This is a genomic window from Vibrio sp. A1-b2, from assembly GCF_021726015.1.
GTDB lineage: Bacteria > Pseudomonadota > Gammaproteobacteria > Enterobacterales > Vibrionaceae > Vibrio > Vibrio diazotrophicus.
In genome coordinates, this window is record NZ_JAKKCI010000001.1 from 173,014 (window position 1) to 230,684 (window position 57,671).

General features: G+C 43.2%; 51 protein-coding genes (2 of these 51 only partly in view). 20 read left to right on the forward strand and 31 right to left on the reverse strand.

Annotation, left to right across the window (positions count from 1 at the left end; genetic code table 11):
• Positions 1 to 283: the 5' portion of a DUF2750 domain-containing protein gene (locus tag L3V23_RS00770; protein WP_102965959.1), read on the reverse strand. 107 nt of this gene lie to the left of the window's left edge; 283 of the gene's 390 nt are visible here — the first part of the coding sequence; the start codon lies at positions 281 to 283; the stop codon falls past the left edge of the window.
• Positions 284 to 373: 90 nt separating this feature from the next.
• On the reverse strand, positions 374 to 1,279 hold the full coding sequence (locus L3V23_RS00775) for a manganese-dependent inorganic pyrophosphatase (RefSeq protein ID WP_102965960.1): 906 nt from the start codon (positions 1,277 to 1,279) through the stop codon (positions 374 to 376).
• A gap of 197 nt (positions 1,280 to 1,476) precedes the next feature.
• On the opposite strand from L3V23_RS00775, the gene L3V23_RS00780 reads away from it, so the two are divergent.
• Positions 1,477 to 2,265, forward strand: a complete 789-nt coding sequence (locus tag L3V23_RS00780; RefSeq protein WP_102965961.1) for an ABC transporter permease — start codon at positions 1,477 to 1,479, stop codon at positions 2,263 to 2,265.
• Between the two features lie 262 nt (positions 2,266 to 2,527).
• On the opposite strand, the gene focA is transcribed toward L3V23_RS00780, so the two are convergent.
• Positions 2,528 to 3,370, reverse strand: a complete 843-nt coding sequence (gene focA / locus L3V23_RS00785) for a formate transporter FocA (protein WP_042482072.1) — start codon at positions 3,368 to 3,370, stop codon at positions 2,528 to 2,530.
• A 337-nt stretch (positions 3,371 to 3,707) separates the two neighbouring features.
• Here focA and L3V23_RS00790 point away from each other — a divergent pair, with 337 nt between their 5' ends.
• A complete protein-coding gene (locus L3V23_RS00790; RefSeq protein ID WP_042482070.1) occupies positions 3,708 to 3,941 on the forward strand; it encodes a TIGR02647 family protein in 234 nt (77 codons plus the stop codon).
• 67 nt (positions 3,942 to 4,008) lie between these two features.
• Here L3V23_RS00790 and L3V23_RS00795 read toward each other — a convergent pair whose 3' ends face one another.
• Positions 4,009 to 5,328: a DNA repair protein gene (locus L3V23_RS00795; protein ID WP_102965962.1), complete on the reverse strand. Its 1,320-nt coding sequence runs from the start codon at positions 5,326 to 5,328 to the stop codon at positions 4,009 to 4,011.
• A 386-nt stretch (positions 5,329 to 5,714) separates the two neighbouring features.
• On the opposite strand from L3V23_RS00795, the gene L3V23_RS00800 reads away from it, so the two are divergent.
• Both L3V23_RS00800 and L3V23_RS00805 read left to right on the forward strand, forming a co-directional pair.
• Positions 5,715 to 5,990 (forward strand): hypothetical protein, encoded by a 276-nt coding sequence (locus L3V23_RS00800; RefSeq protein WP_146029330.1) that lies wholly within the window; start codon positions 5,715 to 5,717, stop codon positions 5,988 to 5,990.
• A gap of 46 nt (positions 5,991 to 6,036) precedes the next feature.
• Positions 6,037 to 6,315, forward strand: a complete 279-nt coding sequence (locus L3V23_RS00805) for a hypothetical protein (RefSeq protein WP_102953023.1) — start codon at positions 6,037 to 6,039, stop codon at positions 6,313 to 6,315.
• A 78-nt stretch (positions 6,316 to 6,393) separates the two neighbouring features.
• Here L3V23_RS00805 and citG read toward each other — a convergent pair whose 3' ends face one another.
• The 10 genes from citG to L3V23_RS00855 all read right to left on the reverse strand — a co-directional run bounded on the left by citG (position 6,394) and on the right by L3V23_RS00855 (position 16,639).
• Positions 6,394 to 7,326, reverse strand: a complete 933-nt coding sequence (gene citG, locus L3V23_RS00810) for a triphosphoribosyl-dephospho-CoA synthase CitG (RefSeq protein WP_102965963.1) — start codon at positions 7,324 to 7,326, stop codon at positions 6,394 to 6,396.
• Complete coding sequence (gene citX, locus L3V23_RS00815; protein ID WP_042482063.1) at positions 7,313 to 7,834, reverse strand: citrate lyase holo-[acyl-carrier protein] synthase; 522 nt, start codon at positions 7,832 to 7,834, stop codon at positions 7,313 to 7,315. The genes citG and citX (L3V23_RS00815) overlap by 14 nt, the downstream gene beginning before the upstream one ends.
• A gap of 3 nt (positions 7,835 to 7,837) precedes the next feature.
• Positions 7,838 to 9,307: a citrate lyase subunit alpha gene (gene citF / locus L3V23_RS00820; protein ID WP_042482207.1), complete on the reverse strand. Its 1,470-nt coding sequence runs from the start codon at positions 9,305 to 9,307 to the stop codon at positions 7,838 to 7,840.
• Between the two features lie 72 nt (positions 9,308 to 9,379).
• On the reverse strand, positions 9,380 to 10,255 hold the full coding sequence (gene citE, locus L3V23_RS00825) for a citrate (pro-3S)-lyase subunit beta (protein WP_042482061.1): 876 nt from the start codon (positions 10,253 to 10,255) through the stop codon (positions 9,380 to 9,382).
• Positions 10,252 to 10,548 carry a citrate lyase acyl carrier protein gene (gene citD, locus L3V23_RS00830; protein ID WP_042482059.1) on the reverse strand — a complete coding sequence of 99 codons (297 nt, stop codon included), beginning with the start codon at positions 10,546 to 10,548 and terminating at the stop codon, positions 10,252 to 10,254. Before citD ends, citE begins: the two co-directional genes overlap by 4 nt.
• Positions 10,549 to 10,787: 239 nt before the next feature.
• Positions 10,788 to 11,480, reverse strand: coding sequence for a response regulator (locus L3V23_RS00835; protein ID WP_042482057.1), 693 nt, complete (start codon positions 11,478 to 11,480; stop codon positions 10,788 to 10,790).
• Complete coding sequence (locus L3V23_RS00840) at positions 11,477 to 13,096, reverse strand: sensor histidine kinase (RefSeq protein WP_146029083.1); 1,620 nt, start codon at positions 13,094 to 13,096, stop codon at positions 11,477 to 11,479. Before L3V23_RS00840 ends, L3V23_RS00835 begins: the two co-directional genes overlap by 4 nt.
• Before the next feature lie 166 nt (positions 13,097 to 13,262).
• A complete protein-coding gene (locus L3V23_RS00845; protein WP_042482055.1) occupies positions 13,263 to 14,564 on the reverse strand; it encodes a sodium ion-translocating decarboxylase subunit beta in 1,302 nt (433 codons plus the stop codon).
• 9 nt (positions 14,565 to 14,573) lie between these two features.
• Positions 14,574 to 16,361 (reverse strand): sodium-extruding oxaloacetate decarboxylase subunit alpha, encoded by a 1,788-nt coding sequence (oadA, locus tag L3V23_RS00850; RefSeq protein WP_102965964.1) that lies wholly within the window; start codon positions 16,359 to 16,361, stop codon positions 14,574 to 14,576.
• A 17-nt stretch (positions 16,362 to 16,378) separates the two neighbouring features.
• The gene (locus L3V23_RS00855; RefSeq protein WP_042482051.1) at positions 16,379 to 16,639 is read right to left on the reverse strand and encodes an OadG family protein; all 261 of its coding nucleotides are present in this window, start codon (positions 16,637 to 16,639) and stop codon (positions 16,379 to 16,381) included.
• Positions 16,640 to 16,941: 302 nt separating this feature from the next.
• Here L3V23_RS00855 and citX (L3V23_RS00860) point away from each other — a divergent pair, with 302 nt between their 5' ends.
• Positions 16,942 to 17,442 carry a citrate lyase holo-[acyl-carrier protein] synthase gene (citX, locus tag L3V23_RS00860; protein WP_167828592.1) on the forward strand — a complete coding sequence of 167 codons (501 nt, stop codon included), beginning with the start codon at positions 16,942 to 16,944 and terminating at the stop codon, positions 17,440 to 17,442.
• A gap of 107 nt (positions 17,443 to 17,549) precedes the next feature.
• On the opposite strand, the gene citC is transcribed toward citX (L3V23_RS00860), so the two are convergent.
• The 4 genes from citC to L3V23_RS00880 form a co-directional block, all read right to left on the reverse strand.
• A complete protein-coding gene (citC, locus tag L3V23_RS00865) occupies positions 17,550 to 18,644 on the reverse strand; it encodes a [citrate (pro-3S)-lyase] ligase (protein WP_102963319.1) in 1,095 nt (364 codons plus the stop codon).
• 225 nt (positions 18,645 to 18,869) lie between these two features.
• Positions 18,870 to 20,375, reverse strand: coding sequence for a tripartite tricarboxylate transporter permease (locus L3V23_RS00870; protein ID WP_081878659.1), 1,506 nt, complete (start codon positions 20,373 to 20,375; stop codon positions 18,870 to 18,872).
• An 11-nt stretch (positions 20,376 to 20,386) separates the two neighbouring features.
• On the reverse strand, positions 20,387 to 20,881 hold the full coding sequence (locus L3V23_RS00875) for a tripartite tricarboxylate transporter TctB family protein (protein WP_042482047.1): 495 nt from the start codon (positions 20,879 to 20,881) through the stop codon (positions 20,387 to 20,389).
• An 87-nt stretch (positions 20,882 to 20,968) separates the two neighbouring features.
• Positions 20,969 to 21,961 (reverse strand): tripartite tricarboxylate transporter substrate binding protein, encoded by a 993-nt coding sequence (locus L3V23_RS00880; RefSeq protein ID WP_052404558.1) that lies wholly within the window; start codon positions 21,959 to 21,961, stop codon positions 20,969 to 20,971.
• Between the two features lie 250 nt (positions 21,962 to 22,211).
• Here L3V23_RS00880 and L3V23_RS00885 point away from each other — a divergent pair, with 250 nt between their 5' ends.
• Positions 22,212 to 23,030, forward strand: coding sequence for an NAD(P)H-binding protein (locus L3V23_RS00885; protein WP_237291792.1), 819 nt, complete (start codon positions 22,212 to 22,214; stop codon positions 23,028 to 23,030).
• A 4-nt stretch (positions 23,031 to 23,034) separates the two neighbouring features.
• Positions 23,035 to 23,667: a YdcF family protein gene (locus tag L3V23_RS00890; RefSeq protein WP_102953014.1), complete on the forward strand. Its 633-nt coding sequence runs from the start codon at positions 23,035 to 23,037 to the stop codon at positions 23,665 to 23,667.
• 65 nt (positions 23,668 to 23,732) lie between these two features.
• Here L3V23_RS00890 and L3V23_RS00895 read toward each other — a convergent pair whose 3' ends face one another.
• Positions 23,733 to 24,311: a thymidine kinase gene (locus tag L3V23_RS00895; protein ID WP_042482044.1), complete on the reverse strand. Its 579-nt coding sequence runs from the start codon at positions 24,309 to 24,311 to the stop codon at positions 23,733 to 23,735.
• A 134-nt stretch (positions 24,312 to 24,445) separates the two neighbouring features.
• On the reverse strand, positions 24,446 to 26,221 hold the full coding sequence (aspS, locus tag L3V23_RS00900) for an aspartate--tRNA ligase (protein ID WP_042482043.1): 1,776 nt from the start codon (positions 26,219 to 26,221) through the stop codon (positions 24,446 to 24,448).
• Between the two features lie 341 nt (positions 26,222 to 26,562).
• On the opposite strand from aspS, the gene L3V23_RS00905 reads away from it, so the two are divergent.
• From L3V23_RS00905 to L3V23_RS00930, 6 genes are all read left to right on the forward strand, one after another.
• Positions 26,563 to 27,426, forward strand: a complete 864-nt coding sequence (locus L3V23_RS00905) for a DUF72 domain-containing protein (protein WP_237291793.1) — start codon at positions 26,563 to 26,565, stop codon at positions 27,424 to 27,426.
• 138 nt (positions 27,427 to 27,564) lie between these two features.
• Positions 27,565 to 28,293: a carboxy-S-adenosyl-L-methionine synthase CmoA gene (gene cmoA, locus L3V23_RS00910; RefSeq protein WP_042482041.1), complete on the forward strand. Its 729-nt coding sequence runs from the start codon at positions 27,565 to 27,567 to the stop codon at positions 28,291 to 28,293.
• Positions 28,294 to 28,377: 84 nt separating this feature from the next.
• Positions 28,378 to 29,349: a tRNA 5-methoxyuridine(34)/uridine 5-oxyacetic acid(34) synthase CmoB gene (gene cmoB, locus L3V23_RS00915; protein ID WP_102965965.1), complete on the forward strand. Its 972-nt coding sequence runs from the start codon at positions 28,378 to 28,380 to the stop codon at positions 29,347 to 29,349.
• 216 nt (positions 29,350 to 29,565) lie between these two features.
• Positions 29,566 to 30,309 carry an ATP-dependent zinc protease gene (locus L3V23_RS00920; protein WP_237291794.1) on the forward strand — a complete coding sequence of 248 codons (744 nt, stop codon included), beginning with the start codon at positions 29,566 to 29,568 and terminating at the stop codon, positions 30,307 to 30,309.
• 21 nt (positions 30,310 to 30,330) lie between these two features.
• A complete protein-coding gene (locus tag L3V23_RS00925) occupies positions 30,331 to 31,839 on the forward strand; it encodes an inactive transglutaminase family protein (protein ID WP_102953009.1) in 1,509 nt (502 codons plus the stop codon).
• 1 nt (position 31,840) lies between these two features.
• A complete protein-coding gene (locus L3V23_RS00930) occupies positions 31,841 to 32,815 on the forward strand; it encodes an alpha-L-glutamate ligase-like protein (RefSeq protein WP_042482032.1) in 975 nt (324 codons plus the stop codon).
• Between the two features lie 281 nt (positions 32,816 to 33,096).
• Here L3V23_RS00930 and dgt read toward each other — a convergent pair whose 3' ends face one another.
• On the reverse strand, positions 33,097 to 35,601 hold the full coding sequence (gene dgt, locus L3V23_RS00935) for a dGTP triphosphohydrolase (protein WP_237291795.1): 2,505 nt from the start codon (positions 35,599 to 35,601) through the stop codon (positions 33,097 to 33,099).
• Between the two features lie 360 nt (positions 35,602 to 35,961).
• Here dgt and L3V23_RS00940 point away from each other — a divergent pair, with 360 nt between their 5' ends.
• On the forward strand, positions 35,962 to 37,245 hold the full coding sequence (locus L3V23_RS00940) for a GGDEF domain-containing protein (RefSeq protein ID WP_237291796.1): 1,284 nt from the start codon (positions 35,962 to 35,964) through the stop codon (positions 37,243 to 37,245).
• A 149-nt stretch (positions 37,246 to 37,394) separates the two neighbouring features.
• Here the strand turns inward: L3V23_RS00940 and L3V23_RS00945 are convergent, their stop codons facing one another.
• A complete protein-coding gene (locus L3V23_RS00945) occupies positions 37,395 to 38,324 on the reverse strand; it encodes a DMT family transporter (protein ID WP_237291797.1) in 930 nt (309 codons plus the stop codon).
• 93 nt (positions 38,325 to 38,417) lie between these two features.
• Between L3V23_RS00945 and L3V23_RS00950 the strand changes: the two genes are divergently transcribed.
• The gene (locus tag L3V23_RS00950) at positions 38,418 to 39,305 is read left to right on the forward strand and encodes a LysR family transcriptional regulator (RefSeq protein WP_171137683.1); all 888 of its coding nucleotides are present in this window, start codon (positions 38,418 to 38,420) and stop codon (positions 39,303 to 39,305) included.
• 95 nt (positions 39,306 to 39,400) lie between these two features.
• On the opposite strand, the gene L3V23_RS00955 is transcribed toward L3V23_RS00950, so the two are convergent.
• The 5 genes from L3V23_RS00955 to L3V23_RS00975 form a co-directional block, all read right to left on the reverse strand.
• Positions 39,401 to 40,396 (reverse strand): Gfo/Idh/MocA family oxidoreductase, encoded by a 996-nt coding sequence (locus tag L3V23_RS00955; protein WP_237291798.1) that lies wholly within the window; start codon positions 40,394 to 40,396, stop codon positions 39,401 to 39,403.
• A gap of 176 nt (positions 40,397 to 40,572) precedes the next feature.
• Positions 40,573 to 41,664 (reverse strand): ABC transporter ATP-binding protein, encoded by a 1,092-nt coding sequence (locus tag L3V23_RS00960; RefSeq protein ID WP_237291799.1) that lies wholly within the window; start codon positions 41,662 to 41,664, stop codon positions 40,573 to 40,575.
• A 4-nt stretch (positions 41,665 to 41,668) separates the two neighbouring features.
• Positions 41,669 to 42,526: a carbohydrate ABC transporter permease gene (locus tag L3V23_RS00965; protein WP_217995498.1), complete on the reverse strand. Its 858-nt coding sequence runs from the start codon at positions 42,524 to 42,526 to the stop codon at positions 41,669 to 41,671.
• A gap of 63 nt (positions 42,527 to 42,589) precedes the next feature.
• Positions 42,590 to 43,474, reverse strand: coding sequence for a sugar ABC transporter permease (locus L3V23_RS00970; protein WP_102953001.1), 885 nt, complete (start codon positions 43,472 to 43,474; stop codon positions 42,590 to 42,592).
• Between the two features lie 83 nt (positions 43,475 to 43,557).
• Positions 43,558 to 44,784 carry an ABC transporter substrate-binding protein gene (locus L3V23_RS00975; RefSeq protein ID WP_102967842.1) on the reverse strand — a complete coding sequence of 409 codons (1,227 nt, stop codon included), beginning with the start codon at positions 44,782 to 44,784 and terminating at the stop codon, positions 43,558 to 43,560.
• 269 nt (positions 44,785 to 45,053) lie between these two features.
• Here L3V23_RS00975 and L3V23_RS00980 point away from each other — a divergent pair, with 269 nt between their 5' ends.
• The 3 genes from L3V23_RS00980 to L3V23_RS00990 all read left to right on the forward strand — a co-directional run bounded on the left by L3V23_RS00980 (position 45,054) and on the right by L3V23_RS00990 (position 49,099).
• Positions 45,054 to 46,073, forward strand: coding sequence for a LacI family DNA-binding transcriptional regulator (locus L3V23_RS00980; protein WP_102965972.1), 1,020 nt, complete (start codon positions 45,054 to 45,056; stop codon positions 46,071 to 46,073).
• A gap of 19 nt (positions 46,074 to 46,092) precedes the next feature.
• Positions 46,093 to 48,456, forward strand: a complete 2,364-nt coding sequence (locus tag L3V23_RS00985) for a glycosyltransferase 36 (protein WP_102965973.1) — start codon at positions 46,093 to 46,095, stop codon at positions 48,454 to 48,456.
• A 109-nt stretch (positions 48,457 to 48,565) separates the two neighbouring features.
• Entirely contained in the window at positions 48,566 to 49,099 is a 534-nt protein-coding gene (locus tag L3V23_RS00990) for a gluconokinase (protein ID WP_219725630.1), read from the forward strand.
• Between the two features lie 100 nt (positions 49,100 to 49,199).
• Here the strand turns inward: L3V23_RS00990 and mukB are convergent, their stop codons facing one another.
• The 4 genes from mukB to cmoM are packed head-to-tail and all read right to left on the reverse strand — an operon-like array spanning position 49,200 to position 56,527.
• On the reverse strand, positions 49,200 to 53,660 hold the full coding sequence (mukB, locus tag L3V23_RS00995; RefSeq protein ID WP_102965974.1) for a chromosome partition protein MukB: 4,461 nt from the start codon (positions 53,658 to 53,660) through the stop codon (positions 49,200 to 49,202).
• Positions 53,657 to 54,415, reverse strand: a complete 759-nt coding sequence (gene mukE / locus L3V23_RS01000; protein ID WP_102965975.1) for a chromosome partition protein MukE — start codon at positions 54,413 to 54,415, stop codon at positions 53,657 to 53,659. Before mukE ends, mukB begins: the two co-directional genes overlap by 4 nt.
• On the reverse strand, positions 54,396 to 55,733 hold the full coding sequence (mukF, locus tag L3V23_RS01005; RefSeq protein WP_042482005.1) for a chromosome partition protein MukF: 1,338 nt from the start codon (positions 55,731 to 55,733) through the stop codon (positions 54,396 to 54,398). Before mukF ends, mukE begins: the two co-directional genes overlap by 20 nt.
• A gap of 11 nt (positions 55,734 to 55,744) precedes the next feature.
• Positions 55,745 to 56,527: a tRNA uridine 5-oxyacetic acid(34) methyltransferase CmoM gene (gene cmoM, locus L3V23_RS01010; RefSeq protein ID WP_102963520.1), complete on the reverse strand. Its 783-nt coding sequence runs from the start codon at positions 56,525 to 56,527 to the stop codon at positions 55,745 to 55,747.
• 89 nt (positions 56,528 to 56,616) lie between these two features.
• On the opposite strand from cmoM, the gene elyC reads away from it, so the two are divergent.
• Positions 56,617 to 57,438: an envelope biogenesis factor ElyC gene (gene elyC / locus L3V23_RS01015; protein WP_237291800.1), complete on the forward strand. Its 822-nt coding sequence runs from the start codon at positions 56,617 to 56,619 to the stop codon at positions 57,436 to 57,438.
• Positions 57,439 to 57,579: 141 nt separating this feature from the next.
• On the forward strand, positions 57,580 to 57,671 hold the start of the coding sequence (torD, locus tag L3V23_RS01020; RefSeq protein WP_102963518.1) for a molecular chaperone TorD. The gene runs 556 nt beyond the window's last position; 92 of the gene's 648 nt are visible here — the first part of the coding sequence; its start codon is at positions 57,580 to 57,582; its stop codon lies beyond the right edge, outside the window.

Here is a 57,671-nt window from a genome sequence, read left to right on the forward strand (position 1 = left end):
GTTCTAGGCCGCTTGTCCAACGACTGCGCCATTTGTTGTATGAAATCGCTTCGGCTTCACACTCGCTCCATTCACCAGTTGCCCAAGCTTCGGCAAACTCGCGATTTGGCCATACTGGCACGCAATCGTCATCTTCAGTATTGAGCATCACACAACCGTGTTCGTCTTTTAGAATCCACACTTGCTGATTCGCTACAATTTCCTTAATGCAGTATTTAAAGCGCTGCTCTTGGTCGTACTGATTAATTGTCGCGATTTGTTCTGCGGTTAACGCATTGGACATATTAGCCTCCAAACAAAACGCCCACAGCAGTTTCTAAGCTATGGGCGTTAAAACCTTTATTAGGCTGGGCATCATACCCGAAATCAGCGATTAAGCTAGCTCAGTCTGTAACCAAGGCCAGCCTTGCTTCTTACGGCTTAGAGTATTTTCCATCATCAATACTCCGTCTGACAGATGCTTCGCCAGTTTCTCTGACCACTCACCTTTAAACAACAAACGGGTTTGCGCTGTAGTGATGTCAGTCAGCATTAGAGCTGCAAACGCAAGGTTCTCTTGTTCGCAACGACGCTCCAAATCCGCTTCTAGCGCATCAATCATAGTGGCAACTTGGTCTAATGTCGCTAGTTCAATTTGACCAACGACAACATCACGGCCATTAAATGGGTAAGCTTTAAGGTCTTTCTCAACCAATTGAGCCGCAGATAAACCTTCAATGTCTGTTTTAGCAATCAGAAGAGCTTGGATAAATGCATCTAGATCTTCGATTTCAGCCAGAATAGCCAGTTCAGCAACGGCGTCTTTGTCTTTTTGAGTACAAGTAGGAGAAGCAAAACCAACCGTGTCTGAAAGAATCGCAGAGATCATAAGCGTTGCTGTTTGCTTAGTGATTGGAGCATTTTCCATTTTGAATAGGTTAAACAAAATAGTGCTAGTACAGCCTACAGGCCAAATCCATGCTTCCAGTGGATTCACTGTCATCACATCACCCAAACGGTGGTGATCGACAATACCTAGAATTTCTGCCTCATTTAAGTCATCAGGCGCTTGCGCTAAGTCGGTGTAGTCAACTAACCATACTTTTTCACCAGCTACACTAGTACGTAATTCAGGCTGTTCAGCGCCTGCGGTAGTCAAGATGTGCTGAGTTTCACGGTTGATTTTGCCTTGGCGTACCGCTTTCGCTTCTAAACCACGTGCTTTCAACAGTTCGGCAGCCACTAATGCGCTACAAATACTATCACTGTCTGGATTCTTATGACCGACTACTAAAATCATCACTGTTCCTATTATTCTGACCCTTGAGGGTAAACAACACATAAAGATGAGTACTGTACTTATTTTGCGGAACTCTTCATGGAGCTAAATCAATAAAGAGTGACTAACTCATCGATTTTTTGCTTGTTGGAATCGAGGGTTGAGTAATAATTGGCAAAAGGATTTCAAAGAATAACAACGATTAAACGGGAGAAAACGTGAATAGCACGATTGATATCGCATGGTGGCAATTAGCCCTTTTTAGTTCAGTGCTCATCATTCCCGTTATGGTGAGTAGAATTTATCAACTGGGTATTAGTAAAGAAATCTTCATTTCCGTAGGTCGAATGACCGTACAACTGATACTCGTCGGTATGTATCTGGAATATCTGTTTAAGCTCAACAGTATTTGGATTAATCTCATCTGGCTTTCCCTGATGATACTCATCGGAGCCAGCTCTATCGTTTCAAAAACACGTCTTCCAACCCATAAGTTGCTTATGCCGATTGTTTTGGGTTTAGCGGCAGGGCTATTTCCTATCGTGATCATTCTCTGTTTCGGCATTGTTCAGCCTTCACCTTGGTATAGCGCGCAGTATCTGATCCCGTTAGCCGGAATGCTTTTAGGAAATAGTCTCAGCGGAAACATCGTTGCTTTGCAGAACTTGTTCACCGCTTTTGAAGAACGAAAAAGTGAATACGAAGCCGCAATCTCATTAGGTGCATCACCTCAATATGCTTCGCGGGATTTTGTGAGAAATGCGCTACGGAAAGCCAATGCTCCCATCCTTGCTTCAATGGCAACGACGGGCTTAGTGACACTACCGGGTATGATGACGGGACAAATACTGGGCGGGGCTTCTCCCCTTGTCGCAATCAAATATCAATTGATGATCATGATTGCCATATTTGTAATGATGACAATTTCTCTCACTTTATCCATTCATTTAACGTTAAAGGCTACTTTTACTAAAGAAGGTCGAGTAAATGTGACATTTCGTGACTAGAAATTGAAATTTAGTACAAAATATCACCTTTATGTAACAACCTAAAATAGTGCATTTGTCGCACGTAATTTGTGCACAATTGTCGAAAAAATCATTCAGTTGCGTTTACACACGGTATTTAAAACAGGTTATCCACAGAAATTGTGGATAAGGTGAATAACGAGTTTTGTTGCGCAACAAAAGCTTGAGATAGAAATCATGAAAAAAGCGGCATTTCTGCCGCTTTTCTTATTTGAATAACTGTCAATTTCAGTGATGCAGCCTAGTCTTTTAGATAGATCAACCAGTACCACATGCCAACAAACACGCCACCACCAACAACGTTACCCAGTGTTACCGGAATCAGGTTATTGATGATGAAGTCCATCATGTTGAGGTCAGCGTAGTCTGCAATATTCGCCCCTGTCATCTGCCAAAAAGCTTCCGGAGCGAAATTCTTAATCCCAATCGCCATCGGTACTTGGAACATGTTGGCAATACAGTGTTCAAAACCCGAAGATACAAACATAGCGACAGGTAGTACCAACACCATGACCTTATCTGTCAGTGATCGGGCACTGAACGTCATCCATACCGCTAGACAAACAAGAATGTTACACATCAACCCCAAAGAAAATGCCTGAATAAAAGTATGGTGGAGTTTATGTTGTGAGATAGCCATGGCATTTAGACCAAGTTGACCACCGTCTTCCATGTATTGGCGTGTGGACAACATAATAGCGACTAATAAAACAGAACCTGCGAGGTTACCCAGATAAACAACTGTCCAGTTTTTCATCAACTGGCGCCATGAGATTTTCCCGCTGGCTTTTGCAACCAGAGTAAGGACTGTACTGGTAAAAAGCTCACCGCCTGTAATGACCACAAGAATAAGGCCTAAGCTAAACGCTATACCGCCCAATAATTTCGTAACGCCATAAGGTAGATCGTGAGCGCCAGTTGTCACTACGGTGTAAAACACAAATGCAATACCAATATGAATACCCGCAGAAATGGCTAGAAGAAAAGATTTGTATGCGGCTTTGGTTGCTTTACCAACCCCAGTCTCAGCGGCACGTTCAGCCATTTGAGGTGGGAGCAACGAATCGAATTGACTATGTTCCATAATTAAAAAGTTACATTTTGATACAATGAGAGCTCGCGATAATCGCTCCAAAACCACGAATATTCAAGGGCTATTTTTACGTTAACTAAAAATGTTTATTTCGGGAGCAATTCGAAAGACCTAATTAACAAATTAAATTCTGTTTAAGAATAAAAAATAGAATTTTAATAACGCTGAGTAATTTATTGAAGCCTTATGCGACAAAGGTTGTGAAGATTTTGTTATGTGTAAAAAACGCCCATATTGGTTCTAGATAACACTTCTGTTTTGAGGTTATTGCGTCTTTTTAAGGCTGAGCCTATTGTGAAACTAACTTAACGAGTAAGAAGGGTGTGTAATGAAATTTTCCCAACAACACTTAGATGAATTAAATCTTCTTGTCCAATTTGACATCAGCAGTGCTGCAACGGGTATTAAGGTACATAGCGAAGCGGGAGAAGCTATACAAGCTGCCGCAAAACGACTCTATGATAAAGGGCTATGCACATTGCCTGATGGTGGATATCTGACTGATGAAGGTATCGAAATGGCTGAAAACGCTGATCGTATTTTAAGAGTACTAACTGCATAAACATCCTTAAGACAATAAAGAAAGAGCGCCAATGGCGCTCTTTTTGTTTTTACTGGTCTAAGTCCAGTTAGCTTGCATCACTTTGTGCTGCACTCTCGATCTGCAAGGCAGAGGGTTCACTTAACGAAGTGTTTTCTACTGGCGTTGAAGGACTTACGGGAGCTTCAACTTCACTTGCTGTTTTGTTTTCTGGCGTAACCTGAAGTTGTTTTAAAGAAGCCACCAACTCATCCATACGGCGAATATACTGCTCATCACGCGTTTTCTGTTGCTGAAGTTGCTGCTCTCTGGCTGAGGCTTGTGCAAGAGCCTCAACTTGCTTCTTGTTGTCCGCTTCTAAGGTCTCGACTTTGAGCGTTAACGCACTTAACTGCTCTTTTAGGGCATTGGTTTTATCCGCTGCAACTAAACCTTCCACGCTGGTTAAAATACGTTCTGCCTGTTCACGCAACATAGTGTCACGATAGTCTGAGCCGTCAATTTTCTGAGAGATAGCAAACAAGTTGTTTTCCATTTCCAGCACTATCGGCTCGAATTTGTTGTCTTCAACCGCTGACAACAACTTCACTTGATGCGCTACTTGAGCGACGTGTTTTAATTCGAACTCAACTCGCTTAACAGCGTTCTGAACACTTTGTGTATCTCTAGGATTGGTCGAAACTACATTCGTCGCTAAGGTAATCTCACCTTCTACTCGGTCAAAAGTTAATGGAGCAACGCGAGACAACCCTTCTTTCTTAAGTACTGCTGCTTGCTTCTCTAAAGGTTCGATATAGATTTTGTGGTTAACCTTAACTTCAAGTAGCTTCGCTTTAGCTAGGAATTTCACTTGTTTTTCCTGCGCCGACTCCAGCTTGTCATCACGTACATCGATAAACAAACTGCGATAGTCCGCATCTACTTTCTTGTAGTCAGAAGGGAAATAACTAACGGTTGCAATACTATCTAAATAAACCATTTGTGCGATTGCGTCGGCTAATGCGTTATCCGCTTTCAGCTTAAATCGCTGAAGCTCGCGATACGAGGTATCAACCTTAGCAAGGTTCTCTTCAAAGACTTGTTTATAGCTCTTGCTTGAAAACAGCGAGTAGTCTTTTTTAATCAATGCAGGTTCAGATTCGATTTGTTTATAAACTTCTGTCGAACCTAACCATGCATCCGCTAGCTGGCGGAAATGGGTTGGTGAATACAAGGCTAAGTTATCGCTGTCTTTTAGTATTTCCAACCAACTTTGGTATACCTGATCGACCTCAGCAAACTGAGTTTCTACGGATTGTTCAACATGATTTGTTTCTTGGGTAAGAGAAACGGGTTCCGATGTACTTTGACATCCGGCAAGCGTAAAGACGACTACTGAAGCCAATAGTGTCATTCTAATATTTGTCATTGATTAGACCTTATTATTTTTACAACTGAATAGTGTCAACCTGCATCACTACCTTTACCTTAACGAAAGCAAGATGTCTTAAAGAAAAGACAGTGTGCTATGGCACTTTAATTCATAGACCAAAATAATAAAACACAAACTTTTCATAAATATAGATTACAGAATGAACACCTAAATTGGTGCCTGATAAAAAACAAATATCATCTATGCTGATGCCTTAGTTTCTACTAGCCAAACATCCTCGATAAAGCCCTCTTTTAGATTACCGCCATAAAATTTAAATATTCTTTAAAAACCACAAAAACATATGAATTTAATTGGAAACTGAAATGGTAATTAACGTTGTAATAGTGGCATACAGATTATTAGTCCAAGAGGATAAAATCATGTTAGTTTCACGGTTATCAGAAGAATTCATAACTCAAAAAGCAAAAGAAAACTGGCTCTCATATTGGAAATACTTTAGTAAAAGTAGCCACGAAAAATGCTCAGTACCTAACTGTGCCAAAAACCACAACCAAGCCATTTTTGTTGCTGACCCTAATGATCAGGAAGAGTCGATCTACGTGGTTCCGCTCTGCGCAGAGCACGGTAACAAAGAAAGCAGCCAATTAGAAATCCTAGACAACGTTGAACTTGTCCCTATCGGATTTACTTTATAGCGATTACCCATCAAATAATAAACGAAGTACTCCAAAGGATTACGATATGCTCGTGAACAATATATTAGATAGTGAATCAAATCTGATAAATGAATTCTCTGATTCAAAAAATAAGTTAAAAAATACATTTTGTGCAGAAGTAAATTGTACGAATAAATATACGCGTCAGGTTCTGGTTAAGAGCAAAAACCCAAGCAATTCAAATAACCAAGCTGACGATGTATTTCAGATACCTCTTTGCCAGCATCACTACGAAAACTTCCATAACCCAATTGAGCTGGAAAATGATATCGAAGTAGTTCCAATAGGTTTTGATCAACACTGATTTGATTGTAGGGAATTGTTGGTGGGCAATGGGAGATGTTTTCCATTGCCTTTTTTTATTGAATAGCTAATGCGTAGGTCAGCGGTTAAGTAAGTTTAGCTGCGCGATCAACCAGGTTGCAGCCAGCAAATCGGCGCTTCCGCCTGGGCTTAGATTTTTTTCTACCAGTTGTTTATCGTAATCCTGCATTCGCTGTTCAAAATCATCATCATGAATTTCACAGCTTGCCAGCAGAGATTTAGACTGTGCTTTTACATATTCAAGTCCTTCAAGACCGCCTCGGTGAACCAAGTTTGAATCTTCATTGCACGACATGATCGTCAACAAGGTCTTAAACATCGCTTGCTCTTCAGACGAACCTTTATCGATTGCGAGTTCATAAGTTGGCAATGCGCAGTCGAAAATCATAGGGTAGCCGTTTGCTGCCTCCCCTCTTATTCCGGCTAATCCATAACGGCGGTATATTTGTTCTCCTGCCGTAACGGGAATTTTGTTTGAATGCTCAAGCTCATCGGTAACCAACTGAGCACAGCACTCTTTGATTACCGATTGAATTCGGGAAGATGCAAAGGTGGATTCTTTTCTATATAGCCAGCCAACTGCGCCACAAATCAAACCAAGCGTAAAAATCATACCTTTGTGGGTATTTACACCTGCAGTCGCGGCGAACATTGCTCTCTCAGCTTCTATACCAATTTTTCGAAGGTTAGGAAGGAGATTTGCGGGCGAAGTGATGTATTGATCGTAGCCAGATTTAACAAACTTCAGCATGTAGGGGCGTAGGCTATTTGCACTTGCAATAAAGGTATCAATGTTCATATCGCTATGAGCGCCAGTGGATACACAGTCAACCAAGCCTGGTTTTGGCGTCAGATGAACTTCAAGCATCATCGCGTGATAGGCCAAATTCCCCACCAGTTCGCAAATATTGAGTTCAAATGTCCCATAATCTGTTTTCTGATATAAACAACAGTCGCTCAAAAGCCAACGTAAAGAATTAGTGGTATTCATGAATAATCTCACTCAATTTGTCAATCAGGGCTGGAAGTGGATGAACTCGGTTACGAGCACATAATTTTGCGTCTTTGCCACAAATGAAACACCGTCTTCTTGCCAATCCGAGCTGGTCACGAGAAAGCACCACGCCTTGTGAATCAAAAACATCGATATCGAATAAACGACCTAACGGATGCGTATCTTCCACCTCAATCATCAGACGCTTTAACTGCTGAGGAGAAATGCCGCCAACCGCACTAATCGCTTCACAGCCACAATCATTGATGAACGACTGACTAATAAAACTCGAACAGCCAGAGTGCATGCATGCCTTTCTGATTTGTTCCTGACCAGCTTTAAATCCGATTTGAGATATTTGGTTTAGTTTGACACTGCCGGGCATGTTAATCGTAAAGCTCACGATGGGCAGAGAATGGGTCGAAACCCATTCTCTTTGCCGTTCAGCTCGAAGCTCTCGATTCTCTAAGACCTGCTCTAGGGTGATTGCTGGTCCTCGATACACGATTTACTCCTTAACCTGACGAATTACATCAATGACAGAACCGTCACGGTAACGAACATAACCAACGACTTTGTCTAAGTACTCAATCGGCTTTGGTTTGCCTGTTAACGACTCAGCTCGTTGCTGCAACTCATGGATATCGGTGGTCTGAATACCTGCGTTTACTAAGCGAGCCTTAACTTCTTCTCTATTTGGATTTACAGCAATGCCATGGTCGGTAACCAATACGTCAATTTGTGTCCCTGGAGTCACAACATTCAATACCGAATGCACAACGGTTGGAATTCGACCACGAATTAGCGGAGCGACAACGATAGTCAAATTTGCTGCCGCAGCAGTATCACTGTGACCGCCAGAAGCGCCTCGGATTACACCGTCTGAACCTGTGATAACGTTGACGTTAAAATCGGTATCAATTTCTAGCGCACTGAGGACGACAACATCCAATCGATCAACCATCGCACCTTTAGATGAAGGGTTTGCGTATTGATTGGCAGAGATTTCAATGTGATTGGGATTGCGAGCCAATGAATCAGCGGCAACGGAATCGAATGACTGCACATCAAGCAGTGTTTTAATCAACCCTTTTTCGTGCAGAGCTACCATAGTGGCCGTAATACCACCCAGGCCAAAATTCGCCGTGATATTACCTCTAACCATCTTATCTTCTAAAAAGCGTGTTACCGCTAGAGATGCACCGCCAGAACCGGTTTGCAAGTTGAAACCATCTTTGAAATAACCCGAATGCTCAATAACGTCAGCAGCTTTGCGAGCAATTAACAATTCGCGAGGATTGGTTGTCATACGCGTTGCATCACCGCCAATCTTAGAAGCGTCACCCACCTCTACCACTTTCACAATCGCATCGACTTGGTCTTGGGCGATTGACGCTGGAGTATTTGGGAAATCCACAAGAGACTCCGTAAGCACCACCGTCTTTCTCGCATACTGAGCATCAATTTGAGCATACCCAAGAGAACCACAGCGAGACTGACCTTTTACAGCATTGGCATTACCAAACTCGTCGCTACTTGAGACACCGACAAACGCGACATCGATATTCAGTTCACCACTTTGAACTAAGTGAACACGTCCGCCATGGGAGTGAATATGAACAGGCTCAGCCAGCAGACCACGAGACACTTCTTCGGCCAATTGCCCACGCATTCCGGATGTGTATATTTTTTTCACTACGCCATTTTTAATATGTTCAACAAGCGGTGAATGAATATCAGAGAGTGAACTTGACGCTAAAGTGAGGTCTTTAAAGCCCATCGTAGCAATCACATTCATTACCATGTTGATGGTTTTGTCTCCTCCTCGAAATGAGTGGTGAAACGAAATAGTCATACCATCAGCAAGACCTACGCTTTTGATTGCCTCTTCTAAGGTTTCAAAGAGTTTACGACTTCTCTTGGTATCTCTGTTTAGCAGATAAGAAGTCAGTTGATGCGCACCAGAATATGGCAACAGTGTTGGACATTTCTCAACATCAATATCTAGTTCACGATCAATTGCATTAGTTATAGTTGTCATCATATTGCCCTACTGTCTGATTCCTGATTTCGCACGTTGTAGTGTCCACCGAGCACGCTCTATGATTGGTGCGTCGACCATCTTGCCGTTTAGTGACACAACGCCTGAGCCTTGGGCTTCTGCCTCTGCCGCCACTTCAATAACGGCATTTGCGTAATCAACTTCTTTTTGGGTTGGAGCAAAGATGTTGTGAATAATTTCGATTTGGCGAGGGTTAATCAGTGACTTACCGTCAAAGCCCAGAGATTTGATGTGCTCAGCTTCGTGAATGAAGCCTTCTTCATTGTTTGCATCGGAATAAACCGTATCAAAAGCCATAATTCCTGCGGCTCTTGCCGCTTGAAGAATAGAACATCGCGCAAACAAGAGTTCCACACCTTCAGCCGTGCGTTGAGTTCTAAGGTCGCGAACATAGTCTTCTGCACCCAAAGCGATACCAATCAATCGACTTGATGCTTTTGCAATTTCGACTGCATTATTGATACCCATAGCAGATTCAATCGCAGCAAGCATTTTGGTACTGCCAATTTCACGGCCAAACTCCATCTCAGCTTCCGTGATGAGTTCTTCCATATTATGAACATCTTGAGCACTGTCCGTTTTAGCAAGACGCACAGCATTCACGCCTGCTTTCACCACCGCTTTGACATCGAGTGGACCAAAGTCAGTATCCAAACCGTTAACACGCACGATGGTTTCAATGTTTTTATACATTGGATGTTGAAGGGCATTGAAAACGAGCATTCTTGCCGTGTCTTTCTCACGAATTGATACAGAATCTTCCAAATCAAACATGATGGCATCTGGGTTATAGATAAAAGAGTTGCTCAACATCGCGGCATTTGACCCGGGGACAAACAACATACTTCTGCGCAATTTGCTCATTTTAATCTCCCCCAAACAATATCACTGCCGGCGGTTGCTCGAATCACCGCGGCTTGTACTCTTGCTTTGATGACACAGTCCAAAGCACCTTTGTCGTTGATCTTGACCAACGCAGACTGAACGCCCATCTCTGACAATGTGCTGATGACCGTATTTTTGATTAACTCTCCAAATTGCTTTTCAACGGAACTGGTAATTTCTATATCCAAACTCTTTGTGGCTGACGGGACTATTTCGACTAGTAAGTCGCTAGATTCCAATGTTCCAGCGTATGATCGCTGATTGATTATCATGTATGCACCTCATGAATCCCATTTCGGATGGCAGAAAATTGAATAAAGGCAAAGAATGCTCAATGCCGAATAACTAACGCCTATTCTCTTTGCTATCCGCTATGTTTTTGGCGATGCTAATCATGTTTAGTCGGAAGCTAAAAACCATTAATGATTTAAATGGTTTAAATTGTTCCGTTTGGTAGGAAACAAAAAAGCGGCTAAAGATATCCTTAGCCGCTTTTCAAATTAAGAAATGATTAATTAGACTTTACATAGACTCGTTCAGGACGGCCCACTCTGCCATGCTCATTTTCAGCATCTAAAAAACCATTAGCTGAACAATACTCTAAATAACGTCTTGCTGTTGTTTTACTTATTCCGACCTGTTCACCTAGCCTTTCAGCTGTATATTTAATCCCAGTATTTTCAATAAAAGTCTGTTTTATTTTATCTAAAGTCAATTCACCAATGCCCTTTGGTAACGTATTGGCAGACTTCTCTCTAGCCTGAATATTAAAAAGGTCATCGACGTGGCGCTGACTAATATTATCATAAGCATTCATTGCACTATGATATTGAACGTAGCGGTTTAATGTATCCTTTAAGCGAACATACGACACTGGTTTCAATAAATAATCAAAACATCCACAGTGCATTGCCTCTTTAACCGTTTCCATTTCGCTTGAAGCGGTGATCAATATAACATCAGGTTTTGAGTCAGACTTGTCTGCAACAATACTTCTTAATAAGTCGATGCCTAAACCATCAGGGAGAAAGTTGTCTAATATAATTAAGTTCGGTTTATTAACCTTCAGCATTGTTTTAGCCATGCTAATAGTATTTGCGATACCCACAGGTCTAAAACGCATCATCTGTCTTAAAAACTGAGCATGTAATTCAGCAATTCCAACTTCATCTTCAACGATTAAAACATCTATAGAGTCCATCATCGGTTACCGTTCTTAGGAATAAAAATAGAAAAAATAGTGCCCTTAGGCTCTGCGTTGTCGACCAAGATGACGCCACCCGCGTTAGTTACATAACGGTTAATCAGATACAGGCCAATACCATGACCTTTATCATCATTTTTACTTGTAACTCCTCGGTTGAAAATGGTCCCTGCTATTTCGGGATCAATACCGCAACCATTATCCCCAATTTCAATAACTAATTCTTTACCTGCATCTGTAATAAGTAACGTTATTACTTTATCGCTCTCAGGGTTTTTAAGCGTTGCTTCAAATGCGTTATCGATCAAGTTACCTATAATTGCAGATAATTCATCATCATCAATATTGTCCGGCAAATTATATAACTGACAGGTAGGATCAAACTGTAACTGAAGTCCCAGTTCTTGAGATCGAGCATATTTCCCAAGTAGAATTCCAGCCACTTGTTTGCATTTTATTCTTGAACGTATGAAATCAATAAGTTGTTGTTTCTTAGTATTTTCATTATTGATTAATGAGAGCGCTGATTCATATTCACCGATTTCAATCAGCCCCGAGATTGTTGATAGTTTGTTAGCATGTTCATGCCTCATTACTCTTAAATTATCTGTATATTGTTTGATTTGAGTCAATTCTGCCGTTAGCGAATTTATATCATTTTTATGTCTAAAACTAATGACCCATCCAATTAACAAGTCTCTATCAAAGATAGCCACTCTATTAGCTATGAGTGTTTTCCCGTTAATAGATACGATCTCATCCTTTATATTTTCTTCATAAGGAGTTTGAAAAAAGAATTGGGTATGATTTAGGTATTCCAATATGCTTCTATTCTTTATTTCACTCACTTCTTTATCTGTTCCTAACAAATCGATCGCACTTTTATTTACTGCGAGAATCTTGCCAGTTTTATCGATAGCGATAATCCCTTCATAAACGGATTGAAGAATAGAGCGCTGTAAATAGAGTGCTAACGCAATTTCTGCTGGTTCCATTCCGTTCATTTTCTTTTTGATGTGACTGGAAAAAAGCCAGGCACCGATCAGCGTCAAAAGTAGAATAGCACCCAGCTCAAACGAAACCGGTTTGGCATAAAATACCAGCCATTGGTCAAATCGGTTAAACAGGTAACCAACTGAGACAACCCCAATAATTTCACCATCGAAGTCAACAATGGCACTTTTACCACGAACGCCATATCCCAAAGAGCCCTTGCTAACCGAAATATAGGATTCTCCGTTTTCCAATGCCGCCGCATTATCCCCTCCTTGCATTGGTAAGCCAATCTTCTCCTTAACCGGATGAGATAATCGAGTGCCGTCATCATCACCAATAACAATAAAGCTCGCGTCCGATATTTTCGTTAAGCGATTAATAATTCGCTCTATAGCAGGGATGTTTTTGATCCTCACTTCCTGAATTAAGTTCGGGTCGCTAGCAATTTCCTTTGCTTGAATTAACGCTCTTGTTCCAACTTGATGTTCCAGCGTATCTAGTAAGGACTGATGAAAGTTCACACCCATGAAAATCATCTGAAGGCTCATAAGAGCAAAAATAAGAAGAAAAACTTTGACGCGAAAAGAAGCTCCAGTCTTCATCTTTTCCATCATATTCATACATTTATTTCCTTATTATTAAGTAGTGCGAACTTATAAAGTGCTCAATTCAGATACGAATGTTAGCCCGTTTCGCCAGCCAAGTTAGTAATGTGTATCAAAAGACAATAAAAACGCAGAGAGGGAGAACTCAGTCTCCCTCCTTAGTTATTGATTTTCGGAAATATTAACCAAGCACATATTTAATCATTACACCGGCGGCAACCGCTGATCCAATAACGCCCGCAACATTGGGACCCATTGCATGCATAAGCAGGAAGTTTTGCGAGTTCGCTTCTAAACCAAGTTTGTTTGAGACGCGAGCTGCCATTGGAACTGCTGAAACACCTGCGGATCCTATGAGTGGGTTAACTTTTTCAACACAAAGTCTGTTCATAAGTTTCGCCATCAATAGACCTGCTGCGGTTCCCACACAGAAAGCAACAATCCCCAGAGCCAATATGCCTAGTGTTTGTGGTTGCAAGAACTTATCTGCCATAAGTTTCGAACCCACAGACAACCCAAGGAAAATGGTCACAATGTTGATGAGAGCATTTTGTGCCGTGTCAGAAAGGCGCTCAACCACACCACATTCGCGCATCAAGTTACCAAAACAGAACATACCCATCAGTGGCGTCGCTGAAGGCAGCAACATTGCAATAAGAACCAGCAACATTAACGGGAAACACACTTTCTCGATCTTGCCGATTTTGCGCAGTTGCTTCATTTCGATTTTGCGTTCTGCTTCCGTAGTCAGCGCACGCATGATTGGTGGCTGAATCATAGGAACCAGTGCCATATACGAATATGCCGCTACCGCTATTGCACCTAAGAGTTCAGGAGCGAGCAGGCTCGATACATAAATAGCCGTAGGTCCGTCTGCGCCACCGATGATGCCAATCGCTGCAGCTTGAGCTACTGTGAAATCCATTATACCCAACTGACTCAGTCCAAGAGCGCCTAATACCGTTGCAAAAATGCCGAATTGCGCGGCGGCACCCAGTAATAGAGTTTTAGGATTGGCCAACAACGGACCGAAGTCTGTCATCGCGCCAACGCCCATAAATATCACTAAAGGCCCAACCCCAGACGCAATGGCGACATGGTAAAAGGTATACAACATGCCGTCAGAGTATTGATATTGCTCCGCAAGCAAACCCAAATGCATCTTTTGCTCAGGTGTAGCCATTTGCAATGCATGCTTAATAGCATCCGGTGTTGACTCAACAACGTTGAGTATCTGCGCGAATGCTTGCATTACATCTGCTTTACCTGCATGAATGGCGGCATCTACCGCATTAATGGCAAGGTTCGCATCAGGCAAGTTTGAAAGAATGCCACCCAACCCGATAGGCACGAGCAACAATGGCTCGAAACCTTTCACGATTGCCAGATAGAGCAAAATCATACCAATGACGATCATCAGAAATTGGCCCCATTGCAGGTGTAGAATGCCAAAATCACTGATTAAGCCGATTACACTGTCCATTTCAGATCCTTATGCCAATGCAAATAGTTCATCACCGACCTGAACCGCATCGCCTTCTGATACAGCCATTGACTCGACTTTGCCGTCACGGAACGCTTTAATCTCGGTTTCCATTTTCATTGCTTCGAGAATTAACAGTGTTTCGCCTTCTTTTACCATATCGCCGATTTTCTTGTGGATCTTCCAGATGTTACCCGCTAGCGGAGCGGAAACTGGTTCCGCCGAACCCGATGAAACAACTGGTTGAGCTGCGGCAACAGGAGCACTCGTTGATGCGGCCAAAACTTCAGGATCAGCACCTTCGTTGATTTGAACCACGTAAGCCTGATTGTTCACGTTGACTGTATATACAGCTTTGTCTGATGGTTTTGCTGCTTTTGCAGGGGCTGCCACTTCAGCAACAGTTGGAACTGGTTCAAAAGCTTCTGGATTATTGCGATTAGCCAAAAACTTCCACGCTACTTGGTCAAATAGAGCGACAGTAAGTACATCATCAATGGTGTTTTCAGCAAGCTCGATGCCTTTTTCCTGCGCCTGATTAACCACCGATTCCATTAGCTGGTCGATTTCAGGTTCAATGAGATCTGCTGGTCGGCAAGTGATCACTTCAGCACCATCAAGTACACGTTTCTGCAACTCTGAATCAACTGGTGCTGGTGTTTTACCGTACTCCCCTTTTAATACCCCAGCCGTTTCTTTGGTGATGGTTTTATAACGTTCACCCATCATGACGTTGATTACGGCTTGTGTACCAACGATTTGCGAAGTTGGTGTTACTAAAGGGATATAACCGAGATCTTTTCTGACTCTTGGAATTTCAGTCAGTACTTCATCAATACGATCCAGCGCGTTCTGTTGCTTTAACTGACCTTCCATATTGGTAAGCATGCCACCCGGAACTTGAGCAACGAGAATACGTGAATCTGAGCCTTTTAATTGGCCTTCAAAAGCATGATATTTCTTACGAACATCTCTAAAGTAAGCCGCAATACTTTCCAACTTCTCAATATCTAGCCCAGTATCACGCTCAGTTCCTTTCAATGCTGCCACAATCGATTCAGTCGATGGGTGGCCATAAGTACCGCTCATCGAAGAAATTGCGGTATCAACACGGTCAACACCAGCTTCAATCGCTTTAAGCAACGTCATATCCGCCATGCCCGCAGTGGAGTGGCAGTGAAGATGAAGCTCAACATCCACGAGTTTCTTCAGATTGGTTACTAGCTCGTACGCTTCGTACGGAGACATAACCCCAGACATATCTTTAATCGCAATCGAACTTACGCCACATTCCAGAAGCTGTTCTGCTACATCAACCCAAGATTGCATGGTATGAACAGGACTGGTTGTATAACAGATGGTGCCTTGCGCATGTGCGCCTTGGTTGTTTACCGCTTGGATAGCTCGTTTCATGTTGCGAGTGTCATTTAATGCATCAAAGATACGGAAAACATCCATGCCATTTACAACGGCGCGTTCAACAAACTTATCAACAACATCATCAGCATAGTGGCGATAACCTAGGATATTTTGACCACGCAATAACATTTGTTGTTTGGTGTTTGGCATCGCCTTTTTTAACTCTCTTAGGCGTGCCCAAGGGTCTTCACCCAAGAATCGAATGCAAGAGTCAAAAGTCGCACCACCCCAAGATTCCAGTGACCAATAGCCAATTTCATCGAGCTTAGATGCTATGGGTAACATATCATCCAATCTCATTCGCGTAGCGAGTAGTGATTGATGTGCGTCACGCAATGCAACGTCAGTAATACCGAGTGGTTTAGCTATTTTAGACATATTAAATTCCTCTAACCTCAAGCCTGAACTTGCTTATTAATTTTTTGATTGTGGTGGTGTAGTACTGCGGAAATCGCGGCTACCAAATTGTCGTCCTGCGCCCCTGCAGAAACCGTTTGTTTCGCAGAGCCAACGGTTTTCTCGGGGGGTGAAAACTTAATCGATAAAGTGGACAGCAGGCGGGTTGCAGCGACTAGGAGCGCCAGAAAGCAAAAAACGAATCCCATGCCTAGAAGCATAAGATTGACGCCTTCAAGAATAATTGGACCTTCGTTCATCTTTCGAACCTTTGGATATTGAAAGTCCAAATAGTCTAACGAAATAAGAGGAATGGACTTCGTGAAGCACATCATTCAATTGGAACCATTAAACGTATTAAATGGCGTAAATAAATTTAATTGGTTGCACCTGAATTTCTATTTGAAATTGAAGTAACCATTCGAAGAAATAAATTCATTTAATCCATTAACAACACAAGATTTACCGCAATTTGTATTTCACTCCTCAGTTCCGAGGCAAACCTGTCATTAGCATTAGTGGGATATTGGTCTGAAGAGGAAAACTCATTATGGGGAGTGCTATGTCTCTGTACGATGTTCATCAAATTTCTTTAAATAATCTAAAGCGACAATCTCAATTAACAAGAAAATATGAACTTCCTTTAATTATCGTCAAAACTAATATTTCCAATGAGCTTAATGAAAATGAACAGGCTCGTTTCGTTTATAAGTTGGCGTTAGAAGAAGTGAACAAGAAATTAACGCTCTTGAATGCAATGGTGTTAGAACACGAAGATGCCACTAATCGTTCGAATCTAGAATCGGTCTTTGTGGTTAGAGGTGTCACTACGTCGAACTTAAAACGTGCAATGGTGAAAATTGAAAACAGTCACCCATTAGGCAGTTTGATCAACATTGATATTATTGACCCGCAAGGCTATGCGGTTTCGAGAAGAGGTTCTCAGATGGAACCTAGACGCTGCATCCTGTGCCAATATCCAGCCAGCTACTGCTCTATGAATCACCGTCATTCTGTTGAGGAAATAAAACACAAAATCAAATCTATCATCGCACAGTATTAACTCTGTGCGAGTTCCCCCCAATAAAAACATAACCGCTCTTGACTGGGAACTGGCTGCCGATTATTGAGGTCTTTCAGTTCTCTTCTTATTAAAAATAAACAATGCTATCAGCTTAAACTCAATTGCTCTGCCTGAGCAGTTCTTAGCGCTGCTTGTTTTCTCTTCGCGTGATATGCGGAAGTATCTTCTATAAACAGTTGATGCAGATAAGCGTAAGTCGTTTCTGGGACAATTTTTTCAATCGCTTGCCAGTTGTTTTCAAACAAATACTTTCTGACTAAGGAAGCAGATATTGGTGACTCTTCCTCTTCACAGCGTGGAATTTCCACATAAGTGACTTTAGGACTGTCAATGGTTGGTGTAGACAACCACTGGTGCATTTGCTGATTGTAGAAACGGGTTACCTTACAAATAGGTTCTGTTCCCACATATCGGTGCGTGATACCCAAGGCAGGGGCGATATACTGCCGAAATATTTGCAAATCAACCGCAGTGTGGCAGTAATTAATTACTCCCTCGTCCTTTAGAAAATAACTCGGGAACGTTGCTCTGGATATGATGTAGTCAGAGCCGGCATGAACAGTGACATTGTTAAACTCTTTCACTCCCGCTTTGATCATATTTAGGCGATCTAAATAGGAAAAGAAAGAACGGTCTTCCTTCACAACAAACAGATGTACCCAATCACAGTTTTCTGAAGCATGCTGTACTAAATAGCGATGACCATTAGTAAACGGATTGGCATTCATCACAATACTGCCAATCTTTTCACCCGGTTGAGCGAAACTACTTAACTTTTCGCAATGTTCTTGCAGTCTTGTTTTACTGTTTTCCAGAAGGACAACTCTGTCTTTTACGGCGGTAAGCTGATGAAATCCCGCGTCATGGAACATACGGTAGTTATCTGGTTTGGTGTAGATGAATAGGTTGTAACGCCCCATATCATAAGCATGCGTGACAACTTCGGTGAGTAGTTGAGTCGACAAGCCTGTTCCTTGGAAGTTGGGAGAAACCGCTATTGACTTAAGGGTGTTTCCAGCCAGCCCTGCGCATCCAACAATTGCGTTAGAATTCAAAGCAATGACAAAGAACTCGACATCAGCATCTATCCCTAACCCCATACTAAGCAAGAACTGCCGCACCTTTTCCATTTGGCTGCTATTTTGAGTGTTAATTTTCTGGAATTGGTATGTATCAAACACAGCGATCTCTCAACAACAAAACGGATAACGAATTATCTTAAGTCCAATAAATAATTTAGTGACTCTCAAGCAATCTATAAAGAAGCATTAAAACTGTTTATGGCGTTTATGAATTTATTCTCACTGAGTGAGTATCTCGCTCTAAATTGAAAACCCATTCATAAACAAAAAAGAGCCAGCTCAGACAAATCTGAGCTGACTCTTGGTTCACTGTTGAGATACCATTTAAGCTACTTGAGCTTGTTGTTTACGGTTACGTAGCATACCAATAAGAGGTAGCGCGATTGACAATACAGTAATAGCAATGAGCACTTGAGCAACGGTTGAGTGAGTAAAGATCGACAACTCTTGGTTTGAAATTCTAAATGCTTGACGGAATGACTGCTCCATCGTGCCACCTACGATACAAGCAAGAATCATCGGCGCTGTAGGCACATGAGCACGCTTCATCACTACCCCTGCAACACCTAAGATAGCTAGGATGTAGAAATCAATAACCGAGTTACTAATTGCATAACAACCAATGAACGCAAGGCCTAGCACAATTGGGTAAAGCATTTTTGGTGGTATCGCTAACACACGAACCAATGCACCCGCAAGTGGGATATTCACTACCGCTAAGATGATGTTAGCAACAAACATACTCGCGATTAGGCCCCATGCTGTTTCTGGGTACTGCGTAAATAGAAGCGGCCCTGGTTGGATACCCAACATCAATAACGCACCCATCATCACAGCTGTCGTACCAGACCCTGGTACACCTAGTGATAGCATTGGAATCATTGCACCGATAGACGCTGCGTTATTTGCAGATTCTGGTGCAGCTAGCCCCTCAATAGCACCTTTACCAAACTCTTCGCTATTTTTAGATAGTTGCTTCTCATTGTTGTAGCACATAAGCGATGCCATCGTACCGCCAGCACCAGGTAAAGAGCCGATAATAAACCCGACTGGAGCACTGCGTAGAATCGGCCATTTTGAACGAGACCAATCGTCACCGCTGATCCAAATACGTTTGAATTTGGTCTGCGCTTTTTTCGTGCCTTCGCTCAATGAACGGAAGCTCTTAAACACTTCACCTAATGCGTAGATACCAATGATGACCACAAGGAAATCGACGCCTGTTTGAAGTTCAAGGTTACCAAAAGTAAAACGTTCAACACCGGATTGCGCATCAATGCCTATGGTCGCGATTGCTAAGCCGATCACCATAGAGAAGAAGCCTTTGAGCATGTTCCCTTTCGACATAGACGCTGTCATAGAAAGCGCTGCGACCATTAACAAGAAGTACTCAGCAGGACCAAATTTTAAGGCAAAACTCGCCACAGGCTCAGCCAATAATGTCATCAGAATAGCGGCGATAGTACCGCCAACTAACGATGCTATTGCAGAAATCGCCAGTGCAGATTCAGCACGACCTTGCATTGCCATTGGGTAACCGTCAAACGTTGCGGCCAAGGCTGCACCGTCTCCCGGAGTGTTAATTAAAATAGAGCTGCGTGAACCACCAAACATCGCACCGATATAAACACCTGTCATGGTGATCAATGCAGCCGTAGGTCCCATCGCAAAAGTCATTGGCAATAGCACCGCAACACCTGTCGCAGGGCCTAAGCCAGGCAACATACCGACGATAGTACCCAGTACACCGCCCACAGTCACAAGTAATAGATGGTAAGGCTGTAAAGCAACGCCAAATCCATTCATTAAGTTAGATAAAATATCCATCATAATAGTTCACCCTATTCCCCGAATGGTAATGGTGGAAGGCTAATACTTAATAGCGTGTTAAATATGAAATAAACACCCACGGAAAATAACAGCGAGATAACAACACTTTTTTTCCACATATCTTTCCCGCTAGTAATAGTCATCATTACAACCATAAATAGAAATGTACTGATAACGTATCCAAGATGTTCAAATATAAGAGCGTAACCAACTGAAAGAATACAGGTATATAAAATACGACGACGGTCATTCTTCTTGCTAGCATCTTCATTTATCAAGTTTTTATATGCTTGTACTGAAGCGTTAAAATTACTTTTAACGAGTAAGAGCACGCCAATTAAAAAAGAAATTGCGGATACACCAAGAGGGAAATAAATTGGATCCATCGGATTACCAAATGCAGCTCTTGGCATCGAATACGACATATATCCGTAAATAACGCCAAAGCCTATTGCAAATAATCCCGTAAATGCGTCCCAGTTAGGACTGACATCATTTTTCTTCATAGGAACAAGACCTTATTGCTAGATTTAATTATTTTTAAATCAAGAATAAGAGGGAATATTCCCCTCTTATGTTGTAGATACAAAACATTATTTTTTAGCGAAAATTTCGTCTAAAATTTCTTTATATTGATCGTTGGTTTTGGCTAAGAACTTAGTAAAATCTTCACCGTTTTGATATGCGCCATCCCAACCGTTACGTTTACGAGCTTCAGCCCATTCAGGTGTTTCAACCATGGTTTTAAGCGTTGTGCCCCAGTAAGCAACCGCGTAATCAGGCATATCTTTTGGTCCGAACAGACCACGCCAGTTTTCAAACGTTGTATCAATACCTTGTTCTTTCACTGTCGGGATATCCGCGATGACACCTTCGCCAACACGCTTGTCTGCAGTTTGTGCTAATGCACGTAAGTTACCGCTTTTCACCAACTGAACTACGTCACCAAGCCCTGTAGAGATAAGGTCTACGTGTCCACCCAGTACTTGAGCAACCGCGCCGCCGTCTTGGAAAGAGATGTAGTCAATTTGATTTAACTTCGGTACACCAGCAGCTTTAGCGACCATAAGGAACTGAATGTGATCCATACTACCCGCAGAAGAAGTACCACCAATTTTCACGGATTTTGGATCCTTTTTTAGAGCATCCATCACTTCTTTAATAGAGGTATATTTGGAGTCTTTAGAAACAACAAACGCGCCATAGTCGGTAATTAATCGAGCGAGAGGAGTGGTATCTTGGTAGCTATATTTACTTGCTCCGGTTAAATGTGTGAGCAAAATTGGTGGAGAGTAAACAGAAATTAAATTGTCCTTACCCATCTGAGTCTGCATGTATGCAAGGTTCACTGCACCGCCGCCGCCAGGTCGGTTGGTAATCGGCATATTAGATTCGACTAGCTTGGTATCTTTCAGCGTTTTTGCGACTGTACGAATGGTTAAATCCCAGCCACCACCAGCACCAGCAGGAGCAATAAAAGACATCGTTTTAGGTGGGTAGTCTTTTGCTACTGCACTACTCAACGGCATAAATGCAACAGAAGCTAGGGCTGTACCAATCATTACACTTTTGATATTCATGTTCATGGAAATTCCTATTATTGTTATTGGAAACTATCCAACGCTTCACTAATTTTTCTTCATCAGTTTTGCGTCGATAAATTAATTATCCATGAGATATGTAATGTTATTTGTGAGTTAAAACTCTTAAGAATAGTTCTTTAATGCTGAAAATGGCGTTAATGAATTTTAGTAATCACCAATCTTCAGAGAACAATTAGTATTTAGGCGATACAAACGATAGTATTTGGCTAAAACCATTATTAAAGGTAACACAATGAAACGAATCGCTATTATTGGAGCCGGCTGGTTGGGTCTGCCATTAGCCAAACAGCTAGATACGCTAGGCCATTCGGTGATCTCAAGCAGGACGTCTGACTCAGGTTTGTTAGAACTGGAAAAAAACGGAATCGCTGGTTTTGTTTGTGACCTCAATAACCCTCAAGCTCTTGCTGATACGCTTTCCGAATACAACATTGATACCGTTGTCGGTAGCTTTCCTCCGGGCTTTCGCCGTGGACAAGGGGATGAATACATTACCCAATGGCAAGCTTTAACCGAGCAAGCTCTGTCTTCGGGAGTCAGTAAATTGGTCATGATAAGTTCAACCACTGTCTATCCAGACCGCGCTCAAGACATGTATGAACAAGATGCTTCTCTTGAACTGGCTACAAATAACGATGAATTCTCAGCCAATGCGAAGAAGATGTTGCAGGCAGAACAAACTGTAATAGACTCAGGCTTGGATTACGTCATTGTTCGATGCAGTGGTCTTATTGGACCCGATCGCCACCCTGCCCGCTTTGCTTCAAGGTTGAAGCAGGTCAGTCGATTGGCACCAGCAAACATGCTGCACTTTTATGATGCTATCGGAGCGACGGTTTTTGCTATCGAGCACCTCAACCATACGGTAGTCAATGCCACCACTCCTGCGACAGTAAGCAAAGCCGAGTTCTATCAAGCCGCTCTTAAAGCCGCAAATTTGGATGAAGAACTCCCTCCGATTGTTGATGTGGCAGACAAGCGAATTGTCAGCGACAAACTCATTAAAGCGGGATACAAGTTTCACTATTCTCACACTCTGGAGGCCTTGTAAGGCGATGAGTAAACGAATTTATCAGCATTTAGAAACGCTTTGGCAATACATGCAAATGGGCCATCAGCTACAAAAAGCCGATGTCATCATTGTTCTTGGAAGCAACGATACCCGTGTCGCCGAAGTTGCAGCGTCCCTCTATCATCAAGGCTTGGCTCCTTTGGTTGTGTTCTCTGGCGGTCATGGTCGTTTCACTGAAGGGTTGTTTGAGCGCAGCGAAGCAGTGACTTTTGCTGAAGTGGCAAAAGATTGCGGCTTGCCAAGTGACGCAATATTGCTGGAGCCTCGCTCTTCTAACAGCGGTGAAAACGTACTTTTCACCTACGAGCTGTTAAAGAAAAAAGGCATCACAGCTAAAAAAATCATCTTGGTTCAAAAGCCGTATATGGAAAGACGAGCGTATGCGACTTTCATGCAGCAATGGCCAGAAGAACTGGAATCACTGCAAGTCACGTCTCAAGCGAATAGCTTCTTTGATTATCTGACTGAAGATCTGACATTAGACTTCGTTGTCGAAGCGCTGATTGGTGATTTTGAACGTATTCAGAATTACCCTGCGAAAGGCTTCCAGATTGAGCAGGAAATCCCAGAGGAAGTGTTACAAGCCTACCAGGCATTAAAGCCTTTGGCGGCTTAATGCAAGCCCTCGTTTATGAACTAAAAAAGGATGGCAATGCCATCCTTTTACTTATCTGTTTTTCGCTATTTACCCAATGCTTCTTTGTAATGCATTCGGCACACAGAGACGTATTTATCGTTACCACCAATCGCAACCTGATCACCTTCGGAGATCGCATTGCCATGTTCATCGGTGCGGATAACCATGTTCGCTTTGCGTCCGCAATGACAGATGGTTTTCAGTTCCACCAGCTTATCTGCCCATGAAAGTAGATACTTACTACCTTCAAACAATTCACCAAGGAAGTCTGTACGCAGGCCATAACACAGCACTGGGATATGAAGCTTATCAACCACTTCTGTTAATTGATAAACCTGCTCTTTGGACAGGAACTGACACTCATCAACCAGTACGCAATGACGCTTTTCATCTTCATTAAGACTTTTGATCACATCAAAAAGGTTTGTTTCGGCTTGAAATAGATGTGCCTCTGCTTCCAGACCAATACGTGAGCTCACTTTACCAATGCCATAGCGGTCATCAATTGCTGCGGTAAAGATAACAGGTGTCATCCCACGTTCTTGATAGTTAAAAGACGATTGCAGCAGTGTGGTTGATTTACCTGCATTCATTGCAGAGTAGTAAAAATACATCTGAGCCAAGGGACAAATTTCCTATCTTATTCAAAATCATTTTGTCGGGATTATACAAAGCAAAGAGAATGCTTACTTTGATCCACTATCAGTTAGACAATAAAAAGGGTGGCTAGTTAGCCACCCTCAAATCAATGCAGAATTTACTCTGCTTTTTCTTTCGCAACAGTTACAGCAATTGCCAGCTCTTCAAGAGCCGCTGGGTTTGCCAAACTTGGCGCATCTGTCATCAGACACGCAGCAGCGGTTGTTTTAGGGAACGCAATAACATCACGGATGTTATCAGTACCACATAGCAGCATCACTAGACGGTCAAGACCGAATGCAAGACCCGCGTGTGGAGGCGTACCAAACTTAAGTGCATCTAATAGGAAACCGAACTTAAGTTGTTGTTCGTCAGCTTCAATACCTAGGATATCGAATACCGCTGCCTGCATTTTCGCATCGTGAATACGTACAGAACCGCCACCTACTTCGTAGCCGTTTAGTACCATGTCGTATGCGTTAGATAGCGCAGCAGTCGGGTTCGCCTTCAACTCTTCTGGAGTCATGTTCAGAGGAGACGTGAATGGGTGGTGCATTGCTGCAACATTACCTTCACCGTCGCTTTCAAACATTGGGAAGTCGATAACCCATAGCGGAGCCCAAGCTGAAGTATCTGTTAGCTCTAGGTCTTTACCTACTTTCAGACGTAGCGCACCAATTGCTTCAGCAACGATGTTCGCTTTGTCTGCACCAAATAGGATGATATCGCCATTTTGAGCACCAGTACGTTCGATGATTGACGCAATGATCTCTTCAGTGAGGAATTTCGCTACTGGAGATTGAATGCCTTCAGCGCCTGCTGCTAGATCATTCACCTTCATCCATGCCAAACCTTTCGCACCGTAAATCGCTACGAATGACGTATATTCATCGATTTGCTTACGGCTCAGTGCAGCACCGCCAGGTACGCGTAGAGCAGCCACACGGCCGTTCTCATCGTTTGCTGGACCAGAGAATACTTTGAAATCTACGTCTTTAAGCAGATCAGCAACATCAACTAGCTCTAGTGGGTTACGTAGATCTGGCTTATCGCTACCGAAACGACGCAGTGCTTCTGAATAAGGCATGATTGGGAACTCGCCCAAGTCTACACCTTTCAGCTCTAACCACATTTCACGGATCATCTTTTCAGTCACAGCACGAACTTGTTCTGCGCTCATGAATGAAGTTTCGATATCGATCTGAGTGAATTCAGGCTGACGGTCAGCACGTAAATCTTCGTCACGGAAACATTTAACGATTTGGTAGTAACGGTCAAAACCAGACATCATCAGCAGCTGTTTGAATAGCTGAGGAGATTGAGGAAGCGCGTAGAAGCTACCCTTGTGAACACGGCTTGGTACCAAGTAATCGCGAGCACCTTCAGGTGTTGCTTTAGTCAGTACAGGTGTTTCGATATCTAGGAAATCGTTGCTGTCTAGGAAACGGCGAACAAAGCTTGATGCTTTTGCACGCAGCTTAATGCGGTCGCTCATTTCTGGTCGACGTAGGTCCAAATAACGGTATTTCAGGCGTTGCTCTTCTGAGTTCTTCTGGTTGAAGTCTAGAGGCAGCGCTTCACTACGGTTGATAATAGAAAGGCCAGTCGCCAGAATCTCTACTTCACCGGTTGTCATGTCTTTGTTGATTTGGCTTTCTGGACGAGCGCGAACCTCACCCGTCAACTTGATACAGAATTCATTACGAAGTTGGTTAGCAACTTCAAAAACGTCTGCCATATCCGGATCAACAACTACCTGAACGATACCTTCACGATCTCGCATATCAATGAAGATAAGACCGCCTAAATCACGACGACGGTTAACCCAACCGCACAGCTCCACAGTTTGTCCTGCAAGGGACTTGTTCAGGTGACCACAATAATGGCTACGCATAATGAAATTCCCAATCTCTTAATAAGTCATCAAATTCTATGTGACACAGTCAACTCTGTTGAAGCGGTTGTTAACAACAACTTTTCTTCAAGAAAGGACTCTGCCACGGAAAAGTTCCATTTATACGCTGAAAGACGTATAAAATCGACCTTCCAGAATACAATTTGTTGTGTTTTATCCATCGTTGCTGACATTTAGTACAATAAACCGCCATTTTAGCGACAATAGCATCTGCAACATGGAAAAATTGGCGCTGATTATAGCGCTAAAGTATCGTATTCTTCAAAACTCTCGTGACGATAAACAACAAAAAAGAGCAAACAACACTGGCTATGGATGCAATGGAATACCCTCTTCGACTCGGACTGACGATGTGGTCTCACCCTTTCTGGCAGCAGCATTTCTACGGAAGTGGTACTCAAGCATCGCAGCGACTCGAAAAATACGCTCAGGTATTTCATACGGTAGAAGGTAACACCACCTTTTACGCATCTCCGTCACCCGCAACAGTCAACAATTGGAAAGCGGCAACGCCAGATTCATTCCGATTTACGTTTAAACTGCCGAAATCCATTACTCACCAGAACATGTTGAATGGTTGTCAGGACGAACTGAAAGCCTTTATGAGCTTGATGGAACCGTTACATAACAAAGTGGGCATGTGGACCATTCAACTGCCTGCTGCTTTTGGTCCAACTCATCTGGAGCAATTAAAAAAGTTTCGACGCTATTTCCCTGCTCAGTTTCCTTTAGGTGTGGAAGTGAGACACCCAAGCTTTTTCGCCAAAGGGGAAGCAGAGAAAGCGTTAAATCAATGGCTGAATGAAGAAAACATTGACCGCATCATTATGGATAGTCGTCCTCTCTTCTCGACAGAACGCACCTCCGAAGCCATTATTGATGCGCAGCAGAAAAAGCCCAGAGTACCTGTTCATGCGATTTCGACAGGGAATAAACCGATGATTCGTTTTATCGGTCATCCTGACATGGATGCCAACATGCCCTTCTTCGAACCTTGGGTTCAAAAGCTGCCGACTTGGATTGCCGAGGGCAAGCAGCCTTACATAATGATTCATACCCCAGACAACAACTATGCTCCGGAATTAGCACTGGCAATTTATCAACGTTTGCAAAGCGTTATCACTCTGCCGGATTTAGCGGCATTCCCCGCTCAAAACGATACAAATCAACTAAGTATGTTTTAGAAAAAAGTACATCGGTGTTTTAGAAAGAAATACATAAGCTGCATTTAATGACAGACGCCACATTTTTTCATAAAATACGCGCCTTTTCTTGAACCATCTACTGTTTAAGTAGGCATTTTGCTTCGGCGTGAGGTCACAATGAGCCCAAAAGACACTATCTTTTCTGCCCCAATCGATAAGATTGGCGATTTCACGTTTGATGAGCGTGTGGTTGAAGTGTTCCCAGATATGATTCAGCGCTCAGTTCCTGGCTATAGCAACATCATCTCAGCTATTGGCATGTTGGCTGAACGATTTGTAAAACCGAACACTCAAGTGTACGACTTAGGTTGTTCGCTTGGTGCTGCGACGCTTTCCATTCGCCGTCACATTCAACAGGAAGGCTGTAACATCATCGCAGTTGATAACTCTCATGCGATGGTTGAACGCTGCAAGCTTCACGTCAACGCTTACCGCTCTGACACACCAGTAGAAGTGATTGAAGCGGATATCCGCGATATCGAAATCAGCAATGCGTCTATGGTGGTACTGAACTTCACTTTGCAATTTCTATCACCAGAAGATCGCTATTCTTTGCTGGAAAAAATCTATGCTGGTTTGCGTCCAGGTGGCATTTTGATTGTGTCTGAGAAGTTTGTATTCAATAACGAAAGCGCTCATGAGCTGCTTATTGACCTGCACCATGATTTCAAACGTGCAAACGGCTACAGTGAGCTGGAAATCAGCCAAAAGCGCAGCGCGATTGAAAACGTTATGCTCCCAGACTCTATCGAATTACATAAAGAGCGTTTCGCAAAATTAGGCTTCTCAAGCTTCGAAGTTTGGTTCCAGTGCTTTAACTTTGGCTCTATGTTTGCCATCAAATAAGATTTTGGAAGCTGCAGTACTGCCCTTACCTTCAGCTTCTCTTTATTGTTTTTAGGTTCTCAAATTTTTTGATTAGGATTCTCCATGTTGAATTTTGCTAATGTCTATCAATTGCTTGCACAAGACACTCGCCTGCAACCTTGGCTCAATGTCTTGCCTCAACAACTTACTGACTGGCAACAACAACCTCACGGTGACTTGGATCGCTGGTTGCGCGCTTTAAACAAAATTTCGAGCTCACAACCTGATCATATAGACCTAAAAGAGTCGGTAACTGTCAGCAACCGTGAGCCTCTGTCTGATGGTGAACAGAAAAAACTGGAGAACTTGCTCAAGACTTTCCACCCTTGGCGTAAAGGCCCTTACCTCCTGCACGGTATTCATATCGATACCGAATGGCGCTCTGACTGGAAATGGGATCGTCTGCTTCCGCATATTTCACCGTTAAAGAACCGTTCCGTATTGGATGTAGGTTGTGGTAACGGCTACCACATGTGGCGCATGTTGGGTGAAGGTGCGCACCAAGTGATTGGTATCGACCCTTCTGAGTTATTCCTAGTTCAGTTTGAAGCTGTACGTAAGCTGATGGGTGACAACCAAAAGGTGCACCTGCTACCACTTGGTATTGAGCAACTTCCTGAGCTGAAAGCGTTTGATACAGTATTCAGCATGGGCGTTCTGTATCACCGTCGTTCTCCGATCGACCATTTGATTCAACTGAAAAACCAGCTTGTGTCTGGTGGTGAATTAATATTGGAGACGCTTGTTATCGAAGGTGACGAAAACGCCGTATTGGTTCCGTTTGACCGCTACGCACAGATGCGCAATGTATACTTCTTCCCATCAGCTTTGGCGTTAAAAGCATGGTTAGAAAAAGTAGGCTTTGTTGACGTGCGAATCGTCGATGAGAACGTGACATCTCTTGATGAGCAACGCACAACTGAATGGATGAAGCATAACTCTCTGCCGGATTACATTGATCCAAACGACCCAAGCAAAACGGTTGAAGGTTATCCAGCGCCACGACGTGCGATTCTGGTTGCAAAGAACCCTTAATCAGTTTCTCATCGCACTCTATCCACATAAAGTTTCAGCTCTGCAACCTTATGTGGATACGTAAGCTCAGAAAGAGCTGAAGGAATAAGTAAATCGGGATATTTTGACACAGTTTTAACTCTCTCGTCGTCTTTCAAAGTTATCCTATCTGCAGGATGAAATCGTCATCTTTGTCTCATCAAATATCACAGTAAAAACAAATAAATAAGGCCGTAAATGTTTAAGCGCATAGCACCAATCGTAGCTCTAGGCTTACTTTCTGGTTGTACCCTAATGAATGGTGATGAATATCATCAAGCCACACTTACTGCGATTCAGCAGTCAAATGCCCAAATCACCAACGAAATAACCAATTTACAGCTCCAACTTAGTAATCAGAATGATTACATCGATAGCCTAGAAAACAAAGTTCTCACCTTAGCGGATGATGTGAAAGATTTAAAAGTCATCGCAGCAGAGAAGCGTGAACCGAAAAGTGTTAAAAAATCTCCAACCTCTAAACAGCAACTTGTGTCTAAGCCACAACCACAACATAAGTTGGTTCTGGGTGAAATCGAACACGTAGAAATAAAAGCGCTTGATCAAATCTTTGATGCCCGTGTAGATACTGGTGCTGCAACCTCTTCACTTAATGCCATTGATATTTCGGAATTTGAACGTAATGGCAAACAATGGGTTCGTTTCCATTTATCCGACGGAGAAAACAAACCTGATGATTCAAATTGGATAGAATCGCCAATTGTACGTTATGTACGAATTCGCCAATCGACCAATGAAGAGACTGAAAGACGTGCAGTTGTTCAACTATGGGTTAAAATTGGTAGCATCAACGAAAAAACAGAATTTACACTGGCAGACCGCTCTCAAATGAGCCATCCTGTTTTGCTTGGGCGCGAGTTTATTCGTGATATAGCCGTGGTGGATGTGAGTCGTAAATACATTCACACAGAGACAAATTAATAACAAAAATAAAGGTAACTTATGACGTCAAGAGTTCCATTTTATCTATCAGTATTTTTACTGATTGCAGCTGGGATTGCTTTGAGTGTACTCCGTCATCAAAATTATGGAGTACCTTGGACCCCAGGAGAAACCCGCCAGATTTGGGATATTGAAGCTAGGATAGAGTTTAACGCACTAGGTAAAGAAGCTAAGGTTTCGCTTGCCGCTCCTCATACTCAAAATGGATACACCCTTATCGGCGAAACCGCCTCTTCACCCGGTTATGGTGTTTCCTATGTCAATGACCAATCTGGACGACGCGCTGAATGGTCTATCCGACAAGCTCAAGGTCCTCAAACGATTTACTACAAAACACAATTCCTTGTAGACCCTCAAGCAAAAGTCACCACAGTTCCTCCAATGCAAGAAGTGGTCAAACCGACTTTTGATGGCCCTGTTGAAACCGCTGCAATTGCACTGATTAACCGCGCGACCGAACGCTCTGCTGACGATATCTCTTTCTCGCGCGAATTAATCAAAAATCTGAACGATTCTGAAAGCCAAAACGCGGCACTACTTACCAATAAGATGAGTAAAGTAGAAGCGGCGGAAAAGCTACTTTCTTATGCTCAGATCCCAAACAAAGTTGTGGGTGTAATTCATCTTGAAGATGGGCGTCGTCGCCAGACCATTCAACACATGAACCAAGTGTGGGATGGCAAGAAATGGGTTCTTTTCAACCCAGAAACAGGGACGCAACCTTCTCATCCAAACCTACTTGTTTGGGATGAATCGAACGTATCACTACTTGATGTGATTGGTGGTCGTAATAGCCAAGTGCACTTCAGCATGATCGCTCAAGAAGTGTCACCACAGCAGGCAACCGACAACAAAGTTGAAGCTGACGGTCTATTAAACCTTTCTATTCACAGCTTGCCGCTTGAAGAGCAAGCGATGTTTAAAACCATTATGCTGATCCCGATTGGTGCACTGATTGTTGTGTTCCTACGCGTAATCATTGGTCTAAAGACATCTGGCACATTTATGCCTGTTCTTATTGCGGTTGCCTTCGTTCAGACACAGTTAACAACGGGTATTGTTGGCTTCCTGCTCATCGTCGGCACGGGGCTTATCATTCGAAGTTACCTATCCAAGCTTAACTTGCTATTGGTAGCGAGGATATCCGCCGTAATCATCGCGGTAATTCTGATTATTTCTATCTTTACCGTTGTCGCCTTCAAGATTGGCTTAACAGAAGGCTTAACCATTACGTTCTTCCCTATGATTATCCTCTCTTGGACAATCGAACGTATGTCTATTCTTTGGGAAGAAGAAGGTGCAAAAGAAGTTGTGCTGCAAGGCGGTGGCTCACTTCTAACGGCAGTATTAATTTACTTGGCAATGACCAACTCTTATGTGCAGCATCTGACCTTTAACTTCATCGGTCTACAACTGATTGTTCTAGGCATCATCTTGCTTCTAGGTACATACACAGGTTACCGCATCACAGAGTTGCGTCGATTTAAGCCTCTTGTAGACGGAGATTAATATGTTTCTTAATCTCTCAGAATACACATCACCCTTTAAGCTAAAGCGCAAAGGGATAATGGGAATGAACAAGCGTAACCACGCTTATATTGGTCGCTACAACGACCGTTCTAAATACCCATTGGTGGATGACAAGCTAAAAACAAAGCTCATTGCTCAACAAGCAGGTGCAACGGTACCAAAGCTAATTGGTGTGGTGAGCAACCAAGGTGACGTAAAGCATATCCATGAGATGGTCAAAGACTGGCCGGGGTTTGTTATCAAACCCGCTCGTGGTAGTGGCGGTAAAGGGATTCTGGTTATCACGTCACACAAAGATGGCGTGTATACCAAGCCGTCGGGTTCAACCATCAACAAAGAAGACGTAGAACGCCATGTGAGTAACGCACTAGCGGGCTTGTTCTCTTTAGGTGGTAAGAACGACGTAGCAGTGGTTGAAAACCTGATTAAGTTTGATGACTGTTTTGACGGTTTCAGTTACGAAGGTGTTCCTGACGTACGTATTATCGTATTTAAAGGCTACCCAGTAATGGCGATGATGCGTCTTTCCACATCCGCTTCTGATGGTAAAGCGAACTTGCACCAAGGTGCTGTTGGCGTGGGAATTGATATTGCGTCAGGTAAAGCGGTGCGTGCGGTTCAGTTCAACCGCCCTGTCACACTTCACCCTGATACCGGTAAAGAGCTGAATACGCTTCAGGTACCACACTGGCAACGTTTGTTAACTCTTGCTGCAAGTGCTTGGGAAATGACGGGCCTCGGTTATATGGGTACAGATATGGTGCTCGACAAAGAAGAAGGGCCTATGGTGTTAGAACTTAACGCCCGCCCCGGCCTAGCGATTCAAATCGCCAACGGTGCTGGTCTTCTGCCTCGTCTGCAACATATTGAAAGCCTCGGTACGCCGATGATTTATCCATCAGCAGAAGAGCGTGTTGCTTACGCCGCCAAACATTTTGGAGCCAAAGAAGAGTAAACACTCCCCTTCTCCTAAAACACAAAGCCAGAGATTGATTCTCTGGCTTTTTTGTATGGGTGAGTGGGTTTTGGACACAAATGAGTTTCGTAGAATGACAAATTAGAACCTCAAGAATCACACTGCTTATAGAGCGTAGAAAAATCTAGAAATACTTTCTATTCTTCAGTGGGATGTGCGTTTGATGAATATGAAATCCTTTTATTATCCCCTATGCCTTTCGGTATTAAAACTAGAGTAAATTAATAAAACATCTACTCTTCATATTGTACCAATACAAATTAATTGTTAAGGAGTTCTCTATGAATATTTTTGATTTTATTATCAGATAAACTAGCTATATAGTCTTTTGCCAAAATAAGATCATAGGTATTTATATTTCTAAGTTTCTTAAAATTAAATCCAATCATCATATTGAGTGGTAAAAATGATACAAACTCTCTTGGCAAATCAAATTTTTCTTTCTTTGACTTGTAGAATTTTATGTAGTCACTTTCTCTCAATCGTTCATGCTCAATTCTAAACTTATCATAGATGTGCTCTGGATATAAAACATACAGTATTAACAACTCGGACACGATCTTAGATGCATTCATGTTGGCAGATAATACTCTTGAATTACAATGTAACTTACGTGATTGAATTTTTTCCCATATCTCATTCATGTCCGATTGGATTTCTGGCCCATGGAATATACAGTAATCACCAGCAGTTCTTACGTCTTTTTTGGAGCTTAACCGACTAATTCTTTTGGAGGATTCTAAAATTATATCTTCCATCAAGAGTTTGATAATAGAGCCACGTTGCTGAATAAACTTTCCATACAGAGAATCGGAAGGTGTCATTCTAAAATCTATGGGTGCTCTGTGAAACAATCTACAGTTCATTAGATCTTGATGAGTAATGATATCCAGTCTAATGCCATCTTCAATATCTGATAGCAAGTATGATATTTTATCAGCAGCCCTCACTGCCTGCCCCTCAAGGTGGCTAAAACCACCACAGCCTATGAATTTCTGATGTTTTGATTTGTCCCAGATATCCTTATGGCTACCTGTTCCCCCTGAATGGCAGTATGTGTGTTTCAAAATACAATCACATACGTCCGGAGTTAAATTCAAACCTGGATGAGATTCAAATATATTTTGTTGATAAGACCCTTCTAAATATCTGACAACATCAACACCATGCTCGTAATGATTGAACCCACATTCAAAGCCCAATGAAGTAAAGAGCCTATCAATTGCATTTTCACCCGCATGACCAAAAGGTGTATGGCCGATATCATGTGCCAATGCGCCAGCTTCTACTAAGTCTTTATCTAAACCAAAGCTTGATGATATCGTTGTTGCAAGCTGCATTACTTCGATACTATGCGCAAGTCTTTGACGAAGATTTTCGTCTTCATTCAACGGGAATAATTGAGTTTTATCAGCTAGCTTTCTAAAACCATTTGACCATATTATTCGGTCTCGATCTCGTTGGAACTCAATTCTGAAACCGTCACTTTTACTACCAAATTCTCTGCTACTTGGTTCTTGTGCCCATTGGCTGTTAGCTTGGGCATTAATGCTCTTTATATCTTTTTCAGTTCTGCGAATCGGGCCATCTGAGTACTTTTCCCATAGGCGCAACTTCTCATCAAATACATTTACAATATTTTTGGCTATAGAATTTTCATACTGTTCAGCTTCTAGATGAACTATGGTTTGCTCTTTATTATTCCCATTCATCCAGGAGCTTAAAATTGCTTTAGCCACACAATGATCTTCGACTTGATATCCGTACTTGTCTGACGTCCAAAGATTTACTTTTCCTACACTATCTCTGCGACTTATTGATGTACTAAATTCGGGTACTGCGTTTAGCCCCACACCTGTTTTTATATCCTCTTCATTTAGAAATACTCTAAACAAAGTTGTCATATTTTCTCGAGAGAATGTGAGTGTTTTGGATGGTCTTTTTAGCGAAACAGTTGGTGTAACTTTATTATTGACGCGAATTGCAAGTAAATCCGAGAATCGCCAAGGTTGATTAGTTAGATTTAAGTCATTATTACTAAAAACCTTACTTTCAAAATCTGGGACAATATATTGAACAGTTGAACTTTCTATATATAAAAGGTCATGACCTAGTGAAGTCAAGTTTGATATTAACTCATTTCTCTCTTTTTCAATATTTTCTCTGGTTAGCCTTTGTGGGATAGAGCAATAAATAACTCCTCCATCTTTGGATGCTGTAATAGCTCTTTTAATAAATAAGTTAAAATACTCTTCGTACCAAGGAGGATCGATCACAACACAATCAAACTTACCTTCAAATTTCTTATCTAAATCATCATGAACATCATAGTGGGCACCCGTTTCACCTTTAAAAGTCTTATTGAATAAGCTTATTAGATCTACGTCTATATCAAGTAAAGATACATCTCTTTTATAAGACTTTAATGTTGCTGCAATTGTTGGTGTACCAATACATAAAGTATTAATAGCATCCGTCTCGTCGATTATTTTTTGAGCAAGCTTTTCCTGCGATGATAATGTATACCACCATTGATAAAATAGTGGATTTGCTGCTGGTAAGTAAAAATAAAATTTATTTTTGTAGTCAAGTGATATTTGAGTACTTTGATAATGTTCAGATTTGACTTCTTCCAGAAATTTGGCCAGATCTTTTGGTTGAGCACCTTCACATAAGGGAAGAAGCTCTTCGAGCGTCTGTATCTTATGGTTATAGTAGAGGTTCCTGATTTTTCTTTTTACTTGGTCTTCCCATTGATTTGACATGCCATTCCTAACCAATTGATTTATATGTCTTATGTTATTTTATGCTCTTTGTGCTTCTAATTCATTAAAAATATAAAAGTAAAGCAAAAAAGGTCTAGGTCTTGATTCATTCTTTATAACTAAGTTTTTCTAATCCAAATCTTGATTCAAAGAATATGCATAAAATTTGGCTCGAACATGAAATGGGGGAAAATAGTACTTCTTCATCGTAATGAATAGATTTGATGTATATTTCACTAATCTCAATAGGGATTTATCAATGGTGTGAGATAGGTATGCACCGAGCTACTGTTCTCTCTCAAATGCAGTGATATGATGATTTTACTGTTTTCAGACATTGTAGATGAGTTGACTTAACGCATGGAAAGCAAAAGTAACTACGACCATTTGGTCCATATCAAAAGCCACGACGAATTAGCTTTGTATGAACTCATTCCTAATGTGGTTTGGTTTTTTGACCTCGATAAACATGGTTGGTGGTGGGGAAATCAGGCCGCCGTCGACTTTTGGGGTTTAGAGAATGTTCAACAACTTATTGATAAAGACCTCTCTGGTGACACTCAAGGTGCAAAGGATAGAACGGCGCAGACATTTGAGCTGGCGGCTAAAAACGGTCTGACGATAGATCCATGGACAACCTACCCTAACGGAAAGCCCAAAACTGTCTTTATGATGCACAGAGCTGTGTTATTGGGTCCTGAAAAGCATCGTGGAATCATTGCTTTTATTAACGAAAAAGTGGAATTGGGTCAGCAGCCCGAAAACTTATTGTTGGTAGAAGCGATGCGATATACACGAGTCGCAGCTACCACCTTTACTGACGCTGGCGAGATCGTAATTGAAAATCCAGCCGCCACAGAAACTTATGCTCATTTACACAGCAAACCAATACCCGAAGGACAGAGTGTGTTCGTGGCGCGTTTTGCCTCTCCAGAACAGGGGCGAGAATGTCTGGCGAAGGCAATCGAGGAAAAAGGCGGTCGTTGGGATTACATTATGCGCACGGCCGAAGGTGATCGTCAGCATTCACTTGATATTAGACGCACTCGCCACCCTTTAACCGGAGAGTTTTTGTTGCTGGTGGTTGAGTATGATGTGACCGAACTTTATGAAGCATTGGCGGAACTAGAACAGGCACATGAAAACTTACACCATATCGCCATGACCGATACTTTGACTCAAGTTTCTAGCCTGCATCATATGCAAGAAGCCGCAAAGCAGTTTTTGAACGATGCCACGATACATGGTGAAAGTGTTCGGGCACTGTTTATCGACCTTGATGGTTTTAAGCAAATCAATGATAAACATGGTCATGATATTGGGGATGAAGTACTAAAAATTGTTGCACAGCGTATTAAGTCTGTCATTCGCCAATCGGATATTTTGGCTCGTGTCGGTGGTGATGAGTTTGTGATACTGCAACTCGGTGCCAACGATACAGAGAGCATTGCTAAGCGTACGCTGAGTAGTTTAGCTGAACCTATATCTCTACCTAGCGGAATGGTTAAAGTGAATGCCAGCATCGGTATCGCTTCATATCCGGAAGATGCTGATAACCTGAAAGATCTACTGAAGATTGCAGATGATGCTATGTATAAGGTGAAGAAATCCGGCAAAAATGCCTTCTCGTTTGCAAAGTGTTAGGGCTTATTTTTTAAGCGATATTCTGAATCTTATACACATTAAGCTTGTTTAACGCTTTGGGCATTGAGTTAAGTAAGTAAAATCACAAGAGGGTTGAACGATAAAGGCGGAAGTTTCCGCCTTTATGATTGAAATGCTTATGTTCCCACCTAAGATTCTGAGCAGGTTTTAGATTCGCGTTTAAACAGAGAAATACGTGGCAGTAATAAGCCTGTAATCACGATGGCAATACCAAGCAGTTGTAATTCTGTCACCGCTTGACCGAGCATATACGAGGTCAATACAGAGAAGATGGGTACAAAGTTGAAAAACAGTGCCGCATTGGCAGAACCTAAGTGTCGCACACCGTTTAGCCACAGCAGATAACCAGCAACGGTGCCAAATACCCCTATATACAATACTTCTGATATACCCAACACAGAGCTATTCCATAACTCGGCAAATGGATGCACCTCTGGTGTTACCAAACACATCACGCCAATAACTGCAGCCCCACTTAACATGCCAACGAAGGTATAAGGGATCACAGGCATCCAACGACTGATGCCTTGGCTGAAGTATGTGTAAAAACTCCAAGCCAGCATTCCGAAGAATATCAGCTTATCGCCGTGGTTGATTTGCATTGAAAGTAGCGCTTCAAAATGTCCGTTGGTGATCACCATCAGAACACCCGTCAAACTGACCAGCAGGCTAAAACACTGCATAGCAGACGGCAGCGTTCGCAACGCAACACAGGCGATCAGTGAGGTCATCAAAGGACTAAGAGCCATAATTAATGAGCCGTTAGTGGCATTAGTAGAAGCCAAGCCTGTAAACAAACCGAGGTTCAAGCCCCCTATTCCCACGGCGCTGACGGCAATTACCCAAACCCATTGATTCGAACTCAAGTTCAATTTGGGTATGCGCACAACTTTGAGATACACAGCCAGACACAAGGCCGCAATAACGAAGCGCCAGAACACCAAAGTAAGAGCATGAACTTCCTCTAAAACGTGTTTGCCAATTGGAAAGCAACTACCCCAAAAGAAGGTACAGATAATAAGAAGAATAACTGCTTTCATCGTTGAATCAGATTTCATCGTCACTCCAGATGACTTGTCAAAATGTATTCCTTAGTGTATTGATTTCAATAGTTGGATAAACAAGCAATAACAAGACGGTAAATGCCAATAATGAAACCTAGCTATTCGTTAGACGATCTGCGCTGTTTTTGTACTGTAGCACGTTTGGGCAGTTTCAAAGACGCTGCCCAATCTTTGAGTATGCCGCTCTCAACTTTGAGTCGCCGCATCCGCCAGCTGGAAACCGATTTGCAACTTCGTCTTCTTAATCGCGACGCTCATCGCGTCGTTCTGACCAGTATCGGTGAGCAATATTTTCAACGCTCGGTCGCCCTGTTTGATGAACTCAACGATATTGACGAAGATCTGCATCGGGATAAGTATCAGCCTCAAGGAAAAATCCGCATTTCCGCCCCCATCAATGCAGGCTCTCAGTTTCTGCGTGCCATTTTTTATGAGTTCTTACTGAAGTATCCCGATATTCAGCTAGATCTTAGTTTTTCCAACACTTTGATTGATATTGAAGCGGAAGGCATGGACGTGGTGTTTAGAGTCGGAAACACTGTGGTCGACAACTGGATTGCAAGGCCGTTAAAGCACATCCACTTCATTTTGTGCTCTCATCCTGACTATGATATTTCCGGAATAACCACACCAGATAAGTTGTGCGGTCATCCCACAGTCATTTGTCGCCCTATGATACCTTGGCAGTTGATACACAAAGAGAGTGGCGAAGAGTTTGATTATCACCCGAATAAGGGGGTAAGACTGGAAGTGGATGAAATTGTAATGCTAACTCACGCCATCAAAACAGGATTGGGTATTGGATACGTGCCAGATTACTTTGCGCTACCTATGATAGCTCAGGGTGAAATGAATCACGTGCTACCCGACTGGAGTAGTAAAGCCCGCACATTACATATGCTGTACCGCGACCGCGACAACCTGCCAATGCGAGTACGCCTGTTCATCGAGTTCGTGCTATTACACTTTAAATAGAAAACACTCAGCCAGCGTTTAATTAGCTGGCTGAGTGTTGGAAGCTATCTTTGAAGTGTTTTTGCACTGCCGCCTAGCTAACGGTATTGAAGCGACTAATCACGGTTTAAGAAAGGGTATTCGAGACCAATTTGTCGGCGAATTTCATCCATGGTTTTCATGGTATTAATACTGTCCTGCCAGCTGATAACGTCACTTTGCAGTTTGCCTTGAGCAATACAGTTCATCACCTCTTCGATTTGATATTCAAACCCTGTTGCTCTGAAAGGTAGCTCTATCACCTGCTCTTCTTCGCCTTTAACATTGAGAACTGCTTTGGTTGCACCCCAGAACATAGAATCAACAGCAATGTTTCCTTTACTGCCATAAATGGTAAAGCTGTTGTCCAAAGTGGCATTGAGTCCACACGTGAACTGACTGGCTATGCCATCGTAATCAAGAATCACGCTTGTACGCTCATCCACATTGGTTTCGCCTATCAAGCCATTGGCGACGATTGAGCTTGGTTCACGCTGCAATACAAACTGCGACATGGTGAGGTTGTAAATCCCCGTATCAAGCAAGGCACCACCAGCAAGTTCATTGTTTAACAAGCGATCATTCTCATCACGCGGAACATTAAATGAGAAAGATGAACTCAATACCCGCAACTCGCCAATGCGTTGTTCCTCAAGCCACACTTTCACTTGCTGCCAAACTGGCAAAAAGCGTGTCCATACCGCTTCCATCAAAAAGGTTTGATTCTTCTGCGCTAAATTTACCAATTCTTGAACTTGTGCTTCATTGACGGTGATAGGTTTCTCACACAGTACCGGTTTACCCGCTATCAGGCATTTTTTAGCACATTCAAAGTGAAAGCGATGTGGGTTTGCTATGTAGATAGCATCAACTTGAGGATCATCAATCAGAGTTTGGTAGTCGTCGTAGGCATGCTCGCAATCGTACTCTTGGGCGAAGGCTTTCGCTCGCTCTAGGTTAGAGCTGGCTACCGCAAACAAACTTGCATTGGGTACCACTTTAAGGGCTTTGGCAAAGTTGTGAGCTATTCGGCCAGGGGCAATAATCCCCCAGTTAAAGGTAGTTTCAGACATAAATGTTCCCTGTTATTTTTTATTCCCAAAAAGCAAAATGAAGAAGCCGACTCAAAGCCAGCTTCTCCAAGTTATCAACGAGTTTAAGGTTTAGCACGTATAAACTAAACCTTAGCCTAGCTTTCCATTGAGTAACAGAAAGAGTCAGGCGTCACAGGCTTTTCAGCGCAGCGGCTTTACAGACGCTGAGTCGACTGAGTATCAAAAATCGAGCATTTGGTTGCTTCAACTTTCACTTTGAATGAATCGCCTACAGAAAGTTGGTCTTCCGACGTCACTCGGTGAGACAGAGTGTGCTGCTCGGTAAACTTAGTCCACACCAAGGTATCAGAACCCATCGGCTCGACCAACTCCACTACCCCTTGAATAACGTTTTCGGAAGCGTCTTCATTAAGCTCTGCAATTAAGTGTTCAGGACGAACACCTAACGTCACTGCGGCACCATCTACAGGCTGTTCAACAAATGGGTATCCACTCACATCGATGTTCAAATCTGCTGATTTAAACAGCACTTTATCCGCATGTACGCTTAGATGCCCTTTAATGCAGTTCATCGCTGGAGAACCTAAGAATGTCGCAACAAACAGGTTTTGTGGCTTGTTGTAGACATTATGAGGGGTATCCAGTTGCTGAATAATTCCGTCTTTCATTACTGCAATGCGGTCAGCTAGGGTCAACGCCTCAATTTGATCGTGTGTAACATAGATCATTGTTGATTTGAGCGTCTTATGTAGTTTCTTGATTTCTAACCTCAATTCCGCACGTAGTTTCGCATCTAGGTTCGATAACGGCTCATCAAACAGATAGATATCCGCATCGCGAACTAAGGCTCGACCTATCGCAACACGTTGACGTTGTCCGCCTGAAAGTGCTGACGGCTTACGCTTCAGTAAAGGCTCTAGTTGCAACAACTTGGCAGCCCAAGCAACTTTCTTATCGATGGTCGCTTTATCTACGCCAGCAATACGCAGCCCGAAAGACATGTTTTTCTCAACACTCATGGTTGGATAGAGAGCATAAGACTGGAATACCATGCCAATACCACGGTCTTTTGGGTCTGCCCAAGTCACGTCTTTGCCATCAAAATGGATGCTTCCACCACTGGTATCAATCAAACCACCGATCGCATTAAGTAGCGTAGATTTCCCGCAGCCTGAAGGGCCAAGCAATACGAGAAACTCACCATCATCAATAACAAGGTCTAACTGCTTAACGATTTTTGTCGACTCATAACTGATGTCGAGCTTACTGATGTTTACGATTCCCATAAAATTACCCTTTTACTGCACCAGAGGCGATACCACGAACAAACCAACGCCCTGAAGCGACATAAATGATTAGCGGTACAAGTGATGTAAGAATAGTAGCGGCCATATTGACGTTATAGGCACGCTCGCCTGTTGTTGTATTCACGATGTTATTGAGTTGAACGGTCATTGGCAGGTTGTCGTTACCCGCGAAAACCAAACCGATTAAGAAGTCATTCCAGATATTGGTCACCTGCATGATCACCGCCACGATGATAATTGGCACTGACATTGGCAGCATGATATTGAAGAACACCTTGAAGAAACCTGCTCCATCTATGCGAGCAGCATTAAACAGTTCCATCGGTAGAGTACTGTAATAGTTTCTAAACAGCAGCGTCATAATTGGCATACCGAAAATGACGTGAGATACCACTACCCCAGTCAAAGTGCCGTAAATACCAATATCTGCATAAACTCGAATCAAGGGATAGATAAACACTTGATAAGGGATAAATGCGCCTAGCAGTAGGCAAGCAAAAAGCAGATTCGCACCCTTAATTTTCCAAAATGACAACGCGTATCCATTGATGGCACCAAATAGCACTGAGATAACCACACTTGGAATTAAGATACGGACTGAGTTCCAAAAACCGACTTGTAGACCATTACACTCCAAGCCAGTACAAGCGCTGCTCCATGCCGTTTTCCATGCATCCAACGAAAAGTTTTGCGGAAGAGCAAAAATAGAAGATAGACGAATCTCGTCCAGTTCTTTAAATGAGGTCACCAGCATCACGTAAAGAGGCAACAAAAAGAACAATGCTGTAATGATTAAAAACCCATAAACACCAAAGCGTCCCCATTGTGCTTTGACTGACATCGGTCGCTCTGATGCAGTCAATTTCATTGTAGGTGAATGTGTCGCAGACATAAGTTACCTACCTTATTTCTTAATGTAATTTGAGTAGATGAATGGCGCGATTAAGCACAAGACAGTCGTTAGCATCACGGTCGATGCTGCCGTCGCCAATCCGATATTGGCGCGTTCAAATAGGTTGTCCATGATGAACTTAGCTGGAACTTCACTTGCCACACCGGGGCCACCGCCAGTCATCGCGACAACGACGTCATACATCTTGATGATGCTGATAGAAAGTAAAACGACAGTAGTGATAATCATTGGGCGCAGCATAGGTAAAATAATGCTGATATAGACACGCCAAGTTGGAATACCGTCAATTTTGGTCGCTTTCCACAAGTCTTCATCAATACCACGAAGACCAGCCAGAAGCAGCGCCATGACAAGACCAGCCCCCTGCCACACCGCAGCAATAACAACGGTATAAAGCACCATATCGGGGTTAACAATCCAATCAAAAGAGAAAGTCTCCCACCCCAAAGAGATCATGGTTTTTTGGATACCTAACTGTGGATTAAATATCCACTGCCACACTAAGCCAGTGACGATAAAAGACATGGCATAAGGGAACAAAAATACGGTTCTGAAGAAGCTCTCAGCTTTGATTTTTTGATCTATAAAAACAGCCAATAAAAAGCCCAGCACAAAACAGATTGCGAGGAACAAAAAAGCAATGACCAGTAGGTTTTCCAGCGAAGTCACCCAGCGGGAAGTACTGAATAGTCGCTCATACTGAGCGAATCCAACGAAGTCACTTTTAGGCAACATTCTTGAACTAGAAAACGAAAGACGAACCGACCAGAACATAGTGCCCATATAGGCAATCAACACGGTCAGTGCCATGGGTAAGGCTGCCAAATAGGCAAGTGCGTTACGTTTTAGGTGTCTTTGCACCGCAGCAACATTCATCGATGCACTCCACGATAAGTCAAAATAAGAGAGACATTCTTTAAAAAGGCGCACATACGTACGCCTTGTCAGTGAAAGTAATATTAGTCACGAAGCGCTTGAGTAAAGATAGTGACAGCTTTATCTGTCGTCATCTCTTGCGCGTTCCATACTTCTGTCACTGCATCTTTAAGTGAACCGTACAGATATTCTTCCATCAGCATTGAACCATCTGGTACCTGACGTTCTGCCACTTTCAGGATCGCCGCACCTTTCTGTGCACAAATATCCATGCTTGAAACATCGATATCGGTACGAACTGGGATCGAACCTTTCAGGTTGTTGAACTTAACTTGCGTCTCAGGGCTGAGCATTGATTCAACCAGTTTATTCTGAACTGCGATTTGCCCTTTATCGTCGGTTTTCGGGAATACGAATACGTCACCGCCCACGATGTAAAGAGAATCATCACCCAAACCTGGGAAACAACCGTAATCTTGACCTGGGATCTTGTTGGCTTGAGTGAACTCACCCTTCGCCCAGTCACCCATGATTTGAATACCTGCTTTATCATTGATAACAAGGCTGGTTGTATCATTCCAGTTACGACCCGGAGAGCCTGCATCTACGTATGGCTTAAGTTTCAAGAAAGTATCAACAACCTTTCTAAACTCAGCTGAGTTAAGAGTTTCACTATCACGTTTACCTAGCGCGTCAAGGTAAAGTTGCTTGCCGCCTACGTTACTTAGAACCGTTGCGAACATTAGGTTTTCTTGCCAGTTTTGACCACCAAGAGCCAGAGGGATATAGCCAGCAGCTTTGAGCTTGTCTAGAGCAGAAAATAGTTCATCAACAGTGGTTGGCTCTTTCTCTATACCTGCTTTAGCAAACGCCTCTTTTGAATACCAGAACCAACCTGGCATGTGAATGTTCACAGGAGCAGCATAGAAATGACCATTAACTTTGATGGCATTCAACGTTGGTTGCGGCAAGATTGATTCCCAGTTATTGGCTTTCGCTACTTCATCGATGTTGTTCAGCATGTCTTCTGCGATCATCTCGTGGTACTGCTGAGAAGTATTAAATAGAGCCGCTGTCGTTGGGGAACCACCAATCATACGGTTGATTGCCGCGCTACGAGCATTTGAACCACCCGCAACTGCGCTATCTTTCCAAGTTCCACCTTGCGCCTCAAATGAATCGGCCAAGACTTTGATCGCTGCGGATTCGCCGCCGGAAGTCCACCAGTGCATCACTTCTGCTTCTTCCTTAGCAAAAGCTGGCGTGGTAGCGAGGGTTATGGCGGCAGCCAGAGTAAGTTTCTTAATCATTGGGGGTACCTTTAGAGTTCGTTATTGTGTCTATTAATAATAATTAACGCTGAATCTTAATGGTTCAAAATGGAATCGATTCCATTTTTATATTTTATATATCTATATATTGGACTCTTCTAGAAGATCTTTTATTAAATATATCAATATGAGGATTTGATCACTAATTGCATAAATTAATAGTTTTAGGCAAAAAAAATCTGTAAATATGCAAAATATGGCTCTACCATGGGCTTAAAGCAGTACTTTAGGTAAGTGAGTAGAGATCTATGGCGACTATAAAAGATGTAGCTAAGTTAGCTGGAGTTGGAGTCGGAACCGTTTCCAGACATCTATCTGGAAACGCTTCTGTTTCACCCAAAGCAGCCAAAAAAATCGCTGCAGCTATGGCTGAATTAAACTATCGCCCGAACAGTATGGCGCGCTCATTGTCGTCAAAGCGTTCAGATATTGTTGGCCTTTGGGTGCCCTCTTTCTCTGGCTCATTTCATAGAAAAATGTTGCAGACCATAGAACGAGAACTACGCAAACGGGACAAGCACATCATTCTGGCCAACGCTGAAGATGCGCAAAACGATGAAGAGCGAATCAAGTGCCTCGATTACTTAATTGAGCGGGATTGCGACGGCATTTTGATGTCCTGCCCTGAGCTATCTGTTATCCAGTTAGCGAAGATCGAAGCTCGCTACCCTAAGGTTGTGTTTATTAACCGTGATATCGAAGAGTTAATAGATAAAACCTTCTGCGCCAATCATTACCAAGGTGGTCGCCTAGCGGCTGAGCACCTCATTGAACTGGGCCACACTGAAATTGCCATCGTCACTGGACGTATGAATGCACAAGATGCCATCAGCCGTCATCAGGGCTTCATAGATCGACTAGCGGAATCTGACATTGAGGTGAAACCAGAGTTAATTGAATCCGGCGGCTACAGTTTTGAACTGGGTCGTGCTGCCACTCAACGTCTGATTGATAAAGGCATTCCATTTACCGCTCTATTTTGCGGTAACGACAACAGCGCCATGGCGGCAATTTCCACACTGAACGAACAAGGTATCGTAGTCGGTAAGCAGGTATCGGTGATTGGTTATGACGATATTGACTTGGCAGAATATGCCTCACCATCGCTAACCAGTGTGCGCATTCCACTAGAAGAAATCTCTATCAATGCTTGCCATCAAATTCTCAATTTATGTTACGGCGAATCGCTCCCGATAAAGACTCGTTTTGAACCGACGCTATCCATCCGCAATTCAACACACTCAGTAAAACAGTTGAAAACTAAGTAGTATTTCAGAGGGCTATTGAATGACACACTATATTGACTCCGGCAAACGCTTCTTACTAGATGACCCAACTCTAGTACCCAACAGCGCGGGATATTTATGGAATAAGAAGATGATGATTCATGTGAATTGTCAAGGTTACGCTGTAGCTCAATATATGAATCCTGAGCCTAAAAAATACGCTCACAACCCGAATATGGCTGCCACCAGTTTTATGCAGCCAGAGCAACCGTACTTCGCTCACCATCCAGGTCGCTTTTTCTATCTGAGAGATGATGAAAGTGGTGAAATGTTCTCAGCGCCTTTTGCACCAATGAAGAAAGAATTGGACAGCTATCAGTTCCTACCCGGTCTCAATGATATTAAATGGCATATCAAGCACTTGGGTATCGAAATGGAAATGACGCTGACCCTTAGTGCCGATTTTGTTGCTGAGCTTTGGAAAGTCAAGGTTGTGAATCGTGACAGTAAGACGAGAAAAATTTCGCTCGTCCCTTACTTTCCGGTCGGCTATATGTCTTGGATGAACATGGCGGCTCACTATGATGAGACGCTGAATTCAATTGTTTGTACCTCGATCACGCCATATCAAAAGCTTGAAGACTACGAAAAGAACAAACATCTTAAAGACATCACATACTTCGCCTGTGATGTACGCCCGACTCATTTTGAAACCAGCATTCCTCGTTTCGAAGGACAAGGTGGTTTACATAATCCAACCGCCCTTCAACAAGGTAGTTCATTAAGCGATCAGGCAAACTACTATGAAATGCCTGCGTGCATTATGCAGTTTTCATTAGACCTGCAATCTGAAGAAGAACAAGAGTTTAACTTTGTATTCGGTCCTGCATTGAATAAAGCGGAGATCAGCCACACCCTAGAACAGACTCTGGGTGCGAATAAGAACCAGACTGTCGCTCGCTACGAGAGTTATATTGAGTCAGGTAAAGGGGTGTTGCAGGTATCAACACCGGACAAAATCTTTGATCAGTTCGTTAATAACTGGCTGCCTCGTCAAGTGTTCTACCACGGGGATACGCATCGATTAACCACTGACCCACAAACACGTAACTATTTGCAAGATGGCATGGGCATGGCTTATGTCAACAGCCAAGAGACTAAACAGGTTATTCTCACTTCTCTGTCACAGCAGAAACGTGACGGTGAAATGCCTGACGGCATTCTATTAACACCTGAAGCCGAATTAAAATATATCAACCAGATCCCTCATACCGACCACTCAGTCTGGTTAACACTCATTCTGGAAGCTTATTTGAATGAGACTAATGACTGGGCACTGCTGGATGAACCTGTTGCTTGGGCGGATTCTGATGAGAAGAGCAGCGTATTGGAGCACATGAACCTTGCTATGGAATATATGTGTCACGCCCGTGATGAACGCGGCTTGCCTTATATTGCTCAAGGAGATTGGTGTGACCCAATGAATATGGTGGGTTACAAAGGCAAAGGGGTTTCAGGCTGGTTAACCCAAGCACTAAGTTTTGCTCTGCAATCCTGGATTCGCCAATCACGTGCTGTTAATCACAGTGAGAAAATCGACCAGTTCCAACAAACCGTCGATGAACTAGCGGTTATTGCCGACGAGTATTTATGGCAAGGCGACTGGTATGCTCGTGGTATCACTGATGATGGTGTGACTTTTGGCGTTCCACAGGACAAAGAAGGACGTATCTTCTTAAATACGCAAAGTTGGGCTTTCCTAGCCAATATGCCTAATGAACAACAAACCGCACGAATGCTCAAAGCCGTCGATGAACAGTTGGATACGCCTTATGGTGTGATGCTATGCGCACCTGCGTTTACGGCTATGCGAGAAGATGTTGGCCGTGTGACACAAAAATGGCCTGGTTCCGGCGAAAATGGCTCTGTGTATAACCATGCCGCTGCTTTCTATGCTGCGAGTATGTACAACATTAAGCAGTCCGACAGAGCCTTTAAAACTCTGAGAAAAATGTTAGCCGATCCAGAAAGTGAGTCCTTTGCTCAACGAGGTCAGCTCCCTCTATACATTCCAAACTACTATCGCGGCGCATACTACCAGTTCCCTGAAACCGCAGGACGCTCAAGCAACCTGTTTAATACGGGTACTGGCGCTTGGTACTACCGCTTGGTGATTGAAGAGCTATTTGGTTTGAAAGGTTGCCAGCAAGGACTTGTGATTGCACCGCAATTACCTTCTGACTGGGAAAATGCTCATGTATTGCGTCAGTTCCGTGGTGCCACATTCGATGTTGAGTACCAAACCGTCAGCAGTGAGAGTGAAGCAGGCATTTTTGTAGACGGCAACCGCCTGTCATCGAACATGATTGAAGATATTACCGCGGGCAAAACTTACGAGGTCGTTGTTCGCATCTTCCGTCGCTAACAATCCAATCTAAGAACCAACCCATAGGTCAGAAGTAATCACTCTGACCTATGTTCAAGCCTCATCAATCAAGCCTCTAACAAAAACTAAAAACAATTTGAGTCAAACTATGAGCGATAACAAAAACCAACATTCTGCGGTGTTCATCATCATGGGCGTATGCTGCACGGGTAAATCAACCGTGGGTGAGCACTTCGCAAAAGCCATTAACGGTAAGTTTATTGATGGTGACGATCTGCATCCTAAAGCCAACGTAATCAAGATGTCTCAAGGTCAGGCACTGAATGATGATGACCGAGCCCCTTGGCTTGAACGAGTACGTGATTCTGTTTTTAGCATCGAAAAGAAAAACGAAATCGGCGTAATAGTGTGCTCGGCACTAAAGCAGACTTATCGCGACAAAATACGCGAAGATAACAACAATGTGGTGTTCCTGCATCTTCATGCCGACAAAGAAATCATCGCACAACGAATGCAAAACCGTGAAGGCCACTTTATGCCTATGTCACTGCTCGACAGCCAATTCGCTACTCTTGAAATGCCTTCATCACAAGAACCAAATACTCATCAAATTGATATCACGGGTTCCATTTCAGACGTCGTTAATCAGTGTGTTTCCGTTAGTAAGGCTTATTTAAGTTAACAAATACAACTGCGCTTGAGGTTTACTACCTTTAAACCTTGTGTGATTAGAAACAAAAACGCCTTCTTTTAAGAAGGCGTTTTTTATTAGGTTTCCGTTATTAACTGAGTTCTTCTGCTAATAACTGCTCTTCAGATTTCGGCTTTTCAGTTTGTCCGAAGCCTCTTAAGCCAACCACGTGCACGTGCTCATGATCTTTGAACACCTTACGCACCAGTTTATAGGTTGTCCCCTTCTCTGGGCTGATGTTTTCAGGAGCAGCGATCAGAAGCTGCATATCTAGGCGATCACACAACTCGAACAGCGTTGCGATTGACTTAGAGTCAAGACGCGCAGCCTCATCCAAGAACAGCAGACGACATGGAACGATGTCTTTGCTACGCAGACGGCGAGACTCTTCTTCCCAGCTTTGAACCACCATCAACAGAATTGACTGACCAGTACCAATCGCCTCACCAGTAGACAGTGCGCCAGATTCCGCTTGCAACCAGCCATCTGAACCACGGCTTACCTCAACACTCAGCTCTAAGTAGTTACGGTAATCCAGCATCTCTTCGCCCAGAACCTGAGCCGAACGCTGACCCATATCGATATGTGGGTTCACACGTTGGAATAGCTTCGCCATCGCTTCTGAGAAGGTGTAGCGAGAACTTTCAAACAGATCTCTGTGTTGCTCATGGTTGTCTGACAATCCTGTTAATAGGATTTCATGGCTTTCACGAACTTTAACATTCAGACGAACGCCTTTCACCTGACCAAAGGCGATGTTTGACAAGCCTTGGTTCAGCATGCGGATTCGGTTTTGTTCACGCTGAATGGTTTTGCGAATAATGCTCGCCACAGATTCAGAGCTGATAGCCAAACGGTTTTCACGTTGAGTCAGTTCTTCGGTTAGACGCGCCAGCTCCACTTCCATCTCTTCGATAGCTTCAACTGGGTCGTCAGTACGAATGATGTCTTGACGAATACGCTCACGAAGATGCTGATAAACCGCAATGTAGAACAATACTTTACGTTCAGGACGAGCATTGTCTTCCGACTGACGTAGTGCATCACGCAGATCTTCATTGTTTGCGACAGCGAGACGCAGAGCACCCAATGATTTATCTGACATAGAACGCAGTTCATCCGCAGACAGATACGCAAGTTCACGTTTGTGCAGACGACGCTCTACATCATTTTCGCGCGCTAAACGCAGTACAGAGCACCAACCCGCTTTCGCATTGACGACGAAAGTACGTAAGTCACGGTAGTCTTTCTCAACTTTCTTAAGACGCTTCACCAGCGCTTTCATCTCAAGATCAGTTGATGTAATGGTACGTTCGTATTCACTCTTACGAGCTCGAGAAGTATGCAGACGTTCATACAGTTCATCACGACGACGTTGCGCGCGCTCTAGCGCACCTTCATCAGCATGAACACCGAACTCTTGTAGTTCTTGCTTAAACTCTTGAACCGTTTCTAGTTTTGCCTGATGCGAGCTCTTCAGCGATGCCAATACCTGATTGTATTGACCAATTTGTGCTTGAGACTGTTTCAGTTCTTCACGAGTACGATTACGAGTACTTTCCGCTTGAACTAGCTTCGCTTTCAACTGCTCACTTAATTCACTGCTTTGACTCAACATATCCACTGAGTCTGAATAAGCGAAGTGATGACGACGTTCAACCAAATCAGATAACGCGAAGATCTGCGCTTTCAATTGTTGAAGTTGTGCATCCGCTTGCTGATATTGCTCTTCCAGTGCGTCGAATTGCTCTGGATCTGCATCCAGCGCGTTGACCACTTTCTCTAGCTCAGCGATGGTTTTTCCATGAGCTGAAATAAAGCTTTTCGATTCACTCAATTGAGCAATCTTTTGCGCGATTTCTTCCACTCGTTCCGCTAAAGAATCGTCTTCAATCAGCAACATGTTCGGCGCAATTTTATCCAGTGCAGAAATCGCTTGTTTACTTAGCTGCACTTGACTGCGTTGTTGTTGATCCTGACTGTCTAACTCAGCCAGAGTACGAGCGATTTGGTTACGTTTATCACGCGCCACTTGAATCGCTTGCTCTGGGTCTGCATCAAACGCGACGTGCAGATGCTTGGCGACAAACTCATTAAAGCTGGTGTATAGACGTTGCAGCTTTTGCGAGTCAAAAGCTGCTTTCGCGTGTTGTTCCACTACTTCTTCGCGTTCAGAACGTAATAGTTCCAAACGTTGTTCACGTGCTGCGCGACCAAATAGAGGGATAGCTGGCAGACGTGAATAACGAATCTGACGATCATTGAACTGAACACAAACAGCGCCATCAAGTTCTTCTGCATTGAATGAGCTGTCGTCGAACGCGTCTACATCACCTTCAATCAGGTAGAGATCTTCAGGACAATCATCCAGTTCAATGAGCTTTTCTTTGATACCTGTGAGGTCAGAAACCACAATCGCGTGACGTGCAGGACCATACATCGCACTGAAATATGGCGCATCTTCAATGGTGATATCGTCATAAATTTCTGACAGCAACACACCGCCAAGCGTATCGGCTAAACCTTTCAAGCGAGGGTCGTTCGAACCACTTGGAGACGCTAAACGTTCAATTTCTTGCTCTAGAACCTCACGACGCTCAGCAAGCTTATCTTTCGCGTTGGATTGGACTTTCTCTTGCTCCAATACCTGTTGCATTTCTGCCATAACAGATTGGCTGTTAGCCAGCTCTGCACCGCTTTGCTCACGCAGAATTTCTAGTGCATCGTTGGCTTTAATCCAAGCAGGAGCGATAGCTTCAAGCTGAGTGATCTTCTGCACTTGGTCTTGCTCTAGACGACGCTGTTCACTGCGTTTTTCACGCAGTTCTTCTTGTGTCGATTCTAAGTTTTCCAATACTGCTTGATGACGTTCTAGCTCTTGCTCAACCGCCATTTCATCACTCAAAGTGACGTTGTGTTGTTTTTGGTACTCATCAACAAGTTTACGAACAGCGGTTTGTTGCTCTAAGCGACGTTCTAAATCTCGTTGCTGCGCATACCATTGTTGTTCGTTTTGCGTCACTTGTTGTGCTTCATTCGCACGACGAATCAGTGTTCTTGCTTCTTGAGCTGCATCTTGGCGTTCAACATTGCCCAACACGCGCTTCACTAAGCTAAACGCATTCTCAAACTGAGATGCTGCCGCAGACGACATATCGAGTTTGTGTTTCAGAGACAGTAACTCTGAAGTGCGCTCTTCCTGCTGCTGCTTAAGCTCTGCCACTTTCGCTACGGCGTTTTCAGCAGTGATGGCTTCATCACCCAGTAGCTGCTGCGCTTTATCTAGCGCTTGCAATGCTTGTTGGTATTGCAGTGCACGGGTTTGCTGAACATCCAGTGCTTGTTGGTAATCGGCCAGTTGCGTCTTAAGGCTATCCACCTCTTCTTCCGCAACTGTGGCCTGCTCTTCGGCTTCTAATAAGCGCTCCTGAGCTTCTTCAACCACCATCATCTGTTCTTCAAGACGCATGTTCAGCTCTTCAAGATCATCCTGATAGCGTTCAATCTTCTCTTGCTGGCGCAATGCGTTTTGAACCAGTTGCAGATGGTCAGAAGCACCTTGATGGTCTTGCTCAAGTGCAGACTCTTGTTCTACCAACATTTCAAGTTCTTCATGCACTCGGTTAAGCAAACTGTTTTGCTCAATCAAGGTTTCACGAGAGCTCATTAACTCTTTGCGCAGTTCAAGCGTCTGACCGACTTTATTGCGACGATCGTTTGCGTGACGCATGTAGTCAGCTGCTACGTAGTTGGTTGATTCAGTAATCAGGTGTTTAAACAGATCGCGGTCGGCTTGGGTTGATTTGATCGCTTCAAGCGTCATGCGGTTTTCACGCAGCGCCGATTCCATATCTTGGAACGCTTTCTTAACGCCGCCATTTTGCGGCAATAGGTAATCACGAAGCGAACGAGTAATCGCACTTGAAATACCACCGTATAAAGACGCTTCAATTAAACGATAGAATTTAGAGCGGTCACCACTACTGCGCAGTTTCTTCGGCAGAACGCCAAACTCAAACATTTGCGCGTGGTAATCCACGGTAGAGCTAAACGCTTTGAAGTGTGCACCTTCAATCGCAGATACTGCGGCTTTCACATCGTTGATTTGACGTACGCGCGCATGCTTGTCTGAAACCGTTTCGATTAGGATATCAGTCGGTTTGATATGGCTTGGCAAGCCTTGAATAAGGAATGGTTTGATATCCACTTTCTTATCACGACCAGCGACTTGTTGCAGCTTCACGCCAAACAATAAGCGTTGTTTGCGAGAGTTCACCACATCAAGTGCTGCGTAACAAGCACCCGGTTGTAATTTACCGAACAGACCTTTGTCACGAGATGCTTGCGAGCTACCCGCTTCTGTCGTATTGCGGAAATGCAGTAAGCTTTGGTCAGGGATAAGCGCAGTGATAAACGCTGCCATAGTGGTCGATTTACCGGCACCGTTACCGCCAGATAGTGTCGTTACTAAGCCATCAATATCAAAAGTACGAGCAAAGAAGCCGTTCCAGTTGACCATGGTCAGCGATTGATACTTACCTCTTTCAATCATGCTTCACCTTCCAATTCTGTATCATCGACTTGCTCTTGATCTGTTAGGGAATCCTCGTCTAACAAGTCTTCCTCTAATGAACCATCATCTAACAAACTATGTTGATTTGGTTCCTGAGTATGCACAACTGCTTCACCATCGCGGATCAGGCGCAGCTGCGCTTCACGCATATCGTCACCTACTCGTACATCAGCACCAAAACGGAATACCGCTTCACTGATACTGAATTTTGAGGTTTCGCCGATATTGATAATCATGCCAAGACGACGTAAACGACGAAGTGATGCTCGAACTTTTTCAAACAGTTTCTCTTTATCCAAATCCGAACCGTTGGCTCTGTTCGTCACTAACTTCATGAGTTTTTTCTCATCGGTTAGCGCAAGCAGCTCTTCATACAGCTCTTGATTGGTAAAGATACCCTCATGAGCCAAACGCTCAGGGCTAAGATAAAGGAAACAGAGCACTTTACCCACCAGCATGTCCAGCTCGGACAAAATACTGCGGTTGATAAGTGTTGTAGAACGCGGACGTAAGTAGAAGAAGCCTTCAGGGGCGCGTACCAGTTCGGTGTTGTAACGTTGGTAAAATTGCGCCAGTTCCGTTTCAAAATCCGATAGGAATGCGTGATTATCTAAATCGTCGCTGGAAACATGTCGCCCCGCACGCAAGGCACTGTCCAGTGCAGGGAAAAGCGGATTGCTGATCGCTTTCGCCAGATTCTCTGGCATGTATTCATTAATATCTGTCGATGACATTTGCTTGTACCTTTGCACCAAAATCGTTGATTGCTTGCCAGTCCGGCTGAATCGCGCGGTAGTCCGATTCGGAGTAACCGAGTCGAACGGCTTGATCAACAACTATTCGTGCTAAATCAAAATGATGAGTTTTTGGATGAGTGGCGAGGTAATCGCGCAATACAGCACCCAAATCTATCGCTTGTCCTTGGTCTTTATGCACTTGCAGCATTGCGCCAATTCTCTCAGCAAGTTCATCGTTTACTTGCTGGAATTCTTCGTACTCTACTTCGTCAGGAACGCTACCTGTCACTTCGTCATCGCGAAGCACTAGCGCTTCATCACGAAGATCCATCAAACGCTCAGCATCGGCATAGGTTAAATACCAAGGTTGCTCAAAGTAGTCATTGAAGGATTGACGCAGGCGTTGGCTAAACGCTCGGTTTTGGTCCATATCAATAGCGGTACGAATGAACTTATGTACGTGGCGGTCATAGCCAATCCACAAGTCAATCGCCTGCTGACCCCAACTCGTGATTCGGTCGAGTTTCATCTGCAAGCTGAATAAGGTCTCTTCAATAAACTCAAGTTCAGGATTACCATACACAATCTCCTGAATATCTAAAATCTGAGTTTGAAGATCATCGCCAGCGGTTTGCAAAGTATCTTGCAGCTCGCGCAATGTTGAAGATGTTTCTGAAAGTAGCTCTTCACAGTTATTGATGGCTTCACGCCAATCTTTGTTCAGAAGCTCTGCGATTTGCTCTTTTACGGATTGCTGCTGCTCATCCATGACACGTTGGTTTAAATCAATACGGTCAAAGATCTCACCCACAGAGTATTTCAGCACACCGAAAACGTTCTTTTTCCAGTGTCCAACTGAACCACCTTGCTGCGCAGATTCGACAGCTTTTGCCATTTCGTCAGCCAACATAGAGAGTTGGATAGACAGCTTCAGCTTAGAGAACTCTCGGTGACGAACGTAGTAATCGGTTATGCCTATCGCCAGTGGCGACAGTCGATATATGCTCGCCCCTTCATTGAGTTCGCTGGTAAAGCGACTGATAAGACGTTGTTTAACTAGCTCATTAATGGCGTTGTTAGCACGAAAAGCGGATGCTTCACCTGTATCTTCAAACATTCGAGTGACTATAGTGAATGCATCGTGCAACTCGCCTTCACCGAGTTCTTCATCAAATCTTTCGTTACTCAGCACTGCAATTGCAATGAGAAATGCGAGTCGCTCAGTCGATAGATTTAATGAGAAATCATGCTGTTTTACCCAGCTAACCAATTCATCAATAGGTTGCTCAACAGCTTTCTGAGTTAACTCACCCATTGTTATTCCTGTTATTGTTTTTTCTTAGCCCATACATGTATGTATCGGCCTAATGAGAGGTATGGCTCCTGACGACAAAATTTTCGTTCTAAAGCCAATACATCATCGTATTGGTATTCGCCCATGTTTTTCACATTGCCAATATAATCACTGAAACAGCGAATACCCGATTTTCCTTGTATCTCAAACCCTGCGTCCTCTATCCATTGGTACACTTCCGTAGGAAGTAATCCGGTTTGAGGTTGGAGCTTGAATCGTTTTCGATGCGGCATCCCCTCTAATACATGAGGAATATTGCCACAAACCGCATTTTTATATACCAACCCGTGATAGTTGTAGAACATGATAGACGCCATCCCTCCCGGTTTAACTTGATCTAACAAGTTTTCCAATGCAGGTTTAGGGTCTGCCAACCATTCCATCACTGCGTGAAACATCAACACATCGACGGGTTCACTCAAATGCTCCTGAATATTTTGCACAGGAGAATGAACCAGACGATATTGATCAAGCAAACCATGATTGGCAATATCCTGTTTGGCTAGATTGAGCATTTCAGAAGAAAGATCACACAAGGTGACACGATGCCCAAGTTTGGCGATCTTCTGTGACATCTGCGCGAGTCCACCTCCTGCATCAAGGACATGCAATGGAGCTTCTGACTGGTCAAAATTTGTTAACATCTGTGTGAGATCTTCCCAAACAATGACTTGGCGGATTTCTCCTTTGTCAGAGCCATAGATGTTTTTTGCAAATTTGTGGGCAATATCGTCGAAATTGCGATCTTCTGTCACGGCGGCTTGAGTTATGATAAAGAATTCGTGCTGCTATTTTGTCATAGGAATAGCAGGAATAAAGAGGGTTTATTCCTTTTTATTATCAAGTGCTGTTTTTTCGGACTATTTTGTTTATGTTTGAGCTGAAAAAGATTGTTTCATCCTTTTTAATGCCCTTGCCAGCACTGCTGATTGTGGGATTCATCGGCTTAATGCTGATTATGTTTACTGCCAAGCGCAAGACTGGCAGCCTAATCGTTTTATTTTCACTCACCAGTCTTTTCCTTATTTCGTTCCAACCAATATCAACTCGCTTATTGATGCCACTGGAGCGTCAATACTCTGCTTTCCTTCCTGTGGAAGGGGCAATTGACTATGTAATGGTGTTAGGTAACGGCCATGTTGTTGACGACGATATACCGCCTACATCGGAACTTTCTCGTACTGCACTAATGCGTTTAGCCGAAGGTATACGCATCGTTCGCATGTATCCGGGGTCTAAACTGATTCTTTCTGGCTATTCCGGCGGCAGTGAGTTCAGTCATGCTCGTATGCTGGCGCGTGTTGCTTTGGCTCTTGGCGTCGCAAAATCCGATATCGTGTTGTTGGAAACAGCTAAAGATACATGGGAAGAAGCAAGACAAGCCGCAGCTTTCGTGCAAAACAGAAAGCTCGTATTGGTTACTTCGGCTAGCCACATGGAAAGAGCAATTAAAGAGTTTGAATCGGCTGGGCTAAACCCCATTCCAGCGCCGACCAACTTTCTGGCGCAAGTAAACATCGCGCAACCTTGGGAAAAGTACACGCCTAAAGCACGTTATTTGGAACAAACCGAGCGATTCTGGCACGAGAGTTTAGGTCAGCTTTGGCAGAGTCTGCGTGACTATGTCGCTGGTTATGAAGAAACCGTAACACAAAACCAGTCGTAATCATCACACTCTGTTAAGACCCGCCTAGTGCGGGTTTTTTCTTATCTTTACAGCACAATTTCCAAACAAATTAATCAGTAAATTTCATATAAAGCGCAATTATTGCTTAGACTTAGAAAAAGGCTGAACCGGAGCTAAGCGATGAAAGAAATTAAAGCATTCAATGACAAACGTGCTGAAATTTATTGGTGGCTTTCAGGTCTGTTTACTCATGAGCTCTCTACACAAGAGTT

Bases quoted from the DNA above. Each gene is read 5' to 3' on its own strand.
- L3V23_RS00845 (WP_042482055.1), bottom strand. From the start codon at position 14,564: ATGGACAGTGTAATCGGCTTAATCAGTGATTTTGGCATTCTACACCTG.
- L3V23_RS00880 (WP_052404558.1), bottom strand. From the start codon at position 21,961: ATGAACATGAATATCAAAAGTGTAATGATTGGTACAGCCCTAGCTTCT.
- L3V23_RS00855 (WP_042482051.1), bottom strand. From the start codon at position 16,639: ATGAACGAAGGTCCAATTATTCTTGAAGGCGTCAATCTTATGCTTCTA.
- L3V23_RS00870 (WP_081878659.1), bottom strand. From the start codon at position 20,375: ATGATGGATATTTTATCTAACTTAATGAATGGATTTGGCGTTGCTTTA.
- L3V23_RS00950 (WP_171137683.1), top strand. From the start codon at position 38,418: ATGAAACCTAGCTATTCGTTAGACGATCTGCGCTGTTTTTGTACTGTA.
- L3V23_RS00795 (WP_102965962.1), bottom strand. From the start codon at position 5,328: ATGACAAATATTAGAATGACACTATTGGCTTCAGTAGTCGTCTTTACG.
- L3V23_RS00805 (WP_102953023.1), top strand. From the start codon at position 6,037: ATGCTCGTGAACAATATATTAGATAGTGAATCAAATCTGATAAATGAA.
- citX (WP_167828592.1), top strand. From the start codon at position 16,942: ATGTCTCTGTACGATGTTCATCAAATTTCTTTAAATAATCTAAAGCGA.
- L3V23_RS00835 (WP_042482057.1), bottom strand. From the start codon at position 11,480: ATGATGGACTCTATAGATGTTTTAATCGTTGAAGATGAAGTTGGAATT.
- L3V23_RS00930 (WP_042482032.1), top strand. From the start codon at position 31,841: ATGTTTCTTAATCTCTCAGAATACACATCACCCTTTAAGCTAAAGCGC.
- L3V23_RS00975 (WP_102967842.1), bottom strand. From the start codon at position 44,784: ATGATTAAGAAACTTACTCTGGCTGCCGCCATAACCCTCGCTACCACG.
- L3V23_RS00800 (WP_146029330.1), top strand. From the start codon at position 5,715: ATGTTAGTTTCACGGTTATCAGAAGAATTCATAACTCAAAAAGCAAAA.
- mukF (WP_042482005.1), bottom strand. From the start codon at position 55,733: ATGGGTGAGTTAACTCAGAAAGCTGTTGAGCAACCTATTGATGAATTG.
- L3V23_RS00905 (WP_237291793.1), top strand. From the start codon at position 26,563: ATGGAATACCCTCTTCGACTCGGACTGACGATGTGGTCTCACCCTTTC.
- L3V23_RS00970 (WP_102953001.1), bottom strand. From the start codon at position 43,474: ATGAATGTTGCTGCGGTGCAAAGACACCTAAAACGTAACGCACTTGCC.
- oadA (WP_102965964.1), bottom strand. From the start codon at position 16,361: ATGTCTAAAATAGCTAAACCACTCGGTATTACTGACGTTGCATTGCGT.
- L3V23_RS00840 (WP_146029083.1), bottom strand. From the start codon at position 13,096: ATGAATATGATGGAAAAGATGAAGACTGGAGCTTCTTTTCGCGTCAAA.
- L3V23_RS00885 (WP_237291792.1), top strand. From the start codon at position 22,212: ATGAAACGAATCGCTATTATTGGAGCCGGCTGGTTGGGTCTGCCATTA.
- L3V23_RS00790 (WP_042482070.1), top strand. From the start codon at position 3,708: ATGAAATTTTCCCAACAACACTTAGATGAATTAAATCTTCTTGTCCAA.
- L3V23_RS00980 (WP_102965972.1), top strand. From the start codon at position 45,054: ATGGCGACTATAAAAGATGTAGCTAAGTTAGCTGGAGTTGGAGTCGGA.
- L3V23_RS00985 (WP_102965973.1), top strand. From the start codon at position 46,093: ATGACACACTATATTGACTCCGGCAAACGCTTCTTACTAGATGACCCA.
- L3V23_RS00955 (WP_237291798.1), bottom strand. From the start codon at position 40,396: ATGTCTGAAACTACCTTTAACTGGGGGATTATTGCCCCTGGCCGAATA.
- L3V23_RS00990 (WP_219725630.1), top strand. From the start codon at position 48,566: ATGAGCGATAACAAAAACCAACATTCTGCGGTGTTCATCATCATGGGC.
- citD (WP_042482059.1), bottom strand. From the start codon at position 10,548: ATGATAATCAATCAGCGATCATACGCTGGAACATTGGAATCTAGCGAC.
- aspS (WP_042482043.1), bottom strand. From the start codon at position 26,221: ATGCGTAGCCATTATTGTGGTCACCTGAACAAGTCCCTTGCAGGACAA.
- dgt (WP_237291795.1), bottom strand. From the start codon at position 35,601: ATGTCAAATCAATGGGAAGACCAAGTAAAAAGAAAAATCAGGAACCTC.
- mukB (WP_102965974.1), bottom strand. From the start codon at position 53,660: ATGATTGAAAGAGGTAAGTATCAATCGCTGACCATGGTCAACTGGAAC.
- L3V23_RS00920 (WP_237291794.1), top strand. From the start codon at position 29,566: ATGTTTAAGCGCATAGCACCAATCGTAGCTCTAGGCTTACTTTCTGGT.
- L3V23_RS00945 (WP_237291797.1), bottom strand. From the start codon at position 38,324: ATGAAATCTGATTCAACGATGAAAGCAGTTATTCTTCTTATTATCTGT.
- L3V23_RS00960 (WP_237291799.1), bottom strand. From the start codon at position 41,664: ATGGGAATCGTAAACATCAGTAAGCTCGACATCAGTTATGAGTCGACA.
- L3V23_RS00890 (WP_102953014.1), top strand. From the start codon at position 23,035: ATGAGTAAACGAATTTATCAGCATTTAGAAACGCTTTGGCAATACATG.
- L3V23_RS00925 (WP_102953009.1), top strand. From the start codon at position 30,331: ATGACGTCAAGAGTTCCATTTTATCTATCAGTATTTTTACTGATTGCA.
- citE (WP_042482061.1), bottom strand. From the start codon at position 10,255: ATGAGCAAATTGCGCAGAAGTATGTTGTTTGTCCCCGGGTCAAATGCC.
- mukE (WP_102965975.1), bottom strand. From the start codon at position 54,415: ATGTCATCGACAGATATTAATGAATACATGCCAGAGAATCTGGCGAAA.
- L3V23_RS00965 (WP_217995498.1), bottom strand. From the start codon at position 42,526: ATGTCAGTCAAAGCACAATGGGGACGCTTTGGTGTTTATGGGTTTTTA.
- focA (WP_042482072.1), bottom strand. From the start codon at position 3,370: ATGGAACATAGTCAATTCGATTCGTTGCTCCCACCTCAAATGGCTGAA.
- cmoA (WP_042482041.1), top strand. From the start codon at position 27,565: ATGAGCCCAAAAGACACTATCTTTTCTGCCCCAATCGATAAGATTGGC.
- L3V23_RS00775 (WP_102965960.1), bottom strand. From the start codon at position 1,279: ATGATTTTAGTAGTCGGTCATAAGAATCCAGACAGTGATAGTATTTGT.
- L3V23_RS00875 (WP_042482047.1), bottom strand. From the start codon at position 20,881: ATGAAGAAAAATGATGTCAGTCCTAACTGGGACGCATTTACGGGATTA.
- citG (WP_102965963.1), bottom strand. From the start codon at position 7,326: ATGAATACCACTAATTCTTTACGTTGGCTTTTGAGCGACTGTTGTTTA.
- cmoB (WP_102965965.1), top strand. From the start codon at position 28,378: ATGTTGAATTTTGCTAATGTCTATCAATTGCTTGCACAAGACACTCGC.
- L3V23_RS00940 (WP_237291796.1), top strand. From the start codon at position 35,962: ATGGAAAGCAAAAGTAACTACGACCATTTGGTCCATATCAAAAGCCAC.